Here is a 42,596-nt window from a genome sequence, read left to right as displayed (position 1 = left end):
CGGGCCGTCGGGCGCGCGGGCCCGCCGGTCGGTGCGTCGCGCACGGGGCGCGGGAGCTCGGTCGTCGCGGTCATGTCAGCCGATCACGGTCTGCGACCACGTCGAGAGCCACACGTCGCGGTTCGCGGCGATGTCGCCCGGTGCGACCTCGAACGGGTGCTCGGCCAGCGGCGCCCACAGCGTCCACTGCGCGGGCAGCACGACCTGCGAGCTCACGGGGTACATGTACATCGAGCCGGGGATGTCCACCTGCACCTCGTAGGACAGCAGGTAGTCGAGGAGCGCGCGCGCACCCGCGGGGTTCTCGGCGCCCGCGAGCACGCCCGCGTACTCGACCTGCCGGAAGCACGTGTCGAGCAGCGCCGAGGTCGTCGGCTCGTCGCCGCCCTCGGGGACGGTCGACGGCGGCGACGACGCGTAGGACAGCACGATGGGCCGCGGCCCGCCGCCGCCCCCGCCGGAGAAGTCGGTGAAGTACGCGTCGGACCAGCCGTCGGCGACCTTGAGCCCGTTGTCGACGAGCGCCTGCCAGTACTGCGGCCACTCGTCACCCTTGGCGCCGATGGTCGCGAGCAGGAAGGCGAACCCGGGTGAGGAGGTCACCGCATTGGGGACGACGAGCAGGTCCTCGTACGCGGGCTTCGTGAGGTCGTCGAGCGTCGTCGGCGGCTGCAGGTCGTGCTTCGCGAACCACTGCTCGTCGACGTTGAGGCACACGTCGCCGAAGTCGACAGCGGTGAGCGCGCCCGCGTCGTCGCCCTCGACCGCGAAGCCGATCGCGTCGTCCGCCGCGTCGCCCTGCGACCGGTACGGCTCGAGCACGCCCTCGGTGAGGGCGCGGGACGCGAACGCGTTGTCGATCCCGTACACGAGGTCACCCAGCGGCGCGTCCTTGGTGAGGACGAGCTGGTTGACGAGCGCGCCGGCGTCGCCGGGCTGGACCACCTGGACCTCGACGCCCGTGGCGTCGGTGAACTTCTCGAGCAGGCCGTCGGACAGCGCGAACGAGTCGTGCGTCACGAGGGTGACGGTGCCGCCGAGCTCGGCGGACGGGTCGGCGCCTGCCGTCCCCGTCGTGCCCGCGGTGGGGGTGCTGCCCGGCCGCGTGCTCTCGTCCGCGATCGCGCAGCCCGCGAGGACGAGCGCGGGGACCAGCAGGCCGCCGAGCAGCGCGGCCGTGCGGCGGGTGGGTCGGGATGCGCGGGTGCCGCGCACCGTCGGACCGGTCATGCGTTCTGCCTCCTGGCGTCGTCTGCGAGGAGGGGTCCACCGCCTCGTCGCACCGAGGACCCCGGCACGACGAGGCGGAGGTGAGAAGTCCCGACTCCCTACGCCGGTATCACCCGGATCAGGTTCGAGGGTCTGCGGCTGTCCCGCACTCTCAGCGCCCTGGTGTCAGCCCGGCGCTCCCCTGTCGTTCAGGGGTCGATGCTACCCGCGCCCGGACGCCGAGCGGCGCGCGCGGACCGCCCGTGGGCGGTAGCGTCGGCGTCCATGGCAGGCAAGCCCTCGACCCCCGTCCTCGCGAAGCTCGTCGGACTCGCCGCGGCCGCCGCGGCGGCGTGGGCGGCGAACCAGGTGATCACCCAGTCCTGGCAGGCCGCGCGCGGCCACAAGCCGCCGAAGGCGGAGGACCCGGGCGACTCGCAGCTCGCGGAGATCCTCGTGGCCGCGGCGCTGTCCGGTGCGGCGGTCGCGGTCGCTCGTGCGCTCGCGACGCGCGGCACGGCGCGCTTCGCGGTGAAGACCGACATCACCGACTGAGCCGGCCCCGTCCCGTCGCCCGGCGCCCCGGCGTCAGGGGTGCAGGTCGGGCGCCTGCGTGATGCCGAAGACGTCCCGCAGCGCGCGCCGCGCCGCGAACCAGCCGCCGAGCCCGTGCACGCCGGGTCCGGGCGGGGTCGAGGCCGAGCACAGGTACACGCCGTCGAGCCCGACGGCGTACGGGTCGAGCCGCGGGGTGGGCCGCGCGACCATCTGCCACATGGTGACCGCGCCGGACGCGATGTCACCGCCGACGTAGTTCGCGTTGTGGCCGGACATCCGCGCGGCGGGGACGCACCGGCTCGCGACGACGAGGTCGCGGAACCCGGGCGCGTACCGCTCGACGTGCGCGGTGACCGCCTCGGTCACGTCGACGTCCGACCCGGCAGGCACGTGCGCGTACGTCCACAGGGGACGCAGGCCGTCGACGACGCGCGTCTCGTCGACCACCGCGGGGTCGCTCAGCAACGTCATGGGCCGCTCGGGGTGCTGCCCGCGCGCGACCTGCGCCTCGGCGTCGGCCATCTCCCGGCGCGTCCCACCCAGGTGCACGGTGCCCGCGAGCGCGACCTCGGGGTCCGTCCACGGCACCGGCCCGGAGAGCACGAAGTCGACCTTGCTGGCGCCGTCGCCGTACCGGAACGCGCTCAACGCCCGCCGCGCGCGAGCGGGCAGCTCGTCGCCCAGCACCTCGACGACCGTGCGCGGCGTCGTGTCGAACAGGTAGGCGTGCGCGCCCGGCAGGTCGGCCGCGGTGCGCACCGGGTGGTCCGTGAGGACCTGGCCGCCGTGCGCCTCGAGGTCGGCGCGCAGCGCGTCGGTGATGGCGCGCGAGCCGCCGCGCGGGATGGACCAGCCGGACCCGGCGTGCGCGAGCGACGCGAGCAGCAGCGCGGTCCCGGCCGCGGCGAGCGACGGCAGCGGGGTGCTCGCGTGCGCCGCGACACCCGTGAGCAGCGCGGGTGCGAGGTCCCCGGAGAACCGCCGGTCCCACGCACGGGTGCCCTGCTCGAGCACCGCGAGCCCGAACGCCGCCGCGGTCGGCACGCCGCCGGGGAGCAGGCCGGGCGGGACCGAGCGCTTGTCACCGAGCGCGAGCCGCACCACGTGCGGCCAGTGCTCCGACAGCCGCCCGACGAGCGCACGCCACGCGGGCCCGTCCTCGCCGAGCGCCTCCACCGTGCGGTCCAGGTCGCGGTACGCGAGGCCCGACCGCCCGCCGGGCAGGGGCTGCGCGTACGAGACCTCGGGGGTCAGGAGCTCGACGCCGCGCGCGGCCAGGTCGAAACCGCGGAAGAACGGCGACGCCCACGCCATCGCCTGCACCGCCGAGCACACGTCGTGCACCACGCCCGGCGCGAGGCCCAGGTCGAGCGTGCGCGCACCGCCGCCCGCGTCGGGCTGCGCCTCGAGCACCGTGACCTGGAGCCCGGCGCGCGCGCACGTGACCGCGGCCGCGAGGCCGTTGGGTCCGGCGCCCACGACGACGACCTCGGTGTGACCCTCGCCGCGCCCGCGCACCTGCGACCCCTCGCCTCGCCCGTCCAGGAACCCCGCCATCCAACCACCACGGCGCGCCCCGCGAGCGGTGGGCGTGCGCGAGGGCGAGCGCGTGGGCGCGCGAGCGGCGCGCGAAGTCGAGGCGCGAAAGCCGCCCGTCCGGTGCGCGGCGTCTGGCAGAGTTCGTCCCGTCGGCCGAGGGGGCGGACGGTGACGTGCGGGGGGACGGGTTGAGCGGGGCGGCGGACGGCGTGGGCCGGGAGCCCACCGCGGCGACGGTGCGGGAGGACCTGCACGAGGACCTGCGCGAGGACCTGCACGAGGACGCGCGGGCACGGCGCCGCGCCCGAGCGGTCACGTGGACCGTGCTGGGCGTCATCGCGCTGGGTGCGCTGGTGGAGGCCGAGGCGTGGCCGGTGACCGCGTTCCGCCTGTTCAGCACGGTGCGAACCGCGGACGGCGCGTCGCTGCGGCTCGTCGTGACGGGGACGGACGGCGTGCGCGTGACCGTCCCGATGCCGGCCGACGCGCCGCTCGCGGCGACGTCCCACCAGCTCGCCGAGCTGCGCGACCTGCCCACGGGCGCCCGCCGCGAGAAGGTCGTCGCGTGGCTGCGCCTCGCGGGTCTCGACCCCGCGGCGTTCACCTCGGCGGCGGTCGAGCGGACCGCGTGGACCATGGACGGCGAGACGCGTGAACGGCACGAGCACGGGCCGACGACGGTGCTCGCGCAGGTGACGCTGTGAGCGTCTCGGCGCCGGAGCGCCGTCCAGCCGTGCGCAGCCGTGACGGCCGCGTGCGCGCGCTCGTCGGGACGCTCGACGCCCGGCTGACCGCGCCCGGGCCGGGCTACCGGCTCCGCGAGGTCCACACGCTCGTCGCGCTCGTGATCGGGCTGCGTCTCGTCGCGCGCGACTGGGCCGCGATCGCCGAGCGGCCGGCCGCGCTGACCGACGGCCTGACGTTCGTGTCGTGGCTGCCGGCGGCGCTGCCCGCGTGGCTGCCCGTGACGCTCGCGGTGCTCGGCACGGCGGGGGTCGCGCTGGTGCTCGCGCGGCGCCGCGCGCACGCCGGGTTCGTGCTCGCGTGGGTCTGCTACGCGGTGCTGTGCGCGTCGTGGGGCTCGTCGGGCAAGGTGCTGCACAACGACGTGCTGACGGTGTGGGTCGCGGTGCCGCTGCTGTTCGCGCGCGTGCCGCGCCGCGACCAGGACGACGAGCGTGCGGTGGTGTGGGGGTGGCCGCCGCGCGCGGCGCTCGCGGTGCTGGCGCTCGTCTACTGGCTCACGGGCGTGCAGAAGCTGCGGCACTCGGGGATCGGGTGGGCGCTGTCCGACAACATGACGTGGGTGCTGCGGCAGGGCACGTCGCCGCACGCGGCCGGGGTCGCGCAGTGGGTCGCGGACCACGCGGTGCTGGCGAGCGGGCTCGCGACGGGTGCGCTGCTGCTCGAGCTGACCGCGCCCGTGTGGCTGCTGTGGCGCCGCACGCGCGCACTGTTCGCGCTCGCGGTCGCGGTGATGCACGCCAGCATCTGGCTGTTCCTGGGGATCGACTACTCGGCGTGGGTGCTCACGGCGGCGGCCGTCGCGGTGCCGATGAGCCTCGCCACGGGCCGCCGCCTGGAGGACCTGAGACCGCTGCGCGCCGCGATCGGACGCAGTTAATCGTTTCATTCGGACAAATCTCCGCGCGTCGCCCGCCAAGATGCCACCCAAGCGGGTCGCCGGACCTCGGCACCCCGCGGCCGGCTCTCCCCACGATCCCCGGCCACCCCCGACGCAACGCTGCGAGGCGCCATGTCCGTGCTGTCCGCCTGCGACCTCGTCGCACGCACCGGATCCCCGGCCGAGCTGCGCGGTGCCCACCTCGAGGTCCGCGACGGCGAGGCCGTCGCCCTGCTCGGGCCCGCCCGTTCCGGCACCACCACGATGCTCCAGGCGCTCGCCGGCCTCGTGCACCCCCTGCGCGGCCGCGTCCGCCTCGACGGCCGCGACCTCGCGACGCTGCGCCCGCACGAGCTCGCCGCCACGCGGCTGAGCGCGCTCGGCCTCGTCTTCCCCGACGACGACCTGCTCCCCGAGCTCACGCTCGTGCAGAACGTCGAGCTGCCCCTGCTGCGCATGGGCGTGCCCGGCACCGAGGCCCGCCAGCGCGCCGCGACCCTGCTCGGCCGGCTCTTCGTCGGCGCCGGTGCGGACCACCTGCCCGAGGCCGTCTCGTTCGGTCAGCGCCAGCGCGCCGCCGTCGCGCGCGCGCTCGTCCACCGCCCCCGCGTCGTGCTCGCCGAGGACCCGACCGCGGGCCTCGACTCGTGGCGCGCACTCGCGCTGTTCGGGCTGCTCGTCGCCGTCGCGCGCGACTGCGGCACGGCGGTCGTCGTCGCGACGCAGGACCCGGAGCTCGCGTGCCTCGCCGACCGCGTGGTCGAGCTGCGCGACGGCCTGCTCGTCGAGCGTCCCGTGGCCCGCACCTACACGCGCTGACCGCTCGTCGTCGGCACCCCGACGACGAGACGCGGCTCAGACGTCGTCGCGCGTGCGCGCCTCGCGCAGGTCGCGGGTCAGCTCGTCGGCCACCAGCAGGTCGTTGCGGACCTTGCCCGTCCGGTACCCCGCGCGTCCCACCATGTGCGCCGCGACGGGCGCCGTGAGCAGCCCGAACACCGCGACCAGCACGAGCGCCCACACGGCACCGCCCGAGCGCAGCCGCAGCCCGAGCCCGACGAGCACGAGCACGAGCCCCAGCACCTGCGGCTTGGTCCCGGCGTGCATCCGCGCGAGCAGGTCGGGGAACCGCAGCGCCCCCACCCCCGCCGCGAGCACGAGGAACGAGCCGCCCAGCAGCGCCACGACCGACACCACGTCCGCGAGGGTGTCCCAGCCCGAACCTGCGGTCATCGCACCTCTCCCTCCGCGCCGCCACCGTGGTGCTCCTCTGGCTCCGCCGCGGGCCGCAGCTCGGCCTCCTCGGCCTCGCGCCGGGCGGCCTCCTCGGCCGCGACCTCCTCGCGCGTGCGCACCCGGCCCTCACCCTCGGGCTCGACGGCCGCGAACCGCGCGACCGTCACCGATCCCACGAAGCCGACCAGCGACAGCACGACGAGCACGGGCACCACGTCGGTGCGCCGCTGCGCGGCCGCGTACAGCGCGAACGCCGCGATGACCGCTGTCACCGTGATGTCGAGCGCGATGGTCCGGTCCAGCATCGAGGGACCCCGCTCGGCCCGCACGATCGCGAGCGCCGCACCCACCGTGATCATGGCCGCGCAGACCAGCACCACCCACGTCATCCGCGCACCCCCGCCGTCTCGGGGCCCAGCAGACCCGCCGACCGGAGCTCGGCACGTGACGCGAACGCCCGCAGCACGCGCTCCTCCTGGTCGAGCACGGCCTGCCGCGCCGCCTCGATCCCGCCCGCCGCGCGCACGTCGAGCACGTGCAGGTACAGCCGGCCGGTGAGCCGGTGCGCCTCGACGACGAGCGAGCCGGGCACGAGCGAGCACAGCTCCGCGGTCATCGTCAGGTAGAGGTCCGAGTGGCTGCGCAGCTGCACGCCGATCACCGCGCCGTGCGGGGTGTACCGCGGGCGCAGGGCCAGGAACGCGACCTCGAACGACGCGCGCAGCAGGTCCCACGCGAACCGCGCGAACAGCCGGACCACGCCCCACGGGTGCACCGTGCCGTGGAAGTCGACCGACGCCATGCGCAGACCCAGCGTGACGAGCAGCGCGAGCGTGACGCCCGCGACGACGTTCGCGGCGCTGAGGTCGCCCCACAGGAACACCCACACGACCGTCAGCCAGACGACCGTGCCCCAGGGCAGGCGGCGCGCGCGCCGCGGGTGCAGGCTCACGGCTCCGCCCCCGTCCGCGCGTCCTCGTCGGCGCCCTGGCGTCGCGCGTCCTCGTCGGCCACGTCCGCGGACTCGCCCTCGCCCCGCTCGCCGTCGGGCAGCACCGCGCGGATGTACGTGGTGCGCAGCGCGAACGCGTTGGCCGCGCGCTCGGTGTACGCGTACAGCGGCCCGGCCGCGAACGTCAGCCCGAGCCCGACGAGCACGAGCGCGGCGGTCGGTCCGACCATCCCGAACGGCAGGCGCCCCGGGCGGGGCTCGTCCTGCGGCGACTGCCAGAACGCCTTGTTCCACGCCTTGACCAGCGCGTACAGCGTGAGCAGCGACGTGACGACGGACCCGACCACGAGCAGGTACGCGAGCGGTGTGCCGGCGTCGACGCCGGCCTGGAGGAGCCCGAGCTTGCCGAGGAACCCCGACAGCGGTGGGATCCCCGCGAGGTTCATCGCGGGCACGAAGAACAGGATCGCGAGCACCGGGGCGAGCTTCGCCAGGCCGCCGAGCCGGGTCAGCGACGTGGACCCGCCCACCCGCTCGACGAGGCCGACGACGAGGAACAACGCGGTCTGCACGGTGATGTGGTGCGCCACGTAGTACACGGCCGCGGTCCACCCCGCCTCGGTGGACAGCGCGATGCCGAAGATCATGTAGCCGATGTGGCTGACGAGCGTGAACGACAGCAGACGTTTGATGTCGTCCTGCGCGACCGCGCCCAGGATCCCGACGACCATCGTCGCGAGCGCCGCCCACATGAGGACGTCGTCGAGCCGGCCGCCCGGGAACAGCAGCGTCTGCGTGCGGATGATCGCGTACACGCCGACCTTGGTGAGCAGGCCCGCGAACACCGCGGTGACCGGTGCGGGCGCGGTCGGGTACGAGTCCGGCAACCAGGCCGAGAGCGGGAACACGGCCGCCTTGACCGCGAACGCGAGCAGCAGCAGCACCTGCAGCGTGAGGCGCACGTCCGGGTCGATGTGCGGCAGGCGCAGCGACAGCTGCGCGAGGTTGACGGTGCCCGTCGCGGCGTAGATCGCCGCGAGCGCGACGAGGAACAGCACCGACGACAGCAGCGCGACGACGACGTAGATGGTGCCCGCACGGATCCGGTCGCGCGTGCCGCCGAGCGTGATGAGCACGAACGACGCCGCGAGCAGGATCTCGAAACCGACGTAGATGTTGAACAGGTCGCCCGAGAGGAACGCGTTCGCGACGCCCGCCGCGAGCACGAGGAACGTCGGGTGGTAGATCGAGACGGGTGCGGACTCCTCGTCGTCGTCCCGGCCCTGCGCGAGCGAGTACAGCAGGACGCACAGCGTCACGGCCGACGAGATCGTCAGCATGAGCGACGAGAGCCGGTCGGCCACCAGGTTGATGCCCACGGGCGCGGCCCACCCGCCGACGTCGACCACGAGCGGGCCGTCGTCCGCGAGCACGAGCAGCGCGACCGACGCGAGGAGCACGAGCGCGAGCGCGGTCACCGAGACCACGGGCTGCACGCGCGGGCGGCGGTACATCGCGAGCGTCAGGCCCGCGCTGAACAGCGGGATGACGACCGGCAGCGGCACGATCCAGGTCCAGTCGGTCACGGTGTCACCCCCTGTTCGCGGCGCGGTTCCTGGCCGGGCACGGCTCCCTCGTCGGTCTCGTCGCGGGCCTCCTCGGCCTCCTCGTCGAGCGACTGCGCGGTCGCCTCGGTGTCGGCGTCGGTGACCGCGCGTTCGTCGATCGCCGCGAGGCGCGCGATGCGCCGGTCCTCGACGTCGTCCTGCACCTCGTCGTGCCGCTGCAGCTGCCACGACCGGTACGCCATCGCGAGCAGGAACGCGGTCATGCCGAGCGTGATGACGATCGCGGTGAGGACCATCGCCTGCGGGAGCGGGTCGCTCATCTGCCCCTCGGCGGCCGTCCCCACGATCGGCGGCCGTCCCGCGCGGCCACCCGCGACGAGGAACAGCAGGTTCGCGCCGTTGCCCAGCAGGATCACGCCGATCAGGACGCGCGACAGCGACCGTTCGAGCAGCAGGTACACGCCCGCCGCGAACAGCACGCCGATCGCAACGACGAGCGTCAGGTTGGGGGTCATGTCGATCACCGGCGCTCACCCGCCTCGCTGAGCAGGTCCGTGCCCTCGGCGAACGCGGGGTCCTCGCCGGTCTCGGCCCGGCGGTCCAGCTCCGCGCCGAGCGAGCGCAGGATGTCCAGGACGAGCCCGACGACGACGAGGTACACGCCGATGTCGAAGAACAGGCTGGTCACCAGGTGCACGTGCCCGATCACCGGCACGTGGAAGTCGATGATCCAGGACCGCAGCACGGACCCGCCGACGACGAGCCCGACCAGCCCCACGCCCGCGGACAGGAACAGCCCCGTGCCGAGCAGCAGACCCGGCTGCACGGGCGCGGCCTCGCCGAGCTCGTACCGCCCGCCGGCGAGGTAGCGCACGATCAGCGCGATGCCCGTCACGAGGCCTGCGGCGAACCCGCCACCCGGCGCGTTGTGCCCGCTGAACAGCAGGAACACCGAGTAGACGACCATCGTGTGGAACAGCAGCCGCACGACGACCTCGAAGATCACCGACCGGCGCTGGGGCGCGAGCGTCGCGACCGCGCTCAGCCACACCCGGTTGGTCGCGGGCGCGTCGACCCGCGCCTGGTCGGTGCCGCGGCGCAGCGCGGCCATCGGGTCGGTGCCCGCCCACACCTTGTGCTCGTTGATCGCCTCCTTGGCGCGGAAGATCTGCCCCGTGCGGCGCGAGAGGAACACGAGCGACGCGACGCCCGTCGCGGCCACCAGCAGCACCGAGATCTCGCCCATGGTGTCCCACGCGCGGATGTCCACCAGCGTGACGTTGACGATGTTCTTGCCGCCGCCCCAGCTGACGGCCTCGTCGGCGAAGTGCTCGGTCACGGGCGCGTGCACGCGGGCCCACGGTGCGACGAGCGCGACACCCGCGACGGTCAGCCCGACCGCGAGGCCCAGCGCGAGCCGCAGCCAGCGCGACGCGGCGAGGGGCCGGTCGGAGAAGTACGGCGGGATGCGGCGCAGCACGAGCACGAACACGACGAGCGTGACGGTCTCGGTGAGCACCTGCGTGAGCGCGAGGTCCGGCGCACCCTGCAGCAGGAACAGGCCGGCGACGGCGTAGCCGCCGATGCCGAGCAGGATCACGGCCTTGAGCCGGCGGCGTGCCCGCGCGACGAGCACCGCGGACACGACGGCGGCCGCCGCGAACAGGACCTGCCCGGGGTGGTCCCACGCACGCACGGCCTGCGGCCACCGGCCGCCCGCGAGCAGGCTCGCGCCCACGCCGACGACGAACACGACCAGCACGATGCCCAGGTAGAGCGGCAGCGACCCGCGCTGCGTGGTCGCGGTGACGTCGGCCGCCACGTCGTCGAGGCGGCGCATCGAGCGCCGGTAGAGGTGGTCCGCGTCCGGGCCGCGGTAGGTGAGGCGGCTCTGCAGCACCTCGACGCGCTCGCGCACCGCGAACAGCGCGGCGCCCGAGCCGAGGATCACGAGCGTGAGGACGAACGTGGGTGTGAACCCGGCCCACAGCGCGAGGTGCCCCGGCTCGCCCGCGGGCAGCGTCGCCGCGTACGGCTGGAGCAGGTGCTCACCGAGGTGCGGCAGGAGCGCTGCGACGAGGCCGAGCAGCGCCAGGACCATCGCGGGCCACACGAGCAGCAGCGACGGGTGGGAGACGGCGGCGGGCTCGGCGTCCGGCTGGGTCGCGACGCGGCTCGTCGCGCCCGGGCCACGCGCGCCGTCGGCCTGCGTCGCGGCGGCCGCCGCCGCGAGCGCGGACTCGGGGATCACGGCCCGCTTCGTCGCGAACGCGCCCCACCACAGCCGCAGCCCGTAGGCGACGGTCAGCGCCGAGCCGACCGCGACGCTCACGAGCACGACCAGCCCGACCGTGTGGTCCTCGAGGTGCTCGATCGCCTCGAGGCCGGCCTCCTTGGCGACGTACCCCGCGAACGGCGGCAGCCCGATCATGCTCGCGGTGCCGAGCGCGCCCGCGAGCGCCGTGAGCTTGAGCTCGCGCCCCACCCCGGACAGCCGCCGCAGGTCACGCGTGCCGGTCGCGGCGTCGACCACGCCGACGACGAGGAACAGCGTCGCCTTGAACATCGCGTGCGCGCCGAGCATCGCCAGGCCCGCGAGCGCGGTCGCCTGCGTGCCGAGCCCGACGAGCAGCGTGATGAGGCCGAGCTGCGAGACGGTGCCGAACGCCAGGACGAGCTTGAGGTCGTGCTGGCGCAGCGCGCGGTAGCCGCCCAGCAGGAGCGTGCCGCAGCCGAGCACGACGATCGTCCAGCGCCACAGCGTGTGGTGGGAGTACGCGGGCGCGAACCGTGCGACCAGGTACACCCCGGCCTTCACCATGGCCGCGGCGTGCAGGTACGCCGAGACGGGGGTGGGTGCGGCCATCGCGGCGGGCAGCCAGAAGTGGAACGGGATCAGCGCGGACTTCGTCGCGGCACCCGCGAGCAGGCACGCGATCGCCGCGGTGGCGACCGTGCCGCCCGGCGGGTCCGCGATCACCTCGCTCAGCCGGTACGTCCCCGCGGTCTCGCCCAGCAGGACCACGCCGACGAGCATCGCGAGCCCGCCCGCGGTGGTGATGACGATCGCCTGCATCGCGGCGCGACGGCTCGCCTTGCGGTCGCTGTAGTGCCCGATCAGCAGGTAGGAGGTGACCGTGGTCAGCTCCCAGAAGATGAACAGCAGGATCATGTCGTCGGACGTGACGAGCCCGAGCATCGCGCCGGCGAACGCGAGGAACATGCCGCCGAACCGGCCGAGCCCCTGCGCGGACGCCGAGAAGTACGCCGCGCAGTAGACGAGCACGAGCGCACCGACTCCGCCGACGACGAGCGTCATGAGCCAGGACAGCGTGTCGAGGCGGAACGTCAGCTCGAGCCCGAGCTGGCCGACCCACTCGACGCTCTCCACGGGCCCTTTGCCGGCCCGCACCTGCGACGTCCAGCTGAGCGTCCACACCGCGGCGGACGCCGGGGCGAGCGCGAGGGCCCAGAACGCCTTGCGACCCCACAGCCGGACGAGCGTGGGCGCGGCGAGGGCTGCTGCGAGGTGGACGACGAGCAGCAGCAGCACGCGGGCGAGCTCCGTCCTGTCGGGGCGCATCACCGTCGTCCGGATCGTTCCGGACGACGCCGTGCGTGGGCAGGGGATCGGTCAAGACTCTACCAACGCCTCGCCCCCGAGCGGCTGCCGGACGGCCGCGCAGCCGTGTGACATGGACCCTCCCCGCGCGCCCCCGGGGCGGTCGGTAGGTTGTGCGGCGTGAACGGGGTGCAGTGGGTGGGGGTCGTGGTCGTCGTGGTGGCGACCGTCGCCGGCGTGTGGTCGTTCGCGCGCGGGGTCACGACGATCGTGCGCACGGTCGGCGTGGGGCGGCCCGCACCGGGGCGCCTGGCGCCCGTCGGCACCCGCCTGGCGACCCTGGCGCGCGAGGTGCTCGGGCACGGGCGCTTCCAGCACCGGCCCGTGGTGCGCGCGGCGCACTGGGTGGTCATGGTCTCGTTCCCCGTCCTGTTCGTGACGGTCGCGACCGCGTACGTGCAGGTCGTCGACCCGTCCGGCGCGCTCCCGCTCGTCGGCCACCTGTGGCCGCTCGAGTGGGCGGTCGAGGCGCTCGCGTGGACGTCGCTCGTCGGGATCGTCGCGCTGCTCGTCCTGCGCCTGCGGATCCGGCCGCGCACCGCGCAGCCGCTCGCCCAGCAGCGTCGCTCGCGGTTCTTCGGCTCGACGCAGTGGCAGGCGTTCTACGTCGAGGCCACGATCGCCGCGGTCGTCGTCGCCGTGATCGCGTTGCGCGGCCTGGAGTACGCGCTGCAGGCGGCGGCCGGCGAGGGCACGGCGAGCGCGCTGCACTTCCCGCTCACCGCGTGGCTCGGGCAGCTGTGGCAGGGCGCGTCGACGAGCGCGCTGGAGACCGCGGTCGTCGTGCTCGCGACCGTGAAGATCCTGGTCTCGATGGCGTGGCTCGTGGTCATCGGCCTGCAGCCGACCATGGGCGTCGCGTGGCACCGGTTCCTCGCGCTCGTCAACGTGTACGCGCGCCGCGAGCCCGACGGCACGCCCGCGCTCGGCCCGCTGCAGCCGCTCACGCTGGCCGACGGCACGCGCGTCGACCTGGCCGCGCTCGAGGACCTGCCCGACGACGCCCGGCTCGGCGTCGGCGCGATCGAGGACTTCACCTGGAAGGGCCTGCTCGACTTCGCCACGTGCACCGAGTGCGGCCGCTGCCAGGACCAGTGCCCCGCGTGGGCCACGGGCAAGCCGCTGTCCCCCAAGCTCGTCACGCTCGCGCTGCGCGATCACGCCGCCGCGACCGCCCCGTACCTGCGCGCACCGGACGGCACGCGGACCCCCGACGACGAGCACGCGGGCCTCGACCTGATCGGCACGGGCGTGATCGACCCCGACGCGCTGTGGGCGTGCACCTCGTGCGGCGCGTGCGTCCAGCAGTGCCCGGTGGACATCGAGCACGTCGACGCGATCGTCGACATGCGCCGCTACCAGGTGCTCATGGAGTCCGCGTTCCCCAAGGAGCTCGGCGGGACGTTCACCAAGCTCGAGCGCCAGGGCAACCCGTGGGGACTGCCCGCCCGCGCACGCCTCGACTGGGCCAAGGGACTCGACTTCTCGGTGCCCGTCGTCGGGGCGGACGTCGAGTCCGCCGCGGACGTCGACTACCTGTTCTGGGTCGGGTGTGCGGGTGCGTACGAGGACCGCGCCAAGCGCACGACGAGGGCCGTGGTCGAGCTCCTGCACGCCGCGGGGGTGTCGTTCGCGGTGCTCGGCGACGGCGAGACCTGCACGGGCGACCCCGCCCGGCGCGCGGGCAACGAGCTGCTCTACCAGATGCTCGCCGCGCAGAACGTCGAGGTGCTCAACGAGGTCGGCGCGCAGCGCATCGTCGTGACCTGCGCGCACTGCTTCAACACCATCAGCCGCGAGTACCCGCAGCTCGGCGGCCGGTACGAGGTCGTCCACCACACCGTGCTGCTGGACCGGCTCGTCTCCGACGGCCGCCTCACGCTGCTGCCCGCCGACGACGAGCGCACCGTCACCTACCACGACCCCTGCTTCCTGGGCCGGCACAACCAGGTCTACTCCCCGCCGCGCGAGCTGCTCGGGGCGATCCCCGGCGTCACCGTGGCGGAGATGCCACGCTCCGGTGCGGACTCGTTCTGCTGCGGCGCGGGCGGCGCGCGCGTGTGGATGGAGGAGTCCATCGGCACGCGCATCTCGACCACCCGCGCGACCGAGGCGCTCGGCACCGGCGCGGACATCATCGCCACCGCGTGCCCCTACTGCACGGTCATGCTCACCGACGGCGTCGCCGCCGCCCGCGCCTCCGACGCGGGCTCGTCGTCGGGCGCGCAGTCCGGCACCCAGGTGGGCGTCCCGGAGGTCGCCGACATCGCCGTCCTCCTCCGCGACCGCCTCGCCGCCCCCACCACCTGACCCCCCGCTCAGCCGCCCCCGCCCCGGCCACGACCACCCCACGACCCCGCCCTCGCTCCGGGTAACCGCCCCCGGAGCCGGAGCAACCACGGCCTCGCCGACTCCCCTCCCGCGATCCTGCGGTTGCTCCGGGTATGGCTACCGAGAGCCGGATCAACCGCGGGCTGGCCGGACTGCCCCTCCCGCGACCCTGCGATTGCTCCGGGTGTGGGCCGCGGGAGCCGGAGGAAGGGCGGGGTCGGTGGGGGTGTGTGCCGGCGTCAGAGGTCGTCGGGGGCGATGAGGAAGTCGTCCTCGTCGGCGATCTCGCCGCCGACCGCCGCGTGCAGCGCGCGGGCGATCGCCTGGACCACCGGGGCGCTACGCGTGCGGGCGACGCGGTGCTCGAACGACGGCTTCTCGAGCTCGAGCTCCTCGACGAGCATCGGCTCCCAGCGCACGCGGTACGCCACCACGCCCTGCTCGGTCCACGGCAGCCCCTGGAGCAGCGGCGGCAGCGCGGTCTCCTCGGACGCCTCGACGGCGACCATCCCGTCCACGCCGAGCTCGACGAGCACGCCGTACGACTCGGCGGCGGGCGGCGCGGCCAGCATGAGCTCGTCGAACGCGGCGGCCTCCTGCGCGAGGCGCCGACGCTCGTCGGGGTCCAGGACCCCGTGCTCGAGGAGCGCGTCGCGCAGCCCGGACCCGCCCGGCTCGGGCATGCCGGCCAGGGTGTGCCGCTCGGCGCGTCCGGCTCCCGCCATGGGACCGGACCACTCGCTCGTCGGGACCGACAGCCGCGCCCGCGGCGCGGCGCGCTGCACCACGGCGAGCGCCTCGTCGGGCTCGACCCACCGGTCGGAGAACACGGTGAGGTCGATCGCGGACTCCATGTCGGGCTGCAGCACCACACCGTTCTGACCGGTGCGCACGGCGCCGCCGAGCCGCCGCGCGGCGGCGACGAGCCACAGCAGGACGCGCTCCTCCTCGCGGTTCGGGTAACCGTCCGGGAATGCGCGCTTGAGCCCGTGCCGGTCGCCACCGGGTGCGGGCCGGACGCCCCGGTCGCGGGGGCACGCGACGTCGAACGCGGTGACGGTCGTGACGGGCAGGCCGAGCGCGACCGCGTCGGCCTGCGTGACGGCGTACGGGCCGGTGAGCGTGGAGTGCCGGTTGAGCCGCAGGACGCGCGCCTGCGGCCGGGCGGCGCCGATGCGGATGCCGAGCGCGGCGGTCAGGGGCCGGGCGCGCTGGCCGGTCGGGTCCGCGTCGGGCTCCTCCCAGCGCGCGTTGAGGAACCGGCTGGCGGCCAGCACCTCGACCTCGTCGGGCTCGACGCCCTCGGGCAGCGCGAGCAGGTGGCGTCCGCGCAGGCCCTCGTCGGACAGGGGAAGACGCGGCAGGTCGCGCGTCATCGCGTCACACCTCCGTGCGGTGGAAGCTCTGCCACGAGCGGGACGCCGTCGGGCCGCGCTGGCCCTGGTAGCGCGAGCCGTAGCGCTGCGACCCGTAGGGGTGCTGCGCGGCGGACGACAGGCGGAAGAAGCACAGCTGGCCGATCTTCATGCCGGGGTACAGGACGATCGGCAGGGTCGCGACGTTCGACAGCTCGAGCGTCACGTGCCCGCTGAAGCCCGGGTCGACGAACCCCGCGGTCGAGTGCGTGAGCAGGCCCAGACGGCCGAGGGAGGACTTGCCCTCGAGCCGCGCCGCGATGTCGTCGGGCAGCGTGACCCGCTCGAACGTCGACCCGAGGACGAACTCGCCCGGGTGCAGCACGAACGTCTCGTCGGACGGCACCTCGACGAGGCGCGTGAGGTCCGGCTGCTCGGCCGCGGGGTCGATGTACGGGTACTTGTGGTTGTCGAACAACCGGAAGAACCGGTCGAGGCGCACGTCGATGCTCGACGGCTGGATCATCGCGGGGTCGTAGGGTTCGAGGGCCACCCGGCCCGCGTCGAGCTCGGCGGTGATGTCGCGGTCGGAGAGCAGCACGCGCCCACGGTAGTGCCCCGCACGGGGGTGTGGTTCCAGCGCGGTTCACGCCCCGCTATAGTCCTGTCTCGTGAGACGCATGGGAGCGCTCTCGCACCTGGTTCGGCCCTGATTCACCCCGCTCCACCCCCTGACCACCAGGGTCGTCGGCGGCACCGGAGGCACGGCAGCACCGGTCCGCGCGGCCCGCACGCAGCCAGCACTGCGACGAGCACGGCGAGAGGCACCTCCATGCGTTACGGGCACTTCGACGACGAGGCACGCGAGTACGTCATCACGACGCCGCACACCCCGTACCCGTGGATCAACTACCTGGGATCCGAGCAGTTCTTCTCGCTGCTCTCGCACCAGGCCGGCGGGTACTCGTTCTACCGCGACGCCAAGATGCGGCGCCTGACGCGGTACCGCTACAACAACATCCCCGCGGACGCGGGCGGCCGCTACCTGTACGTCAACGACGGTGGCGACGTGTGGACCCCGTCGTGGCTGCCGGTCAAGGCGGACCTCGACCACTTCGAGGCACGTCACGGCCTGGGCTACTCGACGATCACGGGTGAGCGCGGCGGCGTGCGCGTCGAGACGCTGTTCTTCGTGCCGGTCGGCGAGAACGCCGAGGTGCAGAAGGTCACCGTCACCAACACGTCCGACTCCTACAAGTCGCTCACGCTGTTCTCGTTCGTCGAGTTCTGCCTGTGGAACGCGCAGGACGACCAGACGAACTACCAGCGCAACCTGTCGATCGGCGAGGTCGAGGTCGAGCAGGAGAGCCCGCACGGCTCCGCGATCTACCACCGCACCGAGTACCGCGAGCGCCGCGACCACTACGCGGTGTTCGCGGTGAACACGCAGGCCGAGGGCTTCGACACCGACCGTGACACGTTCGTCGGCGCCTACAACTCGCTCGGCGAGGCCGCGGTGCCGCTCAAGGGCGAGTCCGCGAACTCGGTCGCGTCCGGCTGGTACCCGATCGGCTCGCACTCCGTCGCGGTGTCCCTCGCCCCCGGCGAGTCGCGCGAGCTCGTCTACGTCCTCGGCTACGTCGAGAACCCCGACGAGGAGAAGTGGGCCGACGACGCCAAGCAGGTCGTCAACAAGGAGCGCGCGCACGCTCTGCTGTCCCGGTTCGCGACCTCGGAGCAGACGGACGCGGCGTTCGCGGCGCTCAAGGACTACTGGACCGACCTGCTGTCGACGTACTCGGTCAGCTCGAACGACGAGAAGCTCGACCGGATGGTCAACATCTGGAACCAGTACCAGTGCATGGTCACGTTCAACATGTCGCGCTCGGCGTCGTTCTTCGAGACCGGGATCGGCCGCGGCATGGGCTTCCGCGACTCCAACCAGGACCTGCTGGGCTTCGTCCACCTGATCCCGGAGCGGGCGCGCGAGCGCATCATCGACATCGCCTCGACGCAGTTCGCGGACGGCTCGGCGTACCACCAGTACCAGCCGCTGACGAAGCGCGGGAACAACGACATCGGCTCGGGCTTCAACGACGACCCGCTGTGGCTGATCGCGGGCACCGCGGCGTACATCAAGGAGACCGGCGACTTCTCGATCCTCGACGAGCCGGTGCCGTTCGACAACGAGCCCGGCTCCGAGGTCCCGCTGTTCGAGCACCTGACGCGCTCGTTCGAGTTCACGGTCACGCACCGCGGCCCGCACGGCCTGCCGCTGATCGGCCGCGCCGACTGGAACGACTGCCTCAACCTCAACTGCTTCTCCACGACGCCCGGTGAGTCGTTCCAGACCACCGAGAACCAGGCGGGCGGGGTCGCGGAGTCCACGTTCATCGCCGCGCAGTTCGTCCTGTACGGCGAGCAGTACGCCGAGCTCGCGGCGCGCCGCGGCCTGGCCGACGTCGCCGACCGGGCGCGCGGCCACGTCGCCGAGATGCGCGACGCGCTGCTCACCGACGGCTGGGACGGCTCCTGGTTCCTGCGCGCGTACGACTACTACGGCAACCCGATCGGGACCGACGCGCACGACGAGGGCAAGATCTGGATCGAGCCGCAGGGCTTCGCCGTCATGGCGGGCGTCGGCGTCGGCGAGGGCCCGCAGGACACGGACGCCCCCGCGATCAAGGCGCTCGACTCGGTCAACGAGATGCTCGCGACCGACCACGGCATGGTGCTCCAGTACCCCGCGTACACCACGTACCAGGTGCACATGGGCGAGGTCTCCACGTACCCGCCGGGGTACAAGGAGAACGGCGGCATCTTCTGCCACAACAACCCGTGGGTGATCATCGCCGAGACGGTCGTGGGCCGCGGTGCGCGCGCGTTCGACTACTACAAGCGCATCACGCCCGCCTACCGCGAGGACATCTCCGACGTCCACCGCCTCGAGCCGTACGTGTACGCGCAGATGATCGCGGGCAAGGAGGCGGTCCGCCACGGCGAGGCCAAGAACTCCTGGCTCACGGGCACCGCTGCGTGGAACTTCGTCACGGTCTCGCAGTACCTGCTGGGTGTGCGGCCGGAGTACGACGGGCTCGTCGTCGACCCGCAGATCGGCCCGGACGTGCCGTCGTTCACCGTCACGCGCGTCGCGCGCGGGGCGACGTACGAGATCACGGTGACGAACTCGGGCACCGACGGCTCGCGCGGCCGGCTGGTCGTGGACGGCACGCCGGTCGAGGGCAACCTCGTGCCGTACGCCCCCGCCGGGTCGACGGTCCGCGTCGACGTGACCCTCTAGCCGCCACCGCACCATCGGCTCGTCGTGGACAACCGGCACTTCCGGTTCGTCCCGCGTGCCACCATGGCGTGCCACAACACGGATCCACGGGAGAACACACATGCGCGCCATCACACGGATCGTCGGCACGGGGGCTGCGGCGGTCCTCGCGCTCTCGCTCGCCGCCTGCGGCTCGGACTCGGGCCCGTCGGAGCAGGAGACGAAGGCCCCCGCGGGGACCTCCGCCACGCCCGCGCCGGAGAAGGACGACGACGGCGGTGAGGAGATCACCGCCGAGACGCTGTACTCCGCCCTGGCCAGCCAGGTCGGCAAGGACACGTCCTACCGGATGACCTCGACCACGCCCGGCGCGGCGGGGACGTTCGAGGGTGTCGTCGTCGTCAAGGGCGGCAAGACCAGCATGTCGATCGTCAGCGAGGCCGCCGGTGCCAAGACGCGCATCGTCCTCACCGACGGCGCGTACTACATGGACCTCGGCGAGATGAGCGACAACAAGTTCATCAAGATCGACCTGTCCGACGAGACGAACCCGTTCGGCGCGATGCTCGGCCCGATCGAGGACATGGGCGACCTGTCGAAGAGCTTCGCGGGCTTCAAGGACTCCGTGGAGTCCATCAAGAAGGTCGGCGAGGAGGACCTCGAGGGGGTCTCGACGACGCACTACGTCGTGACGGTCGACCCGTCCGCAGCGGTCGCCGCCATGGGCGACGGGACGGTCCCGACGGACGCGGCCTCGGCGCTCGAGGACGTCGCGTACGACCTGTGGCTCGACGACGAGAACCGCCCCGCCAAGATGGTCATCGACATCGCGGGCGAGGAGATGACCACCACGTACACCGACTGGAACGACTCGAGCCTCACGGTCGTCGCGCCGAGCGGTGACGAGCTCTCGCCGCTGACGTGGGAGGAGCTCATGTCGGGCGCGGGCGGCCTCGGCGGCTGACCCACCGGCACGGACGCCACGAGGGCCGGGACGCAGCGCGCGTCCCGGCCCTCGTGCTGTCCTGCGAGCGCGGCGCCGCTCGCCGTGCACCCGGGTGGGTGAACCTGGTCGATCGGGACTCCCGTACCTGGGTCGGGCCGTCACGGGGTGCCACCATCAGCACGCACACATCACTTCTTCGCCCAGGGGGGTCCCGCGCATGCGCGCCGTCACTCGCACCTTCGCCGCCGCGACGAGCGTGGCGCTCGCGCTCACCCTCGCCGCGTGCGGCTCGTCGTCGGACGACGACGCCCGCTCGAAGCCCGCCGGCACGCCCGAGGCGACCGCGGCGCAGACCCCGGCCGCGCCGGACGCCGCCGCGGGCGAGCCCGCGTCCTACTCCACCGAGGAGTTCGCGAAGGCGGTCAACGCGGCGAGCCTCGACGTGACGTCCTACCGCATGACCATGGAGAGCTCCGGCAGCGGCGTCGAGATGACCTACGAGTACGAGATGGTCCTCGACGGCGACACCATCGCGATGAACATGGACTTCGTGTCGCAGGGGGTCGCGACGCGGTCGCGGTGGGTCGACGGCATGTTCTACATGAACCTCGGTGAGATGTCGCAGGACAAGTTCGTGACCATCGACCCCGCCGACGCCGAGAACCCCCTGGCGGCTGCCGTGCCGGACCTGGACGCACTGTCCCAGCTGGGCCGCAACGCCGAGCTGCAGGAGGGCTCGCTGCTGTCGAGCGAGGACCTCGGCGTCGAGGAGGTCGAAGGCGTGCCCGCCCGGCACTACCGGGTGACGGTCGACACCCGCAAGTACCTCGAGGCGCTCGGCTCGGCGTTCGACCCCACGCTCGCCGAGGCGCTCGAGTCGATCCCGCCGAGCATGGAGGGCGACTACTGGGTCAACGCCGACGACCGGCTCGTGCGCACCGTCTCGGAGTTCATGGGCATCACGTCGACGACCACGATGCGCGACTGGAACGACCCGAGCATCGTCGTGACCACGCCCGGCGCGGACGAGCTCGTCGACTGGCACGAGCTCGAGGACGCCTTCGGCGCGTGAGGCGCAGACACGCGCGGCTCAGAACCGCAGCGTGAGGGTGCGGCCCCAGGCGTGCCGCGCGTACGTCTCGAACCCGAGACGGTCGTAGAACGCGATGCCGCCGGTGTTGCGCTCGCTGACGCCCAGGTGCAGGCCGTGCACGCCGCGGCTGCGCAGCGCGTCGGCGAGCGTCGCGACGAGCTGCCGGCCCCAGCCCTGTCCCTGCAGCCGCGGTGCGAGGTCGATGTGCAGGTGCGCGGGGAACTCGTCGTAGTACGGCTCGGGTGCGGTGGGCCAGTCGTGGATGCGGTCGACGAGGACGTGGTCCTGCGTGCCGTCGCCCGGGTCCGGGACGCGGGGGTACTGCGCGCGCAGCGTCGGCCACCAGTGCGCGTCGAGCCAGCGCAGGAACTCGCGGGAGTCGGCGGTCGCGACGACGTACCCGCCGACGCCGTGCTCGTCGGCCAGGACGAACGTCAGGCCCGGGTCGGCGACCGGGTAGGGACCGGCGTAGACGTGACCGAGCAGGTCGGGGTTGCGGTACAGCGCGCTCGCGTCGCCGCCGGCGTCCCCGGTGAGCAGGCACAGCCGGTAGAGCCCTGCGAGGTCGACCGGGTGGAACGGACGGATCGTCGGCGCCATGCCCCGATCCCACCACGTCCCGCCGCGACGCACGCCCCCGTCCACCCCCTGACCCCGCCCGCGCTCCGGCTGCACGGCCCGCTTCCCGGAGCAACCACGGGCTCGCGGGCGTGGGCGGTGCCGAGCCCGCGCTCGCTCCGGCTCTGCGGCGCGGTTCCCGGAGCAACCACGGGCTCACGGAGGGTGGGGCGGGGGCGGCCGCGCGGACGGCAGGGGCACGGGGAGCGGAGGTTACGGGGTAGTAACTTACGGTGGCGTAGGTTACGCTGAGGCATGACCTGGAACGGCCCGGCGACCGACCGCGCGCCCGACGACGCGGCCCGCCGACCCGCGGCCCCCGCCGCGACCTCACCCGTCACCCTCCCCCCGCTGCCCGACGAGCCGCTCACCGCGGGCCTCGCGCGCGCCGCCGCCGACCACGGCGACCGCATCGCCGTCGACTTCCTCGGCGCGACGACGACGTACCGCGCCCTGGCCGACGAGGTCGCCCGCGCCGCCGGTGCGCTCGTCGCGCTCGGCGTACGCGCCGGGGACCGCGTCGCGATCGCGCTGCCCAACTGCCCGCAGCACCTCGTCGCGTTCTACGCGGTGCTGCGCGTCGGCGGCGTCGTCGTCGAGCACAACCCCACCTACTCCGCCGACGAGCTCGCGCACCAGCTCGCGGACTCCGGCGCGACCGTCGCGCTGACCTGGACCAAGGCCGTGCCCGCGGTGCTCGATGCCCGTGAGCGGACCGCGGCCCTGGCCGACCTGCGGGTCGTCGCCGTGGACCTCGCGCACGACCTGCGCGCGCGCGACCGGCTCGCGCTGCGGTTGCCCGTCGCCAAGGCCCGCCGCACGGCCGCCGCGATGCGTGGGCCCGTGCCCGACGAGGTCCCGCTGTGGCACCGGCTCGTGCGCGCCGCGGACCCGCTGCCCGCGTCGCACCCCGAGCCCACCTCGTCGGACATCGCCCTGCTGCAGTACACGGGCGGGACCACCGGGACCCCCAAGGCCGCGGTGCTCACGCACGCCAACCTCGTCGCGAACGCCGAGCAGGGGCACGCGTGGACGCGGCACGAGCGCGGGCGCGAGGTCGTCTACGGCGTGCTCCCGTTCTTCCACGCGTTCGGCCTGACGCTGTGCCTGTCGTACTCCACGCGGATCGCCGCGACGCTCGTCGTGCTCCCGTCGTTCGACCCCGCGCTCGTCCTCGCGGCGCAGCGCCGCCGGCCCGGCACCTTCCTGCCCGCGGTCCCGCCGATGCTCGACCGCCTCGTCACCGCGGCGCAGGCCGCAGGCGTCTCGCTGCACTCGTTCACGCACGCGATCTCCGGCGCGATGGCGCTGCCCGCCGCGACCGCGCAGCGCTGGGAGGAGGCGACCGGCGGGCTCGTCGTCGAGGGGTACGGCATGACGGAGACGTCGCCCGTCGCGCTCGGCAACCCGTTCGACGCGACGCGCCGGCCCGGCGCGCTCGGGCTGCCGTTCCCCGGCACCGAGGTGCGCGTCGTGTCCCAGGAGGACCCGACCGTCGACGTCGCACCGGGTGAGGCGGGTGAGCTGCTCGTCCGCGGACCGCAGGTCTTCGCGGGCTACTGGAACCGGCCCGACGAGACCGCGGGGCAGCTCCTGGCGGACGGCTGGCTGCGGACCGGCGACGTGGTGCGCGTCGACGACGACGGGTTCGTCCTGCTCGTCGACCGCATCAAGGAGATGATCGTGACCGGCGGGTTCAAGGTGTACCCGTCGCAGGTCGAGGACCACCTGCGCACCATGCCGGGCGTCGCGGACGTCGCCGTGGTCGGCGTGCCGGGCGGTGACCTGGGCGAGTCCGTCGTCGCGGCCGTCGTGCTGCGCGAGGGGCACGAGGTCGACCTCGCGGCGGTGCGCGAGTGGTGCGGGCGGCGCCTCGCGCGCTACGCCGTGCCGCGGCGGATCGTCGTGCTGCCCGACCTGCCGCGCTCGCAGGTCGGCAAGGTACTCCGGCGCGTCGTGCGAGACCAGGTGCTCGCGCTGCCCGTGTGACGTTCCTGCGCAGATCGGCCGCAACCGGCCCCCTGGCGGGCGGGACGGGTGCCAGACTGCACGGATGTTCTCGAGGTTCGCCGTCATCGGCACGCTCGCACTCGCCCTCGTCGCCGGCTCGCTGGCCCCCGCCACCGCGGCCACCACGACCGTCACCTACACCGGACGCGTCACCGCCGCGGGCAAGGCCCTGCCCAAGCCCGTGCACGTGCGCTGGTACGAGCCCGCGACGGGGCTCAACGCCTCGACGCTCACGCGGGCCGACGGCACGTACTCGCTCCTCGTGCCGGGGCGCGTGTCGCAGTGGGTGCTGGTGGCCAACCCGTACGAGGCCGAGCGCTCGTACTACGACAACTACCAGGACCTGCGCACGTTCGCGCCGCAGTACGTGGGCGCGGACGGCGCCACCGACCACGCCTGGGAGGGCCTCGAGCTGCGTCCGGCGCCCACGGAAGACGCCACGGTCGACATCGACCTCGTGCCGGCGGGGACCGTCGTCGGGACGGTCACCGGCGGAGGTGAGGGGACGGAAGTTTTCCTGGAGCGCGCCGACGGCGGCCGGACGTTCGTCGACGGCAAGCGGGTGCGCGACGGCTCCTACGTGTTCCGGTTCCTGATCCCGGGCCGGTACCGCATCCTCGTACACCGGGGTGGGACCTGGACCCCGGTGCACACGACGACCGTGACGGTGCTCGGCGGTGACGAGATCCCGGTCCGCACCGACCTGCGCGCCGGCGGGACGGTCACGGGTCGCCTGCTGCGGTCCGGCCGTCCGGTCGCCGGCGTCGAGGTCACCCTGGCGGGCACGTACTTCGCCCGCAGGCTCACGAGCGACGCGCAGGGCCGCTACCGCGCGGACGACGTGCCGCCCGGCACGTACCGCATCAGCGAGTCCGGCGACGAGAACGGGTGGACGTCGGGCTCCGGCCTGCTCAAGGTCACGTCGAACGCGACGACGACCCGCGACCTCACGCTGGTGCGTGAGGGCCGGCTCACGGTCGACGCAGGCGGGCAGGACGTCGCGCTCGCCGACGCCGACGGCACCTGGCGGCGATGGCTCTTCAGCGACCACAGCCTGACGCTGCCGCCCGGTCAGTACCTCGTCTGGACGAAGGCGAAGAGCGGCTGGTCGCGCACCGCCGTGACGATCCGCTCCGGCAAGCTGACGCAGACCGGGAAGCTGCGTGCGGACCACCCGTTCGTGACCGTCCGCGGGAAGATCACGGGCGGCGGCGCGTCCACGACCTCCCGGCCCAAGACGGTCCGCGTCTGCGACCTCATGTGCGACGTCCCGCCGACGGGCTTCACCCCCGCGCCCGTCAGCGTCGCTGCGGACGGGACGTTCGTGGCCACCTCGGTCATCCCGGGGGCGGTCTCGGTCACCGCGAGCCAGAAGGGCTGGCAGCCCGTGACGAAGAAGACCGTCACGGGAGGGTCGTCGACGAGGGTCGACGTGCGCCTGACCACGCAGGGCGGCGCGCTGCGCGTGAAGCTGGTGACGCCGAACGGCGTCCCGTTGACCGGCTGGGTCAGCCTGACGAGCGACACCGTGACCGAGTCCTTCTGGCTCGAGAACGGCTCCATCGACACGTGGGACGGCCGGATCGCGCCCGGGACGTACCGGATCACGTCCGACAGGATCCTGGGCTCGCGCGGCGCGGCCACGCCGTTCTGGCTCGACGTGCCCGGCACGTTCACCGTGCGGCCGGGCGAGAGGTTGGACCTGGGCACCGTGCGGACCGTGCTGCAGCGATAGGAAGCGTGTGACCGTGCTGACGCCCTCCCGTCCACAGACCCGGCCGAACCGCACCGCAGCGGACGCGACGAGTGCAACAATCGGCGGATGCTCTCGAAGTCCGCCGTCGTCGGCGTCGTCACGTTCGCCCTGGTGACGGCTGCGACGGCGCCCGCCGCCGCGGCCGAGGACGACGTGACCTACACCGGCCGCGTGACCGCCGCCGGTGCCGCCCTCACCGGTCAGACGCACGTGGGCTGGTTCGAGCCCGCGAGCGGGGACTACCACTCGGTGGTCACCGCGCCGGACGGCACCTACTCGCTGCCGGTCCCGGTGACCGCGTCCGAGTGGGTGCTCGTCGCGAACGACGAGTACGGCGACCCGCGCACGTACGCGCCGGAGTTCGTCGGCGCCGACGGGCAGAGCGACTACGCGTGGCAGCCGCTCGACCTGCGCCCCGACGCGGCGCAGGACGCGACGGTCGACATCGACCTCGACCTGCGCGGCTCGATCGTCGGGACCGCGGCCGGGTTCACGCCCGGACGCGCGTGGGTCGACCTCAAGCGCGCCGACGGCAAGGGGTACCTGTACGACGCGCAGCGCGACGTCCAGGACGACGGCACGTTCCAGTTCCGCGACCTCGTGCCCGGCCGCTACCGCGTGATCCTGCAGCCGAGCCGCGGTGGTCGCACGGCGACGACGTCCGACGTCGTGACGGTTCGGCCGGGGCAGGAGGCCACGCTGTCGATGGTCGGGTCGAAGGGTGGCACCGTCACCGGGCGCCTGCTCGGGTTCGGCAAGCCCGTCGCCGGCGTGCGCGTCACCATCAGCGGTGACGGCGCCCCGGCCGACACGACGACCGACGCCCAGGGCCGGTACCGGTTCTCGGGCCTGCCGGCCGGCACCTACCGGGTCGCGGAGAGCGGCCAGGACAACGGGTGGCGCTCGGGCAGCGGGCTCGTCAAGGTGACGGTGGGTGCGACGACGACGCGCGACCTCACGCTCGAGCGCGAAGGGGCCCTGGTGGTGCGCGCCCCCGACCAGCTCGTCGTCCTGGCGCGGGCGGACGGCACCCGGGTGCGCGAGCTCGACCGCACGCGCATCACGGCCGCGCCCGGCACGTACTACGTGTACGCGGCGAGCGGCCTGCGCTGGACCCGCACGCTCGTCACGATCCGCGCGGGCAAGGTCACCGACGCCGGCACCATGCGGCCGGACAAGGCGTTCGTCAGCCTGCGTGGCGCGGTCACGGGCGGCGACACGGGCGACGGCGCGAAGAAGCGGACCGTCGCCGTGTGCGACGTCCTGTGCGGCGGCACCGACGGCCGCGCGGCCACCGTCCGCGCCGACGGGACCTACCGGGTGACCGGGCTCGTGCCCGGCATCGCGCACGTGCAGGCCGAGCAGACCGGCTGGCAGCCCGGCCGGGTCACCGCCCGCATCGGCACGGCGTCGACGACGAACCTGCAGCTGAGCCTGACGACCGAGAACGCCCGGGTGCGCGGCGTGCTGCGCTACCGCGGTGCGCCGGTCACGGGCACCGTGACGTTCTCCCGCAACGACGCGCCCGGTCTGATGCGCGAGCTCACGGGCGGCACGCTCGACACGGGCGCCGCACGCCTCGCGCCCGGCACGTACCGCATGACGCTGAACGCCTCCGCGGGCAACGTGCTCGTCGGCGCGCCGTTCTGGTACGACCTGCCGAGCGCGCTGACCACGGTGACCGTGAAGCCCGGCCAGACCCTCGACCTGGGCACCGTCGAGGTCGCGTTCCGCCGGTAGCGGGACCCGCCGCGGTCGACCCCACGATGGTGGCGCGGAGCGTGCTGCCGCTGCCACACTCCTGACATGCTGCGACCCTCCGGCGCCCTGCTCGCCACCACAGCGCTCCTGCTGGGCGGGCTGACCCCCGCCACGGCCGCTGACGACGTCGTCTACAGCGGACGCGTCACCGCGGAGGGCGAGGCCCCGCCGCGTCCGGTGCAGGTCTCCTGGCGGGAGCCCGCCACCGGCCGGACCGGCACCACGACCACCTCGGCCGACGGCACCTACGCGCTCCCGGTGCCCACGGACGCGACGGCCTGGGTGCTCACCGCCAACACCGGCGCCGACGACCCGCGGACGTTCGCGCCCGCGTACGTCGGGGCGGGAGGCCGGACGGACTACGCCTGGCAGGGCGTCCCGCTGCGCCCCGCGGCCACGGCCGACGCGACCGTCGACATCGACCTCGACCGGACCGGGTCGGTCGGCGCCACGGTCGCAGGCGCCGAGAGCACCAGCGCCCACGCGTGGATCCAGCGGCTCGACGGGACGCCGATCCGCGGCCAGCACGCCAAGGGGATCGAGGACGGCAAGGTCCAGTTCCGGTATCTCGTCCCCGGGCGCTACCGCATCCAGGCGTGGCTCAAGAGCGGCGTCGAGATCACGTCGGACGTGGTGACGGTCCGGGCGGGCGAGCGCTCCACGACGAGCCTGCCCGCGACACCTCCGGGGACGGTCACGGGCCGCCTCGTCGGGTCCGACGCGCCCCGACCCGGCGTCGAGGTCACCCTGCAGTCGGCCGACGCCGACGGCCGCTACCTCCGGAGCACCACGAGCGACGCGACCGGTCGCTACCGCTTCACGCGGGTGCCCGTGGGCACCTACCGCCTCGCCGAGAGCGCGGACGACAACGGCTGGTCCTCGGGCTCCGCGCTGCTGAAGGTCACCTCGGGCGCGACGACGACACGCCACCTGACGCTCACGCGCGAGGGGACGATCTACGTTCCCTCGGCGGACGGGACCGTCTACCTGGCCGACGCGAACGCCAAGGGGATCCGCCAGCCCCTCCGGTCCCGGTTCACCGTCCCGCCCGGCCGGTACTACGTGTACTCGATAGGCGACCTCTGGATCCGCAAGCCCGTCACGGTCCGCGCGGGCAAGGTCACCACCACCGGGCACCTGCGCGGGAACAGGACGGCCGTGGCCCTGGCCGGCAACGTGACGGGCGGCGACAAGGGGACCTGGCAGGACCCGCGGCGGGAGGTCGTCGTGTGCGGCGTCGACTGCGTCGACTACACCCATGGTGCTGCCGTCGGGAGGAACGGCGACTTCGTGGCGAGGGGTCTCGTACCCGGAGCGGCGCGCGTCACCGTCAGGCAGAAGGGGTGGGTCTCCACGGAGACCGACACGCAGATCGACGACGGGGGGTCGAGGATCGCGCTGCGCCTGACCGAGAGGCAGGGGAGCGTGCGGGTACGCCTGTACTACCGGGGCGTCCCGTTCGACGGCAACGTCAACCTGATGCAGCACGGCTCGGTCACGTCCTCGTGGGACCACCCCGCCCACGGGCTCTACACCGGGGCTGCGGTCGACCCCGGCACCTACCGCCTCACGCTCTCACCCTCCATCGGGCACACCCGCGACGACGAGGTGCCCTACTGGTACACGCTGCCCGCCGCCTACCGCGTCATCACCGTCGAGCGGGGCAAGAACCTCGACCTCGGTGACGTGGAGCTCGTGCTGAACCGCTGACCGGGCCGGCGCCGCGTCGTCGCCTGCCCGCGCGCCGTCCCTCGTCGGGGTGCTGCGCGAACGTGCCCGGTGCTGACAGAGTTCGGCCGTGCACCTTCCGCCGCTGTCCCGGGTCCCGGCGCTCGTCGCCGTCACCGGGCTGCTCGCGGGCGGCGTCACCGGTGCGCTCGCCGGCGGTGCCCTCGCCGACGAGGGCGGTCCGAGGCCGCTCCCGGACGTCGCCGTGCGGTACGACACCGAGCACGTGGTCGCCGACCTCGCCGACGCGCTGCGGGCGGTCGACACGTACACGTTCGAGCTGCGGCTCGATCCGCAGGCTCCGGTCGTCACGGGTGGCGCCGAGCGTCACGGCGACCGCTGGGACCTCGTCGGACGGATCGACGAGGACGGCGCGGTGAGCGAGCTGCGGCTCGTCGACGACGACGCGTACGCCTCCCTGCCCGGCCTGACCGACGGCTTCGCCCGCACGTCCCGCGAGGACCCGGCCGACCTGCTCGTCGGCGCGTACGTCGACTACCTCGCGGTGGTGGACCTGTCCCGCCGGTTCGAGGAGGTCCGCGACGCGGTCGCGTCCGTCGCCCCGGGTGGTGCGTCGATCTCCGTCGACGGCGTGACCGCGCAGCCGTTCGACGTCGTCGTCGACCTCCGACGGGCGACCGGGGCGACCGGTGAGCGGTTCACCAGCGGCGCCGTCGCCAACCCGTACTGGATGCTGCGGCTGTGGATCGGCCCGGACGGTCTGGTCCGCCGCTACGCCGAGCCCGCCGGCACAGTCGAGGCCGACCTGACGGGCTGGAACACCGAGGTGCGGATCGACCCCCCGGACGAGGTCACCGAGCTCACCCCCCGCCCCTGACCCGTCCCGGCCCCTGACCCGCGCCCCCCGGCCGGCCCGCCGCCCGACGACCCCGCGGTTCCTCCGGCTCCGCTCTCCCCTTCCCGGAGCAACCACGGTCTCGGCCGCCACCACGACGACGACCCCGTCGTCGCTCCGGGTATGAGCGGCCGGAGACGGAGCAACCGCGGGGTCGCGGGCGTGGGGAGGTCGGAGCGGGGGTGTGCCGCGGGGCGGCCGTGCCGGGCGGGACGCGGTTCGACTCGTCGCGAGCGGCCGCTATGCTGTCGGATGCCGACCGCGGCTCGGCGCCTCCGGGCGTCCGAGGACGGTTCGCGCGGGTGTAGTTCAATGGTAGAACTTCAGCTTCCCAAGCTGACAGCGCGGGTTCGATTCCCGTCACCCGCTCCATCAACTCCGCAGGTCAGAGACTTGCAGACGCCCTGTCGGGCATCTCTTGGACCCGTGCCGGCCCGAGACGCGCGTACGGAGCACCGTCCTTGGCTCTCACGAAGGTCACGTCCGCACGAGCATCCTGCCGGAGCTCCTACGCGCAGTGCCCGTGATCCGCGGGGGAGGTCGGTCCGCGATCGAGCCAGCGTGAGTCGTGAAGCACGCACCGCGCTCTCGACGAGCACCGCACCCTGCTGCGCCGCGAGCTCGGCGTGGACGTGGCCCCCGAGCTGGACGCGCTGGTCGGCGCGAGGCCGCTGCGGACGCGCTGACTGCGGGGATGTGGCAACCCACAGACCGACCACACGGCGACCACAGAGCGGGCCCGCGGGCGTTCCGTCCGGTCCGTCCTGCTCCTAGCGTCGAGGCGTTCCCACCCGTCCCGACGCCAGGAGCGAGGCATGAGCATCACCGCACCGCAGCGCACGTCGTCCAGGTCCCTCGTGCTGTGCGCCTGCCTGGCCCAGGTGGTCGTCGTGCTCGACACGACGATCATCGCCGTGGCCCTGCCCGACGCGCAGGCCGAGCTCGGCTTCGGCGACGCCGACCGGCAGTGGGCGATCACCGCGTACACGCTCGCGTTCGGCTCGCTGCTGCTCGTCGGCGGGCGCATCTCGCAGGTCCTCGGCGCACGCCGCGCGTTCATGCTGGGCGTCGCGGGGTTCGGCGCGGTGAGCCTCGCGGGCGGGTTCGCGACGAGCTTCGGCCTGCTGGTCGCGGCGCGCGTGGCGCAGGGCGTGTTCGCGGCGCTCATGGCGCCGACGAACCTCTCGCTGATGAACACCGCGTTCCCCGGCAAGGACGAGCGGGCCAAGGCGTTCGCGATCTTCGGCGCGGTCGCCGGCGCGGGTGCCGCGCTGGGACTCGTGCTCGGCGGTGCGCTCACGCAGGCGGGGAGCTGGCGCTGGTGTTTCTTCGTCAACGTGCCGCTCGCGCTCGTGACGGTGCTGCTCGCGACGCGCGGGCTGCGCGGCACGTCCCCCGCCCGCCGCGGCGTGGTGCTCGAGGACGCCGCGGGTCTGCTGCTCGGGTCGAGCGCCGTGTTCTGCGTGGTGCTCGGCTTCTCCCGCGCGGAGACCCTCGGCTGGGGGCACCCGCTGACCGTCGGCCTGCTCAGCGCGGGCGTGCTGCTGGGTGCCGGGTTCCTGGCCCGCGAGCGCGTCGCGCCCGCGCCGCTGGTGCCGCTGTCGATCGTGACCGACGCGCGCCGCGCGAGCTCGTACCTCACGATCGGGCTCGTCGGGCTCGCGCAGATGGGCAGCTCGCTCTACCTGACGTTCTACCTGCAGCGCGACCTCGGGTACACGCCGCTGCGCACCGGTGTCGCGTTCCTGCCGATGGTCGGCGGCCTCGTCGTCGCGGCCGTCGTCTCGACGCGCGTGCTCGTGCCGCGCGTGGGGCTCGCCGCGACGTTCGTCACGGGCGCCGCGGTGCAGGCGGCCGGCTTCGCGTGGATCGCGACGCGCGTCGACGTCACGACGACCGACGCGGGCCCGCTCGTGGCGCCCATGGTCGTCGCCGGGATCGGCCTCGGCCTCGTCATGGCGCCCGCGATGTCGTCCGCGACGCACGGCATCGGGCCCGCGCACTCGTCCATCGCGTCGGCGTTCGCGAACACGAGCCAGCAGCTCGGGGCGTCGCTCGGCGTCGCGTTCCTGTCCACCGTCGCGGCCGACGCGATGACCCGCACCCTGACGTCCGGCGCCGACGAGCTGCGCGCGAGCATCGCGTCAGCCGTCGCCGCCGCGGGTGCCGAGCCCGGCTCCGCGCAGGCCGCGGCGATCCGCGACCAGCTCGTCGCGCAGGCCGCGCGGTCCGCCGAGATCTCCGCCTACAGCACCGGCCTGACCGTCCTGGCGCTGATCTGCGCCGGGGTCGCCCTCGCGGTCGTCGCCGTGTTCGCCGCGGACCGCCGGCACGGCGGCCGAGGCAGCCGCACCGACGACCTCGTCGAGGCCACCGCCTGACCTCTCGTCCGCACACGCACCCCCCTCGACCCAGGAGGCACCACCGTGACCGTGACGTCCCGCTACCCCGCCACCCCCGCGCAGCGCGGCATGTTCCTGCACCACGCGGCGAACCCCACCGACACGGCGTTCGACCTCGCGTTCGTGTTCCGCATCGAGGAGCCGGTCGACCTGGGGCTGCTCGTCGAGGCGACCCGTGCGGTGTTCACCGCGGCGGTCGGCGCGAGCACGTCGTTCGAGCACGGCCCCGAGGGCGTGACCGCCGTCGTGCGGCCGGGCAGCGCCGGGGTCCGCGTCGTCGAGCTGGCGCCGGACCCGGTGGCCGACCTCGACCGCGACGCGCGCATCGCGCTGGAGACCGAGGCGATCATCGCGGCCGGCCCGATCCCGCCGGGCGCGCCGGAACAGCTCACGGTCCGGGTGTACCCGGGCGAGGGCGTGCACCACCTGACGCTGGTGGCGTCCCACCTCGTCGGCGACGCGTACTCGTTCTACCGCGTCGTCGACGCGATCTCGACGCTGTGCACGCTGCCCGGCGAGGCCTGGCCGCAGGTCCTCGACGGGCTGCGCGACCACCCCGGCACGGTGCCGCCCACGCCCACGTCACCCGGCGCGGTCGCCCGGTACGGCGAGCTGCTGGCGACCGCGGACGACCTGCGGCACCCCGAGCTCGAGCCGCGGCGCGGCGACGGGCCCGTCACGGGCACGCACCACCGCTGGTCCCCGGACCCGGCGACCGCGGCGCGCATCCGCGCGAGCGAGACGTGGACCGAGCACGGCGCCGCGACGACGTTCTTCACCGCGTACGCCGCGACGCTGCAGCGCCTCGCGGGCCGCGAGACCGTCGCGCTGGGCGTCCCCCTCGCGGGCCGCGCCGGCCACCGCGCGAAGAACGCGATCGGGTTCTTCGTCAACACGCTCCCGCTGCCCGTGCGGATCGACGCGACCACGACGTGGCGCGAGCTCGCCGCGCAGGTGCGCACCGGGATCCGGCTGCTGCAGGCGAACCAGGGCCTGGACCTGTCCGGGCCCGACGGCGCGGACCTGCTGGGCGGGGCGTTCCACGGCGTCGACAACGCCGTGACGTTCTACAAGCAGAACCTCGTGCTGCGGCTGCCCGGCACGCGCGTCACGTCCGTCCCGCTGCGCCGCGACGCGCTGCCCTACCCGCTCACCGTCACGGCGTCCGACGACGGCGAGCGCATGGAGCTCGACGTCGCGGTGGCCGACCACCTCGAGGCCGCGGACGCACCCGGCCTGCTGCGCGCCGCGCTCGACGCCCTGACCCGCACGCCCGACGCCCCGGTGATCGGCGACGTGGTCCTCACGGACGCCGACGAGGTGCCCGCGAGCCCGGGCACGCGCCGCACGGTCGTCGACGACCTCGAGGACGTCGCGCGGCGCACGCCGCACGCGGTCGCGCTGCGGGCCGGTGGGCTCGACGTGGACTACGCGACGCTCGTCGCACGGGTGCGCGCCACCGCGGCCGCGCTCGACGCGGCCGGCGCCTCGCCGTTCGTCGTCGTGACGCTCCCCCGCAGCGTCGAGGCGGTCGTCGCGATGCTCGGCGTCATGGCGTCCGGCCGCACGTACGTGCCGGTCGACCCGGCCGCGCCGCCGCGGCGCGCCGAGCTCATCCACGCGCGCGTCGCCCGCGAGCTCGACGGCCGCGTGACCGTGCTCGCCGAGCCCGGCGCGCAGCACACGCTCGCGCGCCGCGCGGACGTCCACCTGCTCGACGGGTTCGCGCTGACCCGCGGCGACGGTGCGCAGCTGCCACCCGCCCCCCGGCGCGGCACCGACCTCGCGTACGTGATCTTCACGTCGGGCTCCACGGGTGAGCCGAAGGGCGTCGTCGTGCGGCACGACAACGTGACCGCGCTCCTGGACGCGGCGCTCGACGCCGTCCCGCACGAGCCGAGCGACCGGTGGTGCCTGTTCCACTCCCTCGCGTTCGACTTCAGCGTGTGGGAGGTGCTCGGCCCGCTGACCCGCGGCGGGTGCCTCGTCGTGCCGCAGGGGGACGAGGTCGCCAACCCCGAGGCGTTCGCCGCGTTCCTCGCCCGCGAGCGCGTCACGGTGCTCAACCAGACCCCGTCCGCGTTCCGCCGCCTGTCCGACGTGCTCGTCCGTGCCGGCACGACGCTGCCGGACGTGCGGCTCGCGGTGTTCGGCGGCGAGGCCCTGTACCCGCAGGACCTGCGCCCGTGGCTCGACCACGTCGGCGCCGGCACGCGGTTCGTCAACATGTACGGCATCACCGAGACGACCGTGCACGTCACGGCCCGCGAGATCACCCCCACCGAGGCGCGCACGCAGGTGCGCAGCCTCATCGGCGAGCCGCTCGCGCACCTGGGCGCCGTGGTCGTCGACCCGTTCGGCCGCCTGTGCCCGCCCGGGGTGAGCGGTGAGCTGCTGGTCACGGGCGCGGGCCTCGCGCAGGGGTACCTGGGCCGGCCCGACCTGACCGCGGAGCGCTTCCGCACGGTCGTCGTCGACGGCCGCCGCGAGCGCGCGTACGTCACGGGCGACCGGGTGCGGCGCGACGGTGACGGCGAGCTCGTCTACGTGGGCCGCGTCGACGACCAGGTGCAGCTGCGCGGGTACCGCATCGAGCTCGGCGAGGTGACGTCCGCGCTCACCGCGGACGCCGGCGTCGGCGCGGCCGTCGTGCGGCTGCTCGCCCCCGCGGGCACCGAGCCGTTCCTCGCGGCGTGGGTGGTGCCCGCGCCGGGCCGGACGCTCGACGACGACGCGGTCGGCGCGCTGCGTCGCGCGCTCGCCGAGCGCCTGCCCGCGTACATGGTGCCCGCCGCGATCGTGCCCGTGGCGGCGATCCCGACCAACCAGAACGGCAAGCCCGACCTGGACCGCCTGCCCGCGCCGGCCGCGTCCCGCGCCGACGCGGCACACCCCGGGGCGGCGGGTGCGGGCGCCGGCACAGGAACCGGCACAGGAACCAGCGCGGCCGCCGACGAGGACGCCGACGATCTCGCGCACCGCATCGCCCGCGTGTGGGAGGACGTCATCGGCGCCGGGCGGGTGCGCCCGCACGACCGGTTCATGGACGTCGGGGGCACCTCGATGCACGTCATGCAGGTGCACGAGCGCCTGCGCACCGGCCTCGGGCTCTCCGACGTCACGCTCGTCGACCTGTTCGAGCACGCCACGCCCGCCGAGCTCGCGGACTTCGTCTCGAGCCGCGCGACCCGCTGACCCGACCACACGAACGGGAGCCCGCCATGACCACGCAGCCCACCCCCCGCGACCACGCCCGACCCGAGCAGCGGGACCACCGCGAGCAGCACCGAGACACCGTGAGCGTCGTCGGCGTCGCGCTGCGCGTGCCCGGCGCCGACCACCCCGACGCGTTCTGGGACCTCACCGTGCACGGGCGCACGACGTTCGAGCAGGTGCCCCGCGAGGACTCGCACCAGGCGGGGTACCGCGACGAGCAGCTCGCCGACTCCGCGTTCGTGCCCGTGCGGTCGGCGCTGCGTGACGTCGCCGCGTTCGACGCCGACGCGTTCGGCATCAGCGCACGCGACGCCGCGCTCATGGACCCGCAGCAGCGCGTGTTCCTCGAGACCGTGCGGCAGGCGCTGGACGACGCGGGCCTCGACGGCGACCTGCGCGCGCTGCGCGTGGGCGTGTTCGGCTCGTCCAGCAGCAGCACGTACCTGCCGGGGCCCGTGACCCGCGCCGGGCTGTGGGACGCCACCGACCTGAACTTCTCCGCGATGCTCGCGAACGACAAGGACTTCCTGTGCACGCGGACGAGCTACGCGCTCGGCCTGACCGGACCCTCGGTCGTCGTGCAGTCCGCGTGCTCGAGCTCGCTGCTCGCGGTGCACCTCGCCCGCGCCGCGCTGCTCGCGGGCGAGTGCGACGTCGCGGTCGTCGGCGGCGTGTCCGTGTCCCTGCCGCACCTGGGCGGGTACCTGCACCGCGCGGGCAGCATCTTCAGCGCTCGCGGCACGTGCCGGCCGTTCGACGCGGCCGCCGACGGGACGGTCAAGGCGCACGGCGCCGCGGCGGTGGTCCTCACGCGGACGTCGCACGCACCCGCCGACCGCGTGTACGCCGAGGTCGCGGGCTCGGCCGTGAACAACGACGGCGCCGACAAGGTGGGGTACCCCGCGCCAAGCGTCCCCGGGCAGAGCGCCGTGGTCGCGGCCGCGCTGCGCGACGCGGGCCTGACCGCCGACGACGTGCGGTACGTCGAGACGCACGGCACGGGCACCGCGATCGGCGACCCGATCGAGCTGCGGGCGCTGGCCCTGGCCCGGGACGCCGGTACGGGGACGACGAGCGCGCCCTGCTACCTCGGCGCGGTCAAGGGCAACCTCGGCCACCTCGACGCCGCGGCCGGCGTCACGGGCGTCATCAAGGCGGCGCTCGTGCTGGAGCGCGGCGTGGTCCCGCCCCTCGCGGGCTTCACGACGCCGAACCCGCTGCTCGCCACGGACGGCTTCGCGTTCCCGACGAGCGCCGTGGACGCGCCGTGGCTCGACGCCGCGGGCGTCAGCTCGTTCGGCATGGGCGGCACGAACGTGCACGTGGTGCTGCGCCGGCGCGCCGACCGCGCGCGGCGGCCCGCGCCGTGGGGCGGACGCACGCTGGCGCGCACGCGGCACTGGCTCGACGACGCGGCGCCCACGGCGGCTGCGGTGCCGGCGGCTGCGGCGCCGGCGGTGGCTGCGGCGTCCGGGACGTCCGCACCGTCCGGGGAGCTCGCCGGCCCGGTGCAGGAGCAGGTGCTCGCCATCGCGCGCCGGCTCCTGGTGCACCCGACGCTCGCCCCGCACGACGACCTCGTCGACGCGGGCGCCGACTCCCTCACGCTCGTCGACCTGCTCGCGACGCTGCGCGACGACGTCGAGCCGACGCTCGAGTTCGCCGACCTCGAGCAGGCACGCACGGTCGCGGCGCTCGCGGCGACCGTCGTGTCGCGCCGCGCCTCGTCGGACGCCCCCGCCGCGGCGCCGGCGCGCACGCCCGCCGCCACCCGCGCGGACGTGCTCGCACCCGTGGGGCTCGTGCGGGTCACCGCGCCGCGCGAGCGGACCGTCTACCTGGTCCACCCCGCGGGCGGCACGACGACCTGCTACGCCGGCCTGGCCCCGCACGTCGACCCGCGGCTCGGCATCGTCGCGATCGGCTACCCACCCGAGCTCGTCGGGCAGGGCCCGAGCATGCGCGCGCTCGCCGCGACGTACCTGGACGCGATCCGCACCGCGCAGCCGCACGGCCCGTACCTCATCGGCGGGTACTCGTTCGGCGGGAACCTCGCGGCGGAGATGGCGCTGCAGCTCGAGCAGGCGGGCGAGCAGGTCGAGCACCTCGTGATGGTCGATTCGCACCCCCCGCACGCGTACACCTCGGGCGACTGCGGTCCCGAGGACTACCTGGCCGCGTTCCCCGCGCTGCTGCACGCGCTCGTCCCCGGCCTGCGCCTGCGGCCCGGCGTCGAGCACGCACGCGACCCGCGGGAGGTCCTCGAGCGGGTCGTCGAGCCCGCGTGGCCGACGAGCGTGCGCGACGAGCTCGCGCGGTTCTTCGCGATGTGGCAGGAGAACCACCGCGCGCTCAAGCGGTGGACCCCCGACGCGGACCTCACGTGCCCCGTGCTCGTCGTCGAGGCGTCCCGGCCCGAGCCGCCCGAGGTGCTCGACCGGCTCGGCATCGCGCACACCAGCGTGCGCGAGTGGCAGCGGTACGCGAGCAGCCTCGTCGCGTACGCACCCGTCGACGGCGACCACTACTCGATCTTCCGCGACGACGACGCGCTCGCGACGATCGCCCGCGCGCTGTCGTCGGTGCTCGACGCGGCACCCGACGCGCACCACGACGCGGCCCTGGCCGGCACCCGATGAGCGACGAGCGCGCGACGATGCTCGCGGTGTTCGCGGTGCACAACGCCGAGGAGATCGCGTTCGGCGACCGCGGGACACCGTTCGACCCGGCCGTGCTCGCGCGCGTCGGCCTCGAGCCGGAGGACTACGGGCCGCGGCGGATGGCGCTCGCGACCGCCGTGATCACCGCCGCGGTCGCGGCCCTGACCCGCGGGCTCGAGGACTCACCCGGACCGGTGCGGGCGGGCGCCGCGGTCGCCGCGGCCGGTGCGCTCGCGCTCAACGGTGCCAGCCATGTCGGGCGCGCCGTGCGCCTGCGCGAGTACAACCCGGGGCTCGTCACCGCGCCCGCCCTGCTCGTCGCGTCCGCGCGGGCCGCCCGGTCCGCCGCGCGCGCCGGCGGCCTGCGGCCCGGCACCACGGCGGCGTGCGTCGCCGCGGGCGCCGTCGTGACGCTGCCCGTGATCGTCGGCTCGCTGCGCCTCGCCCGGCTCCTGCGCCGCTGACGCCCCTCCGTCGCCCCGCCACCCACACCCACCGAGAGGAAGTCCCATGACCGCCACCCTCATCGACGGGCGCTCGCTCCAGCGCAGCCTCGTCGCCCCCGCCGTCGCCGCCGCGGCGGCCGCCGGCGTCCGGCCGCGCGTCACGCTCGTCAGCGTCGAGAACCCCAACCCCATGCTGGCCGTCAACCGCGGCCTGCACGTGCGCACGCTGACCGCGTACGGCATCGACTGCGAGGACGTCACGCTCGGCCCGGACACCTCGCTCGAGACGCTGCTCGCCACGATCTCGCTCGCCAACGCCGACCCGGACGTGCACGGGATCATGGTGCTCATGCCGCTGCCCGCGCACATCGGCGTGCGCGACGTGCTGCCCGCGATCGCCCCGGAGAAGGAGCTCGAAGGCCTGCACCCGCGGCACTCCGCGGGCCTGCTCGCGTCCAACGTCCGCGAGGACGACGCGGTGCTGCCGCTCGTCGGCGAGGCCGTGCTGCTCGCGCTCGCCGCGTCCGACATCCCCGTCGAGGGCAGCACCATCGTGCTGCTCACGGAGACGCCGCTCATGGCGAGCAACCCCGTCGCGAACGTCGTCGCGCGCGTCGCCGCCCCCGCGTTGCTGCCGCTGTCCGCGCCGTTCTCGCTCGTGCCCGTCGACCACCCGCAGGCGCGCGAGCTGGCCCGCACCGCCGACGTGCTCGTCGTGAGCCTCGAGCACCCGCAGGTCGTCACGGCCGACTGGGTGCGCCCGGGCGCCACCGTGATCGACTTCAACCCGATGCTCGTCGGCACGACCACGCGTGACGACGGCACCGTGGTGCCGGTGCTGCGCGGCGGCGTCGACACCGACGACGTGGCCCGCGTGGCCGGCGCGATCATGCCCGTCCCCGGCGGGATCGGTCCCGTGATGCTCGGCCTGCTCATGCGCAACGCCGCCCGCGCGGCCACGCGCACCGCCGCCGTGCCGGTCTGAGCACGCGTTTCACCCCGGCGTCGGCCCCGGACGGGCCCGCTTCGCGGGCTAGTCTGAGGCCGACGTCGAGGGGGGATCGTCGTGTTCGTGCGCGAGCAGGAGCTGGCGCGCGTGCAACGTGCGTGCGACGCCTCGGAGATCGCGATCGTCGTCCGGGGCCCACGCGGGTCCGGACGGTCGACGTTCGTGCGCGAGGCCGTCGAGCGGTTGCCGCGCGCTTTCGACGTGCGCGCGAACCCGACCGAGTCGTCGTGGCCCTTCGCGGGGATCTCGTCGCTGCTGTACGCGATCGACGACGAACGCTGGCGGCACCTCGCGCTGAGCCTCGGCTCCGCACCGGACCTCGAGGTCGTCGTGGTCGCCCACCGCATCCTGACGCTCCTGCACGAGCACGACGCCCCCGCGACCGTGCTGCTCGTCGACGACGCCGACCTGCTCGACCCGCGCAGCCGTGCCGTCGTCGGGTTCCTGGCGCGCCGGCTCGCGGGGACCGGGCTGCGACTCGTACTCCTCGTCGAGAGCGTCCCGCCCGAGCTCGGGGGTCTCGACGAGGTCGTGCTCGGGCCGCTCGACGCGCGCCGCACCCGCGCGCTCGTCGGGCACCTCGCGCCCGCGCGGCACCACCCCGCCGTGCTGGACGTCGTCGCCCACCGCAGCGGCGGCTCACCCGCCGACGCGGTGGACCTGCTCGCCGGCCTCACGCCCGCGCAGGCGGCGGGCAGCGCACCGCTCGAGCTGCCGCTGCGGCCCGGCCGCGTCGAGCACGTCGTGCGCCGGTTCGCGCAGCTCCCACCCGCGCAGGCCGCGCTCGTCGAGCGGCTCGCGCTCGCACCCCGCACGCATGCCGACGACCTGGGCGGCGGTGACGAGCTCGAGGTCGTCGACGAGCTCGTCGCGGCCGGCTGGGTCGCACGCGACGGCGCGTGGCTGAGCCTCACGCGCGAGCCCGTGCGCTCCGCGGTGTTCCACTCGACGAGCGCGCGCCGCCGCCGCGAGCACCACCGCCGCGCCGTCGAGCACGTGAGCGACCCGTACGCGAGCGACTGGCACGCGAGCTTCGTCGACCCCGGCCCGCGCGCGGCCGAGGCGCTGCGCCGCGCCGCGCTCGGGCTGCTCGCCGAGGGCTCTCCCGACGTCGCGTTCGAGTACGTCGAGCGCTCCCTGCTGCTCGCGCAGCCCGGCGCCCGCGCGGCCGACCACCTGCTCGTCGTCGCCGCCGCGTACTTCTACCGCGGGCACCTGGAGATCGCGCGGCGCTACGTCGACATCGCCGAGTCCGTCGAGGAGGCGTCGCCGCACTCCCGCCTCGTCGTCGCGAGCCTGCGCGTGCGCATCGAGTACGTCGCGACGCAGAGCCTGCTCACCGCGCTCGCCGAGCGCGCGCTCGAGCTGCACGGCGCCTCCGCGCCCGACGAGTCCGTGCTGCTGCTCGCGCTGCTCGCGACGTACAGCACCGAGCGGTGGGAGCTCGTGCGTGCCGCCGAGTACCTCGCCCGCATGGACGCCCTCCTCGGTGTCGCGCACGAGCCCGCGCACACCGTCGCCGAGAGCGCCGCGATCCTGTTCGACGCGATGTCCAGCGCGCGCGCCCGCTCGCGCAGCACCGCCGTCGCCGTCCAGGTGGGCCCCAACCCGTCGTCGACCACCGCGCTCATGACCCGCGCCCGCGCCCTGACCTACGCCGAGCGGTACGACGAGGCGCGCGACCTTTTCCGCACCCTGCTCGCGTCACCCGCGGCCGTCGACCCGCTGTGGGTCGTCACCACGCGGCTCTACGACGCCGACAACGACCGCCTCGCCGGTGACCTGCGCGCCGCGACCGCGACCGTCGCCGCGCTCGTCGAGCAGGACGAGCTGCCCCACGTGCACCGGCCCTACCGGCTGTTCCACGAGCTGTGGTACTTCCACGAGACCGGCCGCCCCGACCGCGCACGCGCCTGCGAGGACGAGCTGCTCGACATCTCCCGCGGCAGCCGCAACCCCGCGATCTCCGCGCGCGTCGACGCCTACCTCGGGGCGCGCGCGCTGCACGCCGGCGACCTCGACGAGGCCGCCCGCGCCCTCATGCGGTGCCGCATGGTCTCCGCCGGCCCGCCCGGCCCGCACCTCTACCGGTGCGACGCCGACCTCGTCGAGGTGCTCGTGCGCACCGGCAACACCGCCGCCGCGCGCACCATCGTCGACGACCTCGCGCGCCGGTCCGCGGCCGCGTCGTCCCGCTGGTCCGCGCTCGCGCTCGCGAGGTGCCGGGCCCTGCTCGCGCCCGACGACGAGGCCGTGCGCGCGTTCGAGGACGCCGCCGTGATGTTCGGGCCGCGGGACAGCGACTACGAGCTCGCCCGCACGCTGTCCGCGTTCGCCGCGCGGCTCGACGCGATGGGGGCGGGCGAGCGCGCCGAGCGCGTGCGCGACGACGCGGCCGCGACCTACCGGCGCATCGGTCTGCCGTGGTGGGCCGGGGACCTCGTCGGGGCCGACGACGACGCGTCCCTCGCCCCCGGCGCACCGGCCGGCCCGTCGCCCGCCGGGCCGGGCTCGTCGTCGCCCGGCCAGCCGGGCGCTCGCTCGTCGGTCGCACACTCGTCGGGCGCACGTTCGTCGGCGGCACGCTCGTCGGGTGCAGGCGCGTCGGACGCACGCTCGTCCGACCTCGTCGCGGCGCTGTCCGATGCCGAGCGGGACGTCGTCGAGCTCGTCGTCGCCGGCCTGCGCAACCGGGAGATCGCCGCGCGGCTGTTCCTGTCCGTGCGCGCGGTGGAGTCGCGGCTCACGGCGATCTACCGCAAGGTCGGCGTCCGCTCCCGCGCCCAGCTCGTCTCCCTCCTGCCCCACCCCTGACTCCCCC

Annotated in this window: 30 protein-coding genes, 1 tRNA gene and 1 riboswitch; of the genes, 20 read left to right on the top strand and 11 right to left on the bottom strand. The window is 74.5% G+C overall.

All coding sequences use genetic code 11. From position 1 onward, the window contains the following. Nucleotides 1-75: 75 nt before the first annotated feature. Nucleotides 76-1,230 (bottom strand): thiamine ABC transporter substrate-binding protein, encoded by a 1,155-nt coding sequence (locus CUD01_RS10965; RefSeq protein ID WP_094181320.1) that lies wholly within the window; start codon nucleotides 1,228-1,230, stop codon nucleotides 76-78. 78 nt (nucleotides 1,231-1,308) lie between these two features. Next, nucleotides 1,309-1,423: riboswitch (TPP riboswitch) on the bottom strand. A 71-nt stretch (nucleotides 1,424-1,494) separates the two neighbouring features. On the opposite strand from CUD01_RS10965, the gene CUD01_RS10960 reads away from it, so the two are divergent. Continuing rightward, nucleotides 1,495-1,764 carry a DUF4235 domain-containing protein gene (locus tag CUD01_RS10960; RefSeq protein ID WP_094181321.1) on the top strand — a complete coding sequence of 90 codons (270 nt, stop codon included), beginning with the start codon at nucleotides 1,495-1,497 and terminating at the stop codon, nucleotides 1,762-1,764. A 33-nt stretch (nucleotides 1,765-1,797) separates the two neighbouring features. Here the strand turns inward: CUD01_RS10960 and CUD01_RS10955 are convergent, their stop codons facing one another. After that, complete coding sequence (locus CUD01_RS10955) at nucleotides 1,798-3,324, bottom strand: phytoene desaturase family protein (RefSeq protein WP_141321049.1); 1,527 nt, start codon at nucleotides 3,322-3,324, stop codon at nucleotides 1,798-1,800. 191 nt (nucleotides 3,325-3,515) lie between these two features. Between CUD01_RS10955 and CUD01_RS10950 the strand changes: the two genes are divergently transcribed. The 3 genes from CUD01_RS10950 (at nucleotide 3,516) to CUD01_RS10940 (ending at nucleotide 5,749) form a co-directional block, all read left to right on the top strand. Further along, nucleotides 3,516-4,010, top strand: coding sequence for a hypothetical protein (locus CUD01_RS10950; protein ID WP_141321047.1), 495 nt, complete (start codon nucleotides 3,516-3,518; stop codon nucleotides 4,008-4,010). Further along, a complete protein-coding gene (locus tag CUD01_RS10945; RefSeq protein WP_244937752.1) occupies nucleotides 4,007-4,930 on the top strand; it encodes a hypothetical protein in 924 nt (307 codons plus the stop codon). Before CUD01_RS10950 ends, CUD01_RS10945 begins: the two co-directional genes overlap by 4 nt. Nucleotides 4,931-5,062: 132 nt before the next feature. Beyond that, nucleotides 5,063-5,749 carry an ABC transporter ATP-binding protein gene (locus CUD01_RS10940; protein ID WP_141321045.1) on the top strand — a complete coding sequence of 229 codons (687 nt, stop codon included), beginning with the start codon at nucleotides 5,063-5,065 and terminating at the stop codon, nucleotides 5,747-5,749. A 36-nt stretch (nucleotides 5,750-5,785) separates the two neighbouring features. Here CUD01_RS10940 and mnhG read toward each other — a convergent pair whose 3' ends face one another. Genes mnhG through CUD01_RS10910 form a run of 6 tightly spaced genes read right to left on the bottom strand, consistent with a single transcriptional unit; the run spans nucleotide 5,786 to nucleotide 12,239 of the window. Then, on the bottom strand, nucleotides 5,786-6,163 hold the full coding sequence (gene mnhG / locus CUD01_RS10935) for a monovalent cation/H(+) antiporter subunit G (RefSeq protein WP_094181325.1): 378 nt from the start codon (nucleotides 6,161-6,163) through the stop codon (nucleotides 5,786-5,788). After that, entirely contained in the window at nucleotides 6,160-6,555 is a 396-nt protein-coding gene (locus CUD01_RS10930) for an MrpF/PhaF family protein (RefSeq protein ID WP_141321042.1), read from the bottom strand. Before CUD01_RS10930 ends, mnhG begins: the two co-directional genes overlap by 4 nt. Further along, on the bottom strand, nucleotides 6,552-7,118 hold the full coding sequence (locus CUD01_RS10925; protein WP_141321040.1) for a Na+/H+ antiporter subunit E: 567 nt from the start codon (nucleotides 7,116-7,118) through the stop codon (nucleotides 6,552-6,554). The genes CUD01_RS10930 and CUD01_RS10925 overlap by 4 nt, the downstream gene beginning before the upstream one ends. Next, nucleotides 7,115-8,704, bottom strand: coding sequence for a Na+/H+ antiporter subunit D (locus tag CUD01_RS10920; protein WP_094181328.1), 1,590 nt, complete (start codon nucleotides 8,702-8,704; stop codon nucleotides 7,115-7,117). Before CUD01_RS10920 ends, CUD01_RS10925 begins: the two co-directional genes overlap by 4 nt. Beyond that, entirely contained in the window at nucleotides 8,701-9,201 is a 501-nt protein-coding gene (locus CUD01_RS10915) for a Na(+)/H(+) antiporter subunit C (protein WP_141321038.1), read from the bottom strand. Before CUD01_RS10915 ends, CUD01_RS10920 begins: the two co-directional genes overlap by 4 nt. A 5-nt stretch (nucleotides 9,202-9,206) precedes the next feature. Beyond that, nucleotides 9,207-12,239 carry a Na+/H+ antiporter subunit A gene (locus tag CUD01_RS10910; protein WP_141321051.1) on the bottom strand — a complete coding sequence of 1,011 codons (3,033 nt, stop codon included), beginning with the start codon at nucleotides 12,237-12,239 and terminating at the stop codon, nucleotides 9,207-9,209. 189 nt (nucleotides 12,240-12,428) lie between these two features. Here CUD01_RS10910 and CUD01_RS10905 point away from each other — a divergent pair, with 189 nt between their 5' ends. Next, a complete protein-coding gene (locus CUD01_RS10905; RefSeq protein ID WP_141321036.1) occupies nucleotides 12,429-14,618 on the top strand; it encodes a (Fe-S)-binding protein in 2,190 nt (729 codons plus the stop codon). Between the two features lie 260 nt (nucleotides 14,619-14,878). Here the strand turns inward: CUD01_RS10905 and CUD01_RS10900 are convergent, their stop codons facing one another. Both CUD01_RS10900 and dcd read right to left on the bottom strand, forming a co-directional pair. Beyond that, nucleotides 14,879-16,015, bottom strand: coding sequence for a hypothetical protein (locus CUD01_RS10900; RefSeq protein WP_141321034.1), 1,137 nt, complete (start codon nucleotides 16,013-16,015; stop codon nucleotides 14,879-14,881). A gap of 4 nt (nucleotides 16,016-16,019) precedes the next feature. Further along, a complete protein-coding gene (dcd, locus tag CUD01_RS10895) occupies nucleotides 16,020-16,595 on the bottom strand; it encodes a dCTP deaminase (protein WP_141321032.1) in 576 nt (191 codons plus the stop codon). Nucleotides 16,596-16,826: 231 nt separating this feature from the next. On the opposite strand from dcd, the gene CUD01_RS10890 reads away from it, so the two are divergent. The 3 genes from CUD01_RS10890 (at nucleotide 16,827) to CUD01_RS10880 (ending at nucleotide 21,292) form a co-directional block, all read left to right on the top strand. Next, complete coding sequence (locus tag CUD01_RS10890; protein WP_094181332.1) at nucleotides 16,827-19,295, top strand: glycoside hydrolase family 94 protein; 2,469 nt, start codon at nucleotides 16,827-16,829, stop codon at nucleotides 19,293-19,295. 100 nt (nucleotides 19,296-19,395) lie between these two features. Continuing rightward, nucleotides 19,396-20,238 carry an SCO4651 family lipoprotein gene (locus CUD01_RS10885; RefSeq protein ID WP_141321030.1) on the top strand — a complete coding sequence of 281 codons (843 nt, stop codon included), beginning with the start codon at nucleotides 19,396-19,398 and terminating at the stop codon, nucleotides 20,236-20,238. A gap of 199 nt (nucleotides 20,239-20,437) precedes the next feature. Beyond that, nucleotides 20,438-21,292 (top strand): SCO4651 family lipoprotein, encoded by an 855-nt coding sequence (locus tag CUD01_RS10880; protein ID WP_141321028.1) that lies wholly within the window; start codon nucleotides 20,438-20,440, stop codon nucleotides 21,290-21,292. Nucleotides 21,293-21,310: 18 nt separating this feature from the next. On the opposite strand, the gene CUD01_RS10875 is transcribed toward CUD01_RS10880, so the two are convergent. Next, entirely contained in the window at nucleotides 21,311-21,913 is a 603-nt protein-coding gene (locus CUD01_RS10875) for a GNAT family N-acetyltransferase (RefSeq protein ID WP_141321026.1), read from the bottom strand. Nucleotides 21,914-22,186: 273 nt separating this feature from the next. On the opposite strand from CUD01_RS10875, the gene CUD01_RS10870 reads away from it, so the two are divergent. From CUD01_RS10870 to CUD01_RS10815, 12 genes are all read left to right on the top strand, one after another. Next, nucleotides 22,187-23,920 (top strand): AMP-binding protein, encoded by a 1,734-nt coding sequence (locus tag CUD01_RS10870; protein WP_141321024.1) that lies wholly within the window; start codon nucleotides 22,187-22,189, stop codon nucleotides 23,918-23,920. 64 nt (nucleotides 23,921-23,984) lie between these two features. After that, the gene (locus CUD01_RS10865) at nucleotides 23,985-25,676 is read left to right on the top strand and encodes a carboxypeptidase-like regulatory domain-containing protein (RefSeq protein ID WP_094181336.1); all 1,692 of its coding nucleotides are present in this window, start codon (nucleotides 23,985-23,987) and stop codon (nucleotides 25,674-25,676) included. Between the two features lie 87 nt (nucleotides 25,677-25,763). Further along, nucleotides 25,764-27,437 (top strand): MSCRAMM family protein, encoded by a 1,674-nt coding sequence (locus CUD01_RS10860; protein WP_094181337.1) that lies wholly within the window; start codon nucleotides 25,764-25,766, stop codon nucleotides 27,435-27,437. A gap of 66 nt (nucleotides 27,438-27,503) precedes the next feature. Beyond that, nucleotides 27,504-29,168: an MSCRAMM family protein gene (locus tag CUD01_RS10855; protein WP_141321021.1), complete on the top strand. Its 1,665-nt coding sequence runs from the start codon at nucleotides 27,504-27,506 to the stop codon at nucleotides 29,166-29,168. A gap of 88 nt (nucleotides 29,169-29,256) precedes the next feature. Next, on the top strand, nucleotides 29,257-30,024 hold the full coding sequence (locus CUD01_RS10850) for a hypothetical protein (RefSeq protein ID WP_141321019.1): 768 nt from the start codon (nucleotides 29,257-29,259) through the stop codon (nucleotides 30,022-30,024). 316 nt (nucleotides 30,025-30,340) lie between these two features. Continuing rightward, nucleotides 30,341-30,414 (top strand) — tRNA-Gly (locus CUD01_RS10845). Nucleotides 30,415-30,857: 443 nt separating this feature from the next. Continuing rightward, nucleotides 30,858-32,423 (top strand): MFS transporter, encoded by a 1,566-nt coding sequence (locus CUD01_RS10840; RefSeq protein ID WP_141321017.1) that lies wholly within the window; start codon nucleotides 30,858-30,860, stop codon nucleotides 32,421-32,423. Between the two features lie 45 nt (nucleotides 32,424-32,468). Continuing rightward, complete coding sequence (locus CUD01_RS10835; RefSeq protein ID WP_141321015.1) at nucleotides 32,469-35,639, top strand: non-ribosomal peptide synthetase; 3,171 nt, start codon at nucleotides 32,469-32,471, stop codon at nucleotides 35,637-35,639. Nucleotides 35,640-35,665: 26 nt separating this feature from the next. Next, a complete protein-coding gene (locus CUD01_RS10830) occupies nucleotides 35,666-38,299 on the top strand; it encodes a beta-ketoacyl synthase N-terminal-like domain-containing protein (RefSeq protein ID WP_141321013.1) in 2,634 nt (877 codons plus the stop codon). Continuing rightward, a complete protein-coding gene (locus tag CUD01_RS10825) occupies nucleotides 38,296-38,784 on the top strand; it encodes an HXXEE domain-containing protein (protein ID WP_141321011.1) in 489 nt (162 codons plus the stop codon). Before CUD01_RS10830 ends, CUD01_RS10825 begins: the two co-directional genes overlap by 4 nt. Nucleotides 38,785-38,830: 46 nt before the next feature. Continuing rightward, nucleotides 38,831-39,751, top strand: coding sequence for a bifunctional 5,10-methylenetetrahydrofolate dehydrogenase/5,10-methenyltetrahydrofolate cyclohydrolase (locus tag CUD01_RS10820; RefSeq protein WP_094181344.1), 921 nt, complete (start codon nucleotides 38,831-38,833; stop codon nucleotides 39,749-39,751). A gap of 87 nt (nucleotides 39,752-39,838) precedes the next feature. Further along, nucleotides 39,839-42,589 carry a helix-turn-helix domain-containing protein gene (locus CUD01_RS10815; protein ID WP_141321009.1) on the top strand — a complete coding sequence of 917 codons (2,751 nt, stop codon included), beginning with the start codon at nucleotides 39,839-39,841 and terminating at the stop codon, nucleotides 42,587-42,589. Nucleotides 42,590-42,596 lie beyond the last annotated feature (7 nt).

It is taken from the genome of Cellulomonas uda, assembly GCF_006538705.1.
GTDB classification, from domain to species: Bacteria; Actinomycetota; Actinomycetes; order Actinomycetales; family Cellulomonadaceae; genus Cellulomonas; species Cellulomonas uda.
This window is presented reverse-complemented; position numbering and strand designations above follow the sequence as displayed.

Bases quoted from the DNA above. Each gene is read 5' to 3' on its own strand.
- CUD01_RS10965 (WP_094181320.1), bottom strand. From the start codon at position 1,230: ATGACCGGTCCGACGGTGCGCGGCACCCGCGCATCCCGACCCACCCGC.
- CUD01_RS10960 (WP_094181321.1), top strand. From the start codon at position 1,495: ATGGCAGGCAAGCCCTCGACCCCCGTCCTCGCGAAGCTCGTCGGACTC.
- CUD01_RS10955 (WP_141321049.1), bottom strand. From the start codon at position 3,324: ATGGCGGGGTTCCTGGACGGGCGAGGCGAGGGGTCGCAGGTGCGCGGG.
- CUD01_RS10940 (WP_141321045.1), top strand. From the start codon at position 5,063: ATGTCCGTGCTGTCCGCCTGCGACCTCGTCGCACGCACCGGATCCCCG.
- mnhG (WP_094181325.1), bottom strand. From the start codon at position 6,163: ATGACCGCAGGTTCGGGCTGGGACACCCTCGCGGACGTGGTGTCGGTC.
- CUD01_RS10930 (WP_141321042.1), bottom strand. From the start codon at position 6,555: ATGACGTGGGTGGTGCTGGTCTGCGCGGCCATGATCACGGTGGGTGCG.
- CUD01_RS10915 (WP_141321038.1), bottom strand. From the start codon at position 9,201: ATGACCCCCAACCTGACGCTCGTCGTTGCGATCGGCGTGCTGTTCGCG.
- CUD01_RS10900 (WP_141321034.1), bottom strand. From the start codon at position 16,015: ATGACGCGCGACCTGCCGCGTCTTCCCCTGTCCGACGAGGGCCTGCGC.
- CUD01_RS10890 (WP_094181332.1), top strand. From the start codon at position 16,827: ATGCGTTACGGGCACTTCGACGACGAGGCACGCGAGTACGTCATCACG.
- CUD01_RS10885 (WP_141321030.1), top strand. From the start codon at position 19,396: ATGCGCGCCATCACACGGATCGTCGGCACGGGGGCTGCGGCGGTCCTC.
- CUD01_RS10880 (WP_141321028.1), top strand. From the start codon at position 20,438: ATGCGCGCCGTCACTCGCACCTTCGCCGCCGCGACGAGCGTGGCGCTC.
- CUD01_RS10875 (WP_141321026.1), bottom strand. From the start codon at position 21,913: ATGGCGCCGACGATCCGTCCGTTCCACCCGGTCGACCTCGCAGGGCTC.
- CUD01_RS10870 (WP_141321024.1), top strand. From the start codon at position 22,187: ATGACCTGGAACGGCCCGGCGACCGACCGCGCGCCCGACGACGCGGCC.
- CUD01_RS10865 (WP_094181336.1), top strand. From the start codon at position 23,985: ATGTTCTCGAGGTTCGCCGTCATCGGCACGCTCGCACTCGCCCTCGTC.
- CUD01_RS10860 (WP_094181337.1), top strand. From the start codon at position 25,764: ATGCTCTCGAAGTCCGCCGTCGTCGGCGTCGTCACGTTCGCCCTGGTG.
- CUD01_RS10855 (WP_141321021.1), top strand. From the start codon at position 27,504: ATGCTGCGACCCTCCGGCGCCCTGCTCGCCACCACAGCGCTCCTGCTG.
- CUD01_RS10840 (WP_141321017.1), top strand. From the start codon at position 30,858: ATGAGCATCACCGCACCGCAGCGCACGTCGTCCAGGTCCCTCGTGCTG.
- CUD01_RS10830 (WP_141321013.1), top strand. From the start codon at position 35,666: ATGACCACGCAGCCCACCCCCCGCGACCACGCCCGACCCGAGCAGCGG.
- CUD01_RS10825 (WP_141321011.1), top strand. From the start codon at position 38,296: ATGAGCGACGAGCGCGCGACGATGCTCGCGGTGTTCGCGGTGCACAAC.
- CUD01_RS10820 (WP_094181344.1), top strand. From the start codon at position 38,831: ATGACCGCCACCCTCATCGACGGGCGCTCGCTCCAGCGCAGCCTCGTC.